Here is a 57,671-nt window from a genome sequence, read left to right on the forward strand (position 1 = left end):
CCAGAACACAAAACCCCATAGCCAAAGCGTGCCGACCGCGGGTTCCTGCATGAGGGGCTTTCGTACGCCTGCCGGCACCCGAAAACCTTCACCATTGTCGCCGTTCGGAGCGCCGCGTTCGGCGCCCGAAACCTGCCGTTCATTCACTTCCACCCGACGGCAAAGTCGGGGCCGTCTGCTGAAAAGGTCATCAGGGAAATCAACCGGCTCTTCAAGATTGAAAAGAACCCACCCACTGTTACCCGCGCCGAAGGTCGCCTCACGCGGCGCGGTGGCTTCTTGAAGAGTACGGCCTCGTCACCGACGACTATCACCGTACACAATGGGTGTGGTTCGCTGTGACCTTCACCGCAATCTGGCGCAATTTCTCCAGCGCTAAGTGGCGGATTGCTGGCGAAATCTCGAAGAAAAGTAGAACGGACGTTCGAGCGTGATGCCGCGAAAGTCTGGTCTGAGCCCAAAGTGACGAATGCTGCACGATGGGCGAATGTCGACTACCAACCTCACTACGCCAGCGTGCGCGTCATCTCACGGATCAGATCATTTGTCTCTGGTCTCGTCGTTTGGTGCCGATATCGAAGGGCCAAAACAGTTCTTGATATTTCAAGGCCATCGATGGGTTTCGACACCAGGCCCATGTCCGAAGGAATAGCGGTGGCTGGCAGGATCACCGCACCTGACCCTTGCCGAGCAAGTTCAACTAACCAATCCACGCGATTTGACCGATAGGCCGCGTAGAGTTCGTGACCATGATCCGCGCATGTCCCATGCAAAACATCCCGCATTTCGCAATTTAGGCGGTCAAGCATGTCAGTTTTAGCAAGAGTCGAAAGAGAGATCGCATTTAGTTCAGACAAAGGATGCGACTTTGACACAACGACCTTGTAGTCCTCTTCATAGAGATGATCTATACGATAGAGGTCTTCACTGACCTTCTCTGCGGTGACTACAACGTCAAATTCACCATCTCGCAACCCGGCAAGAAGCTCGGAGGTTGACGCAACGATCAATTCTATTTCGGCTTGCGGCAATCGCGTACGAGTACGCTCCATAGCTGCCGAAATCCTGTTGTGGCCAATCGTTTCTCCGACACCGACAGAGATTGGCACCCGCTCCAAGCGCATATGACGGACCGCCTCCGCCTTCGCCTGTCTCGTCTCATCATGAGCCTTTTGCAATCTTGGCTGCATGAGTTTTCCCAGCGTCGTCAGCCTGCATCCCGCACGGTCCCTGACAAACAGGTCACCTCCAAGCTCGTCTTCAAGTTTCTTGATCGCAGTCGTCAAGGAAGGCTGGGAGACATTGGAGGCGCTGGCTGCGTGGGTGAAGTTTCGGTGCTCGCAGACAGCGAGAAAATACCTGATCTGGTTCATTTCCATCGCCGCATTCTCCGTTACATCTTCAGCCACACCATCAAACCAACTTCAATAGTCAATGTCTATCAAAGAATAGAATTTCGGAATTGGGTTCGGGCGCATTCGGCATGGCACAAAAGTGCATCGAAACCAAACCTGAAGCACTTCAAATCAGGAGACGACCATGAAAAGGCAAATCCTTCAGACAGTCGCCGCACTGGCGCTGATTACAACTTCTGCAACTGCACAGGACAACCCAATGGAAAATCATACTGCCAGCTACATCGCCATGCCCGCCGCCGAAGGCCAGACCGGAGCCTTCGCGGAGTTTCTGGCTGGTGCCGCACCTATCGTGCGGGAAACAGAGCCGGGCACTGTACTTTGGTTTGCCCTGCAAGCCGACGATACGCTCGCAATCTTTGACATCTTCGCAGATGAAGAAGCACGCGACGCTCATTTCTCAGGAGCGGTTGCTGCGGCTTTGAACCAAAACGCCGACGCGCTGGTCGACGGAGGATGGGACGACGGTGTTGTCGCGAACATCAACAACTCCGATGTCCTGTCGGTAAAGGCGCCGGTTGATCTCTACACGGCAACGACCGCAACCTACATCAAGCTCGAAGCTGCTCCAGGTAAAGGCCCCGAATTGGCAGCCTTGCTGACCGCCGCCGGCCCCGTCGTCGCGGATACCGAACCCAAGACATTGTTCTGGGCGGGGCTGCAGATTGACGAGAACAACTTCGCCATCTTCGACATCTTTGCCGACAACTCTGGCCGCGAAGCGCACTTTGCCGGACAAGTCGCCGGACTCCTGAATGAAAAGGCTTCAGAATTGGTCTCAGGCGGATGGGACGACGGTGTGGTGGCAAACGTCCAGAATTTCGACATCCTCGCTGCCAAATAATCTCGAGGTGACTTGAGAAAGAAGTGCCCGGTGCAACCCATCGGGCGCTTTGCTGTTTGAATTTAGAGTCACGCCAAAGCGGCCGTGCCGGAACTGGCAGGCGAAGCTCGCACTCGCCTCCGGCTTGGAAAGGGCGGCTATCGGCGGGAACATGTCCGTGCCTTCGCCCAACACGTCGAGATCGCGGACGACGCGATCTACATCAAGGGCAGCAAAAACACCCTGTTGAGGACGCCGGTAGCCACCAAAGGAGGGAAGTCGGCGGGAATCGGCGTTCCCGGTTTTTACCAAAGTGGCGGGCCATGCGGGATAGCGATGAGAACTATATCTACTCCATAGCCCTCTATACCCCTCCTAAATAGGTGCAATGGAACGGCATAGCTAGCTGACGCTGCCCATGAGACTTTCGCTTGTTCGCAGTTCGCTCCTCATCGCGTCCCTTACCGCATTAAGACGAGCCTCAATCTGGTCATATCTCGATTTCCGGCACGCCTGCATCAGTCAGAAGCTGATAGAGCTCAGCCACATTGTTTCGCTCTCCGCGTTGTTGGCAGAAGGCGAAGATGGCGCGTTGTTTCGCCCGCGAGAGGGCGACGAAAAACGCTGCGACGCCTTCGGGGTCGCCGGGTGTGTGGGCCCACCAAGCCCGGTCATCGAGGCCAACGAAGATGATGGTGTCGTATTCAAGCCCCTTGCTCTTATGGACGGTCATCATCGGAATCTGATTGACCCCCTCGAACGCATCTAGGCAGGCCGTCCAGTTCGGGGCGCCATCGGCGGAAGCGAAGAAGTGGATGCAAAAAGCTTCGAGGATGATCTGAAGCAAGTCGCCAACGCCATATTCGGCATAGGTTCGGGCGATGGCCCCGAGATCAAGGTATTCGAAAACCCGTCTGACGAAATCAGCAGCGCTTTGCCGCGACGGGGCGGTGGCAGCCATGTCGGTGCGCAAGGCAGTGAGAAATGCGCTGAGTTCCGCCTCGACCTTGGCCGCGCGCGCGTCATCGTCTTGCCCGGTAGCGCGCAGCGCCAGGACAGAAGATGAGACCAGCTGCCATGCGGCCGGCGCGCGGCGTGTCGCGCCCAAGCGGAAGATCGCGATCGCGAGCTGGATTAAGTCATCGGAAAGCAAATCCTGAAGCGAGGTTTTGCCGAGGTTATGGCTCTCGTTACGGATCCGCAGACCGTGAGCGGCGAAGGCTCCAGCGAGTTCGTTCTCATAATCATCGGATTTCTGCTTCACTAGGAGCGCGTAGTCGCGCGGCGCACGGCCGCGGGTGGCCATGTCGTTGGCGATCCATTGCGCCAGGTGGATGGCTTCCGCCGCCTTGGTATGGCTGGACCAGACCTGAGCCACGTCGCCATCGACCTGGCGCGCGGTCTGAGCGACCGTTGGGACGGTGTTCGGATCCAGAGCGCGCGCGACAACGTGCTGGATAGCGACCAAGTCGGGCGAGGAACGGAAGTTGAAGAGGAGGGGGAAGCGGGTTCCCCCGAAATCAGCCTGCAGCCGCTGAAAGGCGTCCTGGCGCGCGCCAGCGAAGACCATTATCCGCTGCTTGTCGTCACCGACGCCGGTGATGACGGTGGGTCCCCCAAAGAACGCCGAAAGCAGGAAGTCGTATTGCGCGTAGGTCGTGTCCTGGAATTCATCCACGAAAACGAAGGGATAGGTGGCGACAAGCGCCCGACGGATGTGGGGATTGGCCCGGAGAAGCAACTCCACGAGCCGGTTGATGCCGACGAAGGTAAGTGCAGAGGGCTGGCCTTGCCGTAGTTGCGTTGCCCACCAACGGGCGATGGCGAACTCGGCGGCGTTCTGGGGCGCGATAGGTCCCATGGGCAGGCGATAGCTGCCGACGATCTTGGGTTCAAAGTCGCTCGCGCTGTAGCCGGCGATTTCCTCCTGCCATTCAGGCGGCGCACTGAGCCGGGCGAGCGTGAGGAAGCCCTCTATCGCCTTGCGCTTTGGGAAGGAGATTTCGTAGGGCCGGGTCGGGCGCCAGTCGACGGGGATGGCGTTGAGAAAGCGATCGACCAAGCTCTTTGTGAAGGCGTCGAAGGTGACCGACACGAACCGGTTGGCGAACTCTGGCGGACACCGCTGGCGGACGCGCGACGCGAGATTGTTGGCTGCATCTGTTTTGAACGAAATCGCCAGCACGCGGTGTGGCGCTCGGCAGAGGCCCGTCTCAAGCAAATAGTCGGCGCGTTGGGCCAGAAATTCGGTCTTGCCGGCGCCGGGGCCTGCGACCACGCACGCCGAGCCGGTGTGGCGCAGGGCATTCCACGCCGCGGGTTCGAGATCGTTAATGCCGCTCGGGCGCCAGTCCTCTGGCCGAATGAGGCGCATGGTTAGGCACCCGCGGGAGGCGGCGGGGTGAGACGAGCGACGATTGAGGTCAGGAGTGCGCGCAGTTCTTCGGGAGCAGCGGCAGCGAGGGCAGCCGGATCTTGTGCACTTAACACCCGAACGTGGGTGCTGGGCTTACCGCGCCCTAGGAATAGATACCGATACCAGCGCATCAAACCGTCGTGGTCGGCAGCGTAAAGGTGAGGCAGACCGTCGTCGCCGAGAACCGCCGTGCGCGGCTCCCCTGCAGGCGAGGGCCCCTGGCGGCCGGGTTCGACGATCTGATAGGCGAGCGGGAGAGCCTTCAGCATCGAGTAGTCGAGGTCGAGGGGCGTGCAGAAGAAGAGATTGAACTGGCGCAGCCAATTCATCCAGTTTGTGATATTCGCAGTGTCTTCGATCGGCAGAGCATCGAAAGCCGCCAGATTGGCGGCTGGCCCTTGGGGGTTAAGATGCTGTCCGAAGATGGCCTGTGGCGTGACGTTGTTTGCTAGCAGTTGCGTGCAGGCCGTTTTGATACGTCCCCACCCACCCCCGGAACGGCCCCAGTCGAGATCCAGCAAGGTGGCGTAGGGGATGTCGAGATCGGTCAGCAGTCGCCAGAGGTGGTTCACATGCCGACCGCCCAGCGGAACTACCGCGACAAAGGATCGATCGATGTCGAGCCCCATCGCCTCGGCGAGACGGGGAAGAACGACCTCCTCGGACGCGCCTTCTCCTAGCACGACGAAGCGCGCGAAATAGAGTTCGGGATAGGTCCGCACGGCCTCGCGAATGAATTTCGATGCCTCTTCCTCGCCGACGGGGAGGTTGATCGGGCGGATGCGGGCCGTTCGATCGTGCGGATCAAGCCGGAAGTGCCGGACCTGCGTCGGATCCACCCGGGCGAGGATGCTTGGAGAATGGCTGGAGACAACGGCCTGCGCCTGCGGCGATTTCGTCAGGTCCTGTATCTGCCGGACGATGCGGGAGAGATAGAAGGGGGCGAGATTGTTCTCGGGCTCTTCGATCGCAATGAGTGTGAGCGCCGGTAACGGTACGCCGCCAGCCTGGAAGCCGGCCCCAGCAGGATCGGCGACGATCCCGGCTTCAACGTCCAGTGTCGCCGCAGTCATCGCCAAATGAAAGAGCGACCTCTGGCCGTCGCTCAGGTCATCGAGGGCTCGCTCCCGGCCGATCTCGTCGGGGCGGAAGACCACCTCGACCTTCCGGATGAAATGCTCAAAACGCACATCGAGCGGGCGAAACACCGGCGTCGTGTCGGTCCCGGCTGTGTAAACTTCCTGCCACCGCCGCGTCACCGCTGCGGCAATCACGTCGACGGCCGGCTCACCCGCGAAAGCGCCGTTCAAAGCGGCCCCGGCGTTTGTGAACGTGTCGCGGACTCCCTGCGACCAGTTGATGGCGCGCCACAACCTGCCGCGCAGAAAGGCCGTCACCTGGGAGGCACCGTCCCGCGTCGCCGGCACGTAGATCATTTGGATCCGCGCTCGGTCGGCGGCCTTCAACTCGGTGCAATCAGCGTCGGTGAACGCCCCGAAGGTCCGGACCGCCCAATATTTCTGTTCAATCGCACCATCGAGCGAACCGTCATCGGTCCAGGTCGCTTCGAGACGCAGGCGGCATTTCAGCTTGCCCGCCTCTTCAGCGGCCATCTGATGAAAGAATTCCGGAATTGCCGCGCCGCCGGCGCCGTCTGCGTCTAATTCCGGAAAGGCAATGATTGCCTCCAGGACGAAGTTTCGCTGGAGTGGCGCAACAAGCTCAGTGGAAGGGACGTGAAAATCCTGACGCCGCAGTCGTCGCTGATCGCCCGTCACGCCGAAGAGGCGCTGCAGGGCCTGCATTAGGGCGGTCTTGCCCGCGCCATTGACGCCGACAAAGGTGGTGAGGCCGGAGGTTAGATCGACGCTGGCGGCAACTGGTCCGAAGCATCGAAAATTCGTCAGACTGAGCCGCTCAATAAACATGTTTCCACCTCCCCTTATCGGCGGCTCATCGCGTCAAGTTTCCCTTGATCAACAGCCGCCCCCTTCATGATCTCGTCACCCATACTTCATGGATCAGTATAAATCGCGCTCGAGACAAAACTTCTGACAGAATCGCGATCGATTGGCGACAGCCAAGACTACGACTTAGGATTGGGCGGTCAGCCCGAGCAATGCGTGGTGGATCGCGATGGCTGGTCGCTCAACCGTTCTGGCATGTTCGGATCGCCAGAATGCCGGATGTTCGACGACTGGAGAAAGCACGATCTGTTCGTCGGTCCGCTTCACGCGCCCCAAATACGCGTTTACGCCCGCCGCTGCCGACTGCGCATCGCCGCCGAGCAGATACCCCGCCATGAAGCCGGAGGCATGGTTTTCGGAGTATTTGCCCGAACGGAACCGGTCGACGCCTTCGACCACATACTCGCGGCAGAGGTAGGTGTCGCTTCCATCCAAGCGCTTGCACTCGATGATCGCGTGAGGATCGTGCTCAGCGTGGCGCAGGAAAACTTCCACGACATACAAGGGAATGTCTGTTCGACCGTCGGGTGTCACGACATCGGGGGTAGAGCGAGACTCCATGCCGAGCGCCACGATGAAGGACTTGCCCCACGCCAGCGTTCCGGACGTCAGAGCCTGGCGCATGCCGTCTCGCAGCCGCTCGGTCATGACGACCTCGCCCTCTAAGGCCGTCTCCCCATCTATGGCCGCCAAAGCCCAGCCCTCCCGCACCGTCACCAGGATCGCGGCGACCACCTCATCGGCTAGGGCGATATATTCGCGCCCGACCGCGCCTTGGGACTCGTGGGGGATCCTCAATGTCGGCGGCCCGCAAAACTCTCGGCGATCACCGCGTCTGCGTCCTCAAGCGCCACGCTCTCCAGCCAGTGGCGACAAGCCGCCGGCTTGATGATCACTACCTCATTGCGGCCATGGACCCGCAGTTCGCGCTGACCGGTGAGTGCGCTGGCGAGAGGCACCTTCATTCGGTCCTCAATCCGTCCGAAGACCACCGCGAGACTTCCGTCGGGCGAGACGATTTCGACCTCCGGGGCCTTGGCACCGTCCTCTAGGACGAACCGGACAATCCGCATCGCATCCGTGCCACGCAGGTCGAACACTTCCGCTCGTACGCTTCGTTGGCGACGTGCCGAAAGCCATCGATCCAGCACGGCCGAGAAGGTCTGTGCATAGGCCGCGACACCCTCGCGCGGATCAGCCGGAGTCATGGAGTCGGAAAGCCCCGCGTTCCATTGCCATCCGGCTTTGAGGAGCCCGTCTCGCACCACTATCCGGTCGTCGGCGTCGAGGTCGTAGAGGTCGAAGACAGCCTCGTCGAGCGCGATCCAATCTTCTGCATTCGGAGCCCGAGTTCGGAATTGCTGCTCAAGCGCATAGATCTTTCGACCGGCATCTGAACCAGCGATCAGGTTGAGATCCGGCGTGGGCAGCAGCGCCACGTCCTGTCGGAAGAGACGACGTTTGTAGAGGCCGAACTCTCCGGCGGTCATGAGGAAGAACCAAGCCGCCAAGGCTGAGCCCAAGACTCCTGCGAGGATATGGGCTGCTTCGCGATGGGACGCGGGGAACGGTGCGCCAAAGAAGGCTTCGGCGAAGACGAGGTCGCGATCGGAGACCGCGGTCAACGGCCTCGGCTCCCCGGGCAGAAATTCCTTCACCAGCAGCAGGGGCGCTTTGTAGAGCGCCCGGTCACGCGGCCACTGCGCGGCTGTTAGTCCGAACGAGGGCAGGTCGTCGGGCACGGCAAAGGGTTGCAGGTCATCCTTTTGCAGATAGTCGAGCGAGGTCAGGTAAGCCGCGTTGCGGTTCCGGTTCTCGGCTTTGCCAAGAATGAGGCCATCGCCCAGCACAGTTTCCAGATCACGAAGTCGCTCGCCAAGCGGCTGATGCCTGTCGGTGAGATCGTCAACGAGGCGCAGGTCCCGGCGCCGGCCGAAAGCCGCCGTCTTGAGGCGGGTCGGCCGTGCTTCCCAGTCGTCCAGCGAAAGACGGACGATATCGCTGGGTGCGATTTCGAAGGTGTGGGAGCGCGGCCCCGCGGGCGACCACGGGACCTGGACGATGGTCAAGGTCTCGGTTGGCTGGGGCCGATGCCGGGCGAACAGGACCATGGCCGGCATCGCTGCGCCCTCGAACAGCCAGGATCGCAGGTTCGAGAGATTGACGAGCGTCACCGGGCCCAAAGCTCGGACCACGTGGCGTGCCGCCGATGCGCCTGTTTTACTGGCGCTGAAGAATGGGGTGGCGCTCAGGACCATGCCGAACCGCGTTTGCGGGTTCGCGAATTCGGCAGCCCGCATCAGGAAGTCTAGGCCCACGCCCCGTGGCTGGGCGGGAAGGGTCTGTCCGCCCTTGCGGCGATCGGCCGTGCCGGCTTTACCCTTGAAGCTCCAGGGCGGGTTGCCGACGATGACGTCGAACGACTTTAGGTCGTCATCTTCGATGAGATGTTCGGTCCCGGCGTCTGTCTGCTCGATGGTTCGGGCGTCGCCAACGAATAGCGTTCGGCCGATTAGAGGCTCGAACGTCAGGCCTTCCGGAGGCTGGGGATCGGGGTCGAGTTCAAGCGCCGCCAGATAGAGGCTGAAAGCCGCGACCCGGATCGCAGCTTCGCTGATATCGACGCCGTAGACCTGGGTATAGAGCGCCTTGCGGATGCCCTTCCTCGTCAGCGGCGTTTTCAAGCTCTGCAGGTGGACTAACCGCCGAAACGCCTCGACAAGGAAGACGCCCGATCCGCACGTCAGGTCGAGCACGGTCTGTTCGCCGTCGAGGCCGTCCATGACCTCGTCAAGGATCAAGGCGACCACAGGCAGGCGGGTATAATAGACTCCTGCGCGGGTGGCCTCCGTGGACCGGGCACGTCCGGCGATGGGCGCTGCGCCGGAGTGTGCGAACTGTTCGTAGATCGAGCTGATCAGCTCTACCGGGATGACGTCGAACTGATACGGAAAGAAGGTGGTCTGCCCGCTGACCGGATCGACGGCGTCCAGAAAGTTCGCGACCCGGGAAAGATGCTCTGGCGCGGGCGGGGCCGCCGAAGACGGCGGGAACATGTCGCCGTTGAAGGTCTTGGAAAGCCACTGGAACAGCTGGCTGGTTGCCTGCCGGTCGCGCAGCGCGGCTGACAGACGTGTCGTTCCGCAAAGACTGTTCATCCGTTCTGCGGTGATGATGTCGCGATCAAGCAGATACTGAGTGAAGATCGCCCGGCCGATCAGCGCCTGGGCCTCGTCCCGGACGAGGTTCGCCGAGACCAGGTCTCTTTCGAGCACGGCAAGGTCTGACAGTAGTTGTTGATCGACTGCGGTCTTGCGATCCACCTGCTTCGTTTTGGTCCAGAACTGCCCGGTCTCCATGGCGAAGCGGCCAGCAAGCGCGTCGAGTTCCTCCAGTCCGGATGCGATCGTAAGGAAGGTTGCGAGACGGTTCTGGGCCGGATCGGCCTCCGGCCGGGGGCGACCGAAGCCGTTATAGAGATCGATGCGATCCGGCGACACGATCCAGAGTAGGGGCGCGAAACCCTCATTCCAGATCTCCTGACGCCAAGCGGCCAAATCCGCGTCGGCCGGCGGGCTCGAAATGAACTTGAAATAGACCGTCAGAGAGGACTGACCGCGCCACAGAGCGTCGGGCGTGAAGGATCGGCCTCGCCGGCCCAGGCGAGCTTCCTCGCCCAGCAGCACGCCCGGCGCAGCTTCGCCGTCGGCCATGTAACCGGTCGCTGACAGGATTTGACGAAGCGCCGCGTTAGTCATCGGCCCGCCTTCACCATCTTGGGCGCGAAGGGCAGAGCAGCTTGCACCGCGGCGGGCGCAAGCGGCATCACTCTCTGGCTCAAATCGTGGATGAGCTGGTCGCAGGGGACGACGAAAGTCGGATCTTTAAGCGGCTTGGTGCCAAGGTCTGAGCCGGCCACCAATCGCGCCGTCTGGGCGTCAATCAAAGCGATCGAGCCCTCAAGATCAGAGGGACGAGTCTCTGACAGGGCGCGAAAAAGCGCGTCCATACTGTCACCGATATCACTGATGCGAACGTGGAAGTCGCCCGTGATCCGCCGCGTGATCGCCAGTCCGAGAATGTCTGCGAAGGTAAAACGAGCCGCTTTGCCCGGCTTGGCGGCTAGGTAGCTCACTGCCTTGCGCCATGCACGCACTTCACCCGGCGACACGCCAGCGAGATCGCGCGCTTGCTCTTGGGTGAATTGAATCGTTTGTAGCGACATGGTTCCTTGTTGCAGACAACAAGAAAATCTGCAACACCTCACATTGTTAAGAGCGTTGTATCTCGACCATGTTGCCCGGACCCTGTCTTGATCATCGGCGGGGTGAGGAGTTCGTTGTGACTTGCGCTTTCGGCCTTGGCAGCCGACTTCGCCAAATGCACTACGAGTGCCAACTGTCCATTACGGCCTTCGCCAATCTCTTAATGTCCGCCGCTAGCGCCAAACTGTCATCACTCGTGGTGGAGACGTCAGGCGCTAGGCGCAATTTCCGGCCTACAATCGGCGGCTATTTTCGGTGTTACCTATGCTATCAGGTCGGGTAGGTGAGAACCTTCATTTTATAGTGCTGTGGAGGGCTATAGGCGGAACGGGTGGCGCAATAACCGAAAATATTGTGCGGTGATTGGCGGTTATAGGCGGCAATATCGCACAATCGGCGGTGAAGTGGCGGAGGGGATGGGTCTGCCGTCGAACCTTCTCTTGTGGCGAGCTGCCTCTCCACGCGGATGACGATGCACGGAGGTATGCTTGCACGCGCGCCACCGGCCTCTGGCGGAATACCTTTGCAGGCCGGGCTGACTTGACTGGGATTCCTTCTCAGAAACTCCCCAGCAACGTTCCCAGGGTGATCAGCACGATCAGCGCGATGATCGGCACAACCACGGCGACGACGGCAATGTCAAAATAGGCCTCGCGGTGCGTCAGGCCGCAGATTGCCAGCAGCGTGATGACGGCACCGTTATGGGGCAATGCGTCGAGCCCGCCGGTGGCCACCGCAGTCACCCGGTGCATCAGGTCGGGCGAGATGCCTGCGGCCTGGGCCGTCTCCAGATAGACGGCGCCGAGCGTGGTGAGCGCAATGCTCATGCCACCGGAGGCCGAGCCGGTCATACCGGCGAGAAGACTGACCGAGACCGCAACCGAGATCAGGGGATTGTCGCCGCCGATGTCGACCACCGAATCGCGGATCAGGGCGAAGGCCGACAGCGAGGCGATGACGGACCCGAATCCGACAAGGCTCGCGGTGTTGAAAATCGGCAGCAGCGAGGCGTGGGCGCCGGCGTCGAGGGTGGTGTTCAGCCTAGGCAGGCGCGACCGGTTCACGGCAATCATCACTAGGATCGAGATGACCAGAGCAACGATGATGGACCAGATGCCGCGCACCGAATCGATTGTCGTCGCGCCATATTCTGAAGCAGCAAGGTAGTCAGTGTTCATGGCCGGGATGACGAGGGTGGTGAAGGCGAGATTGACGGCAATTACTGTGGCAAGCGGCATTGCCGCCAGCATCAGGGACGGCAGCTCGGCCGGACGCGCTTCGGCGGAGATTTCGGCAATGTCGAAGCCTTCGGCCGCGGCGCGGTCGCGCAAGGCCGTGGCGGCGAGCGGTGCTGTGTCCGGGTGATCGCCATAGCCTTCGGAGGTGGCCCGCGCCCGTCGCTCCAGCCACAGTTGGCCAAGCGCAAACATGATCAGGGCGGTCAGGATGCCGAGCCCCGGCGCGGCAAACGGCGAAGTGCCAAAATAAGGCATCGGGATGGCGTTCTGGATCGCCGGCGTACCGGGCAGCGCGGTCATGGTGAAGGTGAAGGCGCCAAGAGCGATGGTGCCCGGTATCAAGCGCTTGGGGAGGTCGGCGCGACGGAACACTGCAGCAGCGATCGGAAACACCGCGAACGCGACGACGAACAGCGATACCCCGCCATAGGTCATCGCCGCGCAGGACAGCACCACGGCAAGGATCGCACGTTCGCTGCCAAGCTTGCGGATCGTGGCATTGGCCAGAACCTCAGCACTGCCGGAGTCCTCCATCAGCTTGCCAAAGATGGCGCCGAGCAGGAAGACCGGAAAGTACTGGACGATGAAGTCGCCCGCCGCCACCATGAAAATCTGGGTGTAGCTGGCAAGCAGGGGCCGTTCGAGCGAGGCGAGCACGGCGAGCATGGCAAGGCCCGGCGCCAGGATCAGCAGGGTTACGCCGCGATAGGCGAGATAAATGAGCCCACCGAGCGCGGCGACGACAACCAAGATGCCATACATTGGCGACTACTCCGCTGACCGGTTGGTGCTCGACCGCTCGGGCGCCCTAACCAGACGAAGCGAGTCGGCGAACAACGCGTCGAGATCGAAGGTGGAGCGTACACCGATCCCGTCATAATTCGCCTTTAGCCACTGGTGCGCCCAAGCCCGGCCGCGCTCGTGCAGGTGGGTGAGGAATGTCCATTCGGCGTTGAGCTTGCTCGAGGAGTCCAGATCCTGTAATTCTTCAGCGGCATGGATCAAATGAACCCGCATGTCGCGGTATCGCTCCGTCTCAATTCCCTCCGCATCGATAAGCTGGTGCAGCAGCTGGATCGCCCGCAGATCCTTGATGAGGCTGGAATTGAAGCTGATCTCATTCACTCGGTTGAGAATATCCCGCCCCGTTCGCGGCAGTTCGCGGCGGGTCATCGGATTGATCTGGACGATGACCATGTCGCGACAGTCGGTCTGGTCGACGAGGGGGTGAAGCGCCGGATTGCCGATGTAGCCGCCGTCCCAATAGGCCTCGCCGTCGATCTCGACCGCCTGGTACACCGATGGCAGACAGGCCGAGGCCATGATCGTTTCCACCGACAGATGCGGCTGGGTAAAGACGCGCGCCTGGCCGGTCCGAACGTTGGTGGCGGTGACGAAGATCTTCGGAATCGCGCAGGAATTGACCCGATCGAAGTCGACCGTGCTGGCAACAAGGTCGCGCAACGGGTTGATATTCAGCGGATTGAGCTCATAGGGCGAGAACAACCGCGTCATATTGTCCAAGTACAGATAGCCGGGCGACCTGTCGAGGTTGAAGTTGCTGGTGAGCCTGTTCCACCAGTTGCGCTGCACCGGCGAAAAGCGCGCCGCATCGCTCACCGCCCGCCAGAAGGCGGCGAGCGCATCGCGCGCTCCGTCCCGGCCGCCCTGGTGGAACCCTTGCGCCAGCACCACGGCATTCATCGCCCCAGCGCTGGTCCCGCTGATGCCTGCGATCTCCAGCCGTTCGTCTTCGAGGATGCGGTCGAGCACACCCCAAGTCAGCGCCCCGTGGGATCCGCCGCCCTGAAGCGCCAGATCGATCGTCTTTGTGGGCTGTTGCTGGGCCATATCGCTCTCCACACATAGCACTTTCCCTGTCAACGCCGCGGCACGAAGCTCACTCCGTGATCATGCTGCTGATGGCGGCTGCAAACCACCACCCTGCCCAGACGGCGGCGGCGGTCAGCAGCAGGCCGCCGGCGACAGTCCAGCCGAACGGCGTCGCCCCTCCGCGAAGGGCCAGGACGATCCGCACACCGGCATTCACACTGATCGCTGCTGCCAGCGGCACGACCGCCTCGGATGCCGGCAACTGCCCGGCCAAAACCAGCGAGGCCAGCGCAACAGCGGCGGAACTGGTGCTGACGAGGCCCGCGAGTGCGGCTGACCACAGGACCGCCTCGCTCCCGAATTGATCATTCAGCAACGCGGAGACGACGATGACCGTGGCGACGGTCAGGGCAAAGCTGATGGCCGCCCGGATGCTGAAGATGCGGCTGGGAAGGTCGAGACCCTCACGCTCTCTTGGCCCGTCGCGCGATCCGAAACGCGCAAGCGCCGTCCCGTAGAGCAGCGCCACCGCGGTCGGGACGATCAGGATCGGCGCTGACAGAGCAAACATCGAAGGGCTGAGGAAGAGCAGCACGATCCCTGTCTGCACGAGCGAGGAGACCGACGAGAACGTGACACCCGCAGCGGCCGGATAGGTGTCGACCGGCCGATCCTGCACTTTCTTCGCCATTGCCACCACGGTCGCGGTGCTCGAGACGAACCCGGACAGGAAACCGCTCAGTGGCAACCCCAGCCTTGCGCCAAACACCCGGGTGGAGATGTGGCTGACAGCGCCGATCGCCATCACCAGGATGACGATCACGAACAGGTTCTGCGGGTTGATTGCCCCGCCCGGCCCCAGGCCTTCGTTCGGCAGGATCGGCAGGATCAAGAGCGTCGAGACACCGAGGATCAGACCGTCGCGGACCTCGAAATCGTTGAGCACCGAGCGGCTGAACTCGCGCAGAACCGTGCGGGCCGCCAACAGCGCCGCCACGAGGACTCCCGAAGCCGCCGCGAGGAAGGTGTGCTCGATCGACAATGCACCCAGCATGACCACGATCAGCAGCGCAAGGCTGGTGGTCAGACCCGCCTGCCGATCCGGCAGAGACAGATGCGTCACCATGCGCAGGCCGCCGATGACGGCGATGGCGACGGCCAGCATCGGCCACCCTCCGGCAATCTGACTCAGCGCGCCGGTCAGCGAGGCGAGCGCGAAGGTGCGCACGCCTGCCGGGGCGGGGCCTCCGGGCTCTCCTGCATTGCGCTCGCGCTCGATCCCGATCAGTAGGCCGATGCCCAGGGCTTCGAGCAGCAATAAGGCCTGAGAGGTTTCCAAGTTAATTTCACCATTTGTTGCCGCATCCAGCAAAACGACTGGTCGCGCGGTAGGCGGTTCATACTGCTGCCGCAGCAACGGCCCCACCTTGAACCTTGGGCAATGCCGTTTGGCAACGGACTTCTGTCCATGAGAGGAGAATTCTTACCGCGCGCGAACGGTCGTGGCCCATCTGAGTGCCGAGCAGTCGGCGTTCATGCAAGCCATCACCGCATGCGCTCGGCGAACGCCAGGGCCGGAGCAGGGCCGTCGACAATACAATGGGCAAAGTGAGCGTCGAGGGTGGCATCGTGGCCCGCGAGCTCAAGCCCGGTCTGCCGAACGACAAGCAGCACGAGCTCGCGGCCGAGCGGAAGCCAGGGGTGCGGCCCGAAACTGCCCTCGCTCGCGATCGCCACGCGCGCATTCGGGCCATGCTCGAAGGCCGCGGCGATCTTGCCGAGCGCGGCGTCAAGCTGCGTCCCGGTCCGCTCGATCTCACGGGTGAAGGTCCCGAACCGGTCGGTGTCAAAGCTCGTTAGCACAATGCAGTCGAGGCCCAGCGCCTCGGTGAGCAACGGGGAAATTGCGCGTTCCTCGCCGCGCATGGTGGCGATCACCGCCCGCCCGCCGGGCGGATCGGCGGGTCCGTGGGACGGAGTCCGCGCGAGTCGGAGGGACGAATAGGCATCGTCTGCATCAACCCGTGAATAAAACGAAACTGCGCACGGTGCCTGACTGATTTATTGACCTAAATCTGGAGTACCGTTTTAAAATGTACGCTTTCGGGTCGCGATCAGCAAGCGTTTCCGCTGGCGACTGGCAGTCGCCCGTTGCGCGATTTTTTCTTGGAAACGTGCTGCTAATGCTTCTTTCCAGTTGTGCTAAACCAAAAAACTCCTTCTAGTCAGTCTTGGTCGATCATTTCCATGCACTACGCGACTGGACCATCGGGTGTCGGTGGGTGTGAAGATTGGACTCAGATCATGCAAGTGCATTCGTCAGTGGCACGCCTCGTCACCTTCTCCCTCTTCTGGCTGGCGCTGACGGGCGGCGTGACGGATGCGCTTTACCACGGGGCGCCAGCGGTTCTGCTGGCAACATGGGTTAGCCTGGTGCTGTATCCGGCGACGCAACCGGGGATCCGGCTGGGGTGGGCAGTCCTGTACGTGCCCCACCTCCTGCTCCGCGGCTTCTGGGGGGGGCTGGATGTCGCGCGGAGGGTGCTCGACCCACGTCTGCCGGTCCGGCCCGGGTGGTTCCGGATTCCGCTCTCAACGAATATCGTCGAGGTGAATGCCGTGCTTGGCGGGGTCGTCAGCGTTCTGCCCGGCTCATTGGCTGCAGGGGTCCGCGGCGGCGCGCTGGAGGTCCACGTGCTTGACATTGACGATTTCGACACGCGCAGCCTGGAAGCAGAGGAACGCCGCGTGCTTCGCCTGTTCGGTGCCCCTGTCGCCGCCCCGCGCCACACCGGAGGGCATCGTGGACACAACTGACCATTTCATGCTCGCCGCCATCGCCCTGCTGCTCGCGCTGGCGCTGGCGCTTTTTCGCGCCTGGCACGGACCACGGGCGATCGATCACGTGATGGCCGCTCAACTCGTCGCGACCAGCGGGGTCGGCGTGGCGCTGACGCTGGGCGCGGCCAGGGACGACGCATCGATGCTGGACGCCGCGTTGGTGGCGACGGTGCTAGCGTCGGTGGCAATTCTCGCCTTCGTGCGCGAGCGCCGGAGCACTGGGCGCAAGCCGCGAGAGACACAGCCATGACCCTCACGGACTACCTCGTACCCGCGCTTCTTTACGTCGGTGTATTCTTCTATGCGGCCGGATCGCTGGGGCTGCTCAGGTTCCAAGATGCCGAATTGAGGCTGCACGCGCTCACCAAAGCCGACAACGTCGGTCTGGGTTTCGTGGCGCTTGCCGCCGCGTTGCACTGGGGCTCGGTTGCCGCCGCCGTCAAGATCGCCGCCGTCTGGCTGTTCGCGCTCATGGCCGCCGGAGCGACCGCGCAGCTGATGGCTCGCCGTGCGAAGACTTCGGCCGAGCGGGGCTCCGACGAATGACGCTGGCCTTCGACATGATCCTCTGTCTGATGATCGTCGGCACTGCCGCCGCGGCGCTGCTTATGCGCAACGCGCTGGCGGCGATCGTCTTCTTCATCGTGCTCGGAAACTTGCTCGGTCTGGCATGGCTCGCGATGGACGCTGTAAATGTCGCGATGGCGGAAATCGCCATCGGAGCGGGCGTCACCGGAGTTCTGCTGATCCTAACGCGGCAAAGGCTGATGGCGCTTGGCGACGACCTTGTCAGCGCCGAGATGCCCGGCTGGCTTCGAACCGGTGCACTGGTAGCCTGCGCTGGCTTCGCGGCACTGATCGGATCCGCAGTTCTGAGTGTCGCGCCCGCCGACGACTTGGGTGGGTCGATCGCCGCGCTGATGCCGGGCCTTGGCATCGAGAACCCGGTGACTGGCGTGCTTCTGGCCTTTCGCGCCTACGATACCTTATTGGAAGCTTTCGTCCTGCTGGGCGCCCTTGTGGCGGTCTGGTCGCTCGCCCCTCGCGGTGCTTGGCCGCAGCGGCCCGCGGCGCTGGCACTGGCGGAGAATGGGGGACATGGCGTGGCCGCAGCTTTCGGTCGGCTGCTCTTGCCCCTGGCGCTGGTCATGGCGGCCTACCTGGTCTGGGCGGGGTCGGACCTGCCGGGCGGAGCGTTCCAGGCCGGAACCGTGCTGGCGGGCGGTCTGATCATCGCCGCGATCGGCGGCGCGGTTTCATGGCCGCGCGCCGACGACCGCTACCTCCGCGTGGCTCTGGTGCTTGGCCCGGCGGTCTTTCTCATTATTGGCCTGGCGGGCATCGCCCAGGGCCGGTTCTTGTTCTATCCGCCAGGCTTCGAGAAGGCCTTGATCGTCGCTATCGAATACAGCCTTGCGCTGTCGATCGGCGTTACCCTCGCGCTGCAGGTGGCCGGACCGCCGGTGGCGCCCGATCACGAAGGCTGACCGAGGCATGACGGTGCTCCTGCATCTTTACCCATTGACGGGCGTGGCCTTGGTGGGGCTCGGCTTTTATGGATTCCTGATCCTGCGCCATCCGCTGCGTCAGATCCTGGCCGTCAACGTGGTTGGCGCAGGGATCTTTCTTGTCTTGGGTGGCCTTGGACGCGGGGCTGCCTCGACCGACCCTTTCCCGCAGGCGCTGGTGATCACCGGAATCGTCGTCGCCGTGGCGCTTACTGCCTTCGGCGCGGCGCTGATTCTGCGTGTGGCCGAGGATGAGCGTGCGCCGGACGACAAGGCGGCGGCCAAGACAACCGACGACCACACATGAGCCCGCTCGACCTGCTTGTCGCGGTTCCGCTCGCCCTAATGATCGCGGCCTTGCTCCTTGGCACCTGGGTGCGCTGGTTACTGCTTACGGCAATCCCGGTCATGGCGGGCCTCACGGTCTGGCTGTTGCTGCTGCCAGAGGGCTCGGCACATGTGGTCGGCGACTGGAACCTGCCGCTGGGAGTTCAATTGCGCGCGGATGGGGTTGCACAGCTGATGGTGGGCGCCACGGCTGCCTGCGCCTCGATTGTTGGACTGTATGCGCTTCATGAATTCGCACCTGGCCCGGACCGATCGGAAACCGCCCACGGCTATGCCTTCTGGCCGCTCTTCTACCTGTTGTGGGGCGGAGCGAATGCCGGGTTCCTGAGCACCGATCTCTTTAACCTTTACATCGCGTTGGAGATGGTCAGCCTGGCGGCGGTGGCGATGGCGGCGATGGGCTCGTTGCGCGCGGCCTTGCGCTATTTCGTGATCGCTCTGGTCGGTTCACTGGCCTACCTGCTGGGCGTGGCCCTCCTGTTCGCGAATTATGCGACGGTGGATGTGACGCTCCTGGCCGAGATGGCGCGGCCTGACCTCGCGACCAAGACGGCGCTCGCGGTGATGACGGCGGGGCTGCTGATCAAGGCGGCGGTCTTTCCACTGCACGGCTGGCTGCCGCCGGCGCATGCAGCAGCACCCGCCCCCGCCAGCGCCCTGCTTTCGGCGATCGTCGTGAAGGTGGGCTTCGTGATCCTGCTGCGCCTGTGGTTCGAGGCATTCCCGGCCATCGTCGCTCCTGCAGGGCTGGAGGTGCTCGGCTGGCTCGGTGCGCTGGCAGTCCTTTACGGCTCGGTTCAGGCGATCCGGCAGGACAGCCTGAAGGCCCTCGTGGCTTATTCGACCGTGGCGCAAATCGGCTATCTCCTGCTGGCCTTCCCTCTGGTCGCGACTGCGGCAGGGAGCGGCGGGGCTTGGGCCGGGATGACGATCCACGCGATTGCCCACATGCTTGCCAAGGCGGCGATGTTCCTTGCCGCGGGTTTGATGCTCAAGGCCGTCAACGGCCACCGTCTCAAAGACCTTCACGGGCTTGCGCGGGCGATGCCGTTGACCGTTGCGGCATTCGGGCTGGCTGCGGTGTCGCTGATGGGCCTGCCGCCTTCGGCCGGCTTTATCGCGAAATTTCTCCTGCTCGAGGCCGCAGTGGAGCAGGGCGCCGTGTTCGCCGCCGCCGTGCTGATCGTCGGCGGGTTGATGGCCGCAGTCTACCTATTCAACCCGCTGGCCTGGACCTTCGCCGGCAGCGACACGCCAGTGGTCGAGGCGACGGCCCCGCTGCGCACCGCCGCACCGCTGGCGTTGGCGCTTCTGGCAGTGTCTCTAGGGTTCGCCGGACAGGCGATGGTCGATGTCGCTGCCAGTGCGACCTCGGCAAGGCTGCCGGCGGCTGTGGCGGTGGATGTCCGATGATCCATTTCCTCCCCCTGCTGTTGGTCTTCCTGCCCTTCGTTCCGGCACTGATCAGCTTCGCCCTGCCCGACCGCATGGCGGTATGGCGCGACGTGACCAACATCAGCTTCGCCCTGATCAAGCTGGGGCTCGTGGGCTTTCTCCTGCTGGCAGCGCGGGAGGGCGTGATCACGGAATGGCGCTACGAGTTCCTGCCGGGCCACGACTTCATCCTCCGGGCTGATTCAATCGCGCTGCTGTTTGTCACCCTCTCGGCCTTCCTGTGGCTGATCACAACGGTCTTCGCGATCGGCTATTTTGGGCGCGGCCCTCACCTCGCGCGCTTTTTCGGGTTCTTCAACCTCTGCGTCCTGGCTGCGACCGGCGTGGCCATGTCGGGCACTACGATCACGTTCTTCCTGTTCTACGAGCTCCTGACGTTGGCGACGTGGCCGCTGGTCGTCCACCGGGGTGACGAGAAGTCTCTACGCGCGGGGCGCATCTACCTGATCTACACCCTGGCTGGCAGCGCCGCCTATCTGGCGGGCATCGTCTGGCTGAGTTCGCTCGTAGGCAGGGTCGAGTTCACTGCGCCGCCTGACCTATCCGGTATTCCGCGGCTCGAGCTCACGCTAATCTTCATCCTTTGTATCGGCGGGCTTGGGGTCAAGGCGGCGCTCATCCCGTTTCACGGATGGTTGCCCGAGGCCATGGCAGCACCCGCGCCGGTCAGCGCGCTTCTGCACGCCGTGGCCGTGGTCAAGGCCGGCGCCTTCGGGATATTGAGGATTATCTACGACGTCTTCGGCATCGAGACGGTCTCGGATCTCGGTCTCGCCACGCCGCTCGCCATGCTGGCCGGGGCGACGATCCTCTACGGGTCGTTCCGCGCCCTGATGCAGAATGACATCAAGAAGCGGCTCGCCTATTCGACGGTAAGCCAAGTCAGCTACATCATTCTCGGCGCCAGCCTGATCGGTCCCTTCGCCATCATCGGGGCGTTGGTGCATCTAGTGCATCAGGGGATCATGAAGATCACCCTGTTCATGTGCGCGGGCACACTGGCCAACCGGATGGGGATAAAGTCGGTGACGGATCTCGACGGCGCCGGGCGGGCGATGCCGGTGACGATGGCGGCATTCAGCATCGGTGCGCTTGGCATGATCGGCATTCCGCCGACCGCAGGCTTCATCTCGAAATGGTACCTGGGATTGGGCGGGCTGCAATCTGACGCGCGATGGGTCATCGCTGTGCTGGCGGGATCGTCGCTTCTGAACGCACTCTACTTCCTGCCGCTTCTCTATCGCGCCTACCTGCTTCCACCACCCGAAGGCCGGTTGCCGGTGCGGGAACTGGACGGCACCTGGAATCGGATGCTGGTCCTCCCTGCCGCGTTGACCGGCCTGACAGTGCTTGCAGCCGGACTCTTTGCGACTTTCCCGCTCAGCCCCCTGAGCTGGGCCGTGCTGATCGCAGAGAGGGGATACCTGAAATGACAACCGAAGCCACCCTTCTGCTGCCGTTCGTGATCCTCTGGCCGCTCCTTCTAGGTGTCCTGTGCCTAGTGCCGAAACTTGGGCCGAGGATGCTGCCGACGCTGCCGCTCGGGCCGCTACCGGCACTCGCCGCCGTGTTACTGGCGCCGCGAGACGACACCTTCAGCGTGAGATGGATCCTGCTCGACGGCGGGCTACGACTGACAGACACGGGCGCGATGTTCCTGGGCGGTGCCGGGCTGGTATGGCTCTGCGCCGGGGTCTATGCCCTGCGCTACATGCGCGGCGATCCGCGGGCTCCAACTTTCGTACTGTTTTGGATGCTTGTCCTTGCCGGAAATCTGGGGGTATTCTTGGCGGCGGATCTAGCAAGCTTCTACGTCTACTTCGCGCTGGTGTCGCTGGCTGCCTATCCGCTCGTGATCCATGATCGCAAGCCAGCCTCAATGTGGGCCGGGGCAGTCTACATCATCCTTGCGGTGATCGGTGAGACGGCGTTGCTGGCAGGGTTCCTGATGGCCGTCGAGGCGGCGGGGGGAACCACCCTTATCGACAAAGTCCGCGTGAGCCTTGCCGCTCCAACGGCCGATCCTTTGGTCCAGTGGCTGCTGATCGCGGGATTCGGCATCAAGGCGGGTCTGGTGCCGCTGCATGTCTGGCTTCCGGCGGCGCCGGTTCCAGCCTCGGCGGTGCTGTCGGGCGCCATTGTCAAGGCAGGTGTTTTCGGACTGGTAACATTTTTGCCGTGGGGTCAGGCGTGGCCGGTCAGCGGGACTGTGCTTGCCCTTGCTGCGTTCACCGGGCTATTCGCAGCGGCACTTTACGGCGCGATGCAGCGCGATCCCAAGACCGTGCTGGCCTATTCAACCGTCAGCCAAATGGGGCTCCTGATGGGCGCGATGGGCGCGGCGCTGGCGGCGGGCCTGCCGGCTGTCTCGGTGCTCCCGGCGGTGTCGCTTTATGCACTGCACCATGGGCTCGCAAAGGGGGCGCTGTTTCTGGGCGTCGGCGTCGCCGGCAAGGCGCGTGGCGCGTCGCGGGTTTTGGTCATCGCGGTCCTTGCACTGGTCGCCTTGTCGATCGCCGGGCTGCCTTTCACCGCCGGGGCCTTGGCGAAATCGGCGATCAAGGGCCCTGCGGGCGACTTTGGCGCGACGTTAGTCGGCCTCTCCGCGCTAACGTCGGGGCTTCTGCTTGCGCGCTTTCTGTTTACTCTGCCCAAGGCTGAAACGGCAGATCGCCCCCCCGGTCTCATGGTCGTGCCGATGGTGACGCTGGCCGCCGCTGCGCTCGCCCTGCCGTGGTATCTCTATACTCCGGTGATGGGCATGGCGCCCTACGGGACGATCGACCTACTAGCGCTCAGCGCCAGCGCCTGGCCCCTCGGGCTCGCAGCGGTTCTCGTCATCGCCGCGGTGGGAACCGGATTGCGCGCCCCGTCGCTCCCCGAAGGCGACCTGCTCGGAGTGGTCGCGAGGTTCAGCGCCCGTGCGGCCGCTGCAACTCAAGCCGCCGTATCGGCGGGCGGGTCAGAGAAGCCGGTCGAGAAAGGAAAGACCTTACCGGTGATCGCTGAGGGGCTGGAACGGCTGGAGCGGTTGATCAACGACCACGCGGCGACCTCGGTCACCCTGATTCTCGTCGCGTTGGGCCTATTCGCCGCGCTTGCCTGACGGCCCGCCAGCCGCCCCGCCCCGGGCCAGATGCACCGGAATTGGAAGGTGTCGCCGCAGACAGCGGAGTACTCTTCTGGAGTGGCCGTTCGTCATGTCGTTGCGCTGTTCCATGCCCGCAGGCCGGGCGGTACGACAGATCGACGGCAGGAACAGGCAGACCGCGCGGTCGACAGCGCCGTAGCGCAAAGCCGTCCGCATCCACGGGCTGGCGGCCAAACCGGTTAGGAGCGCGGCCATCACCGCCGCCCCCGTTTCCAGTCATCAAGGCGGGCGTAGACTGCGACGCCGATGCCCGCCAGCGCAACGGCGATGAACACCCAGCGCAGCGTGTCGAGATACGGCACGAGCGGCAGGATGGCGGTCTGAGTCTCGGCCAGGACGCTCTGCGCGACCTCGACGCTGGCCGCACCCAGCGTCGCCACGCCTGCCGCGCCACCGCCTCTCATCGTGCGGCTCTCGGCCAGCACTTCGCGTGCGGGCGGAGTCTCCGACGCGAAGGCCGTTTCCCGGACCGGGAACCGCTCGCCCCACTGCCGTGCCGGGCCGAGATCGACATGGATGAACCCCGAGCGCGGATAGAAACCGAAGCCGAGGAAGCCGACCTCCCGTGCCGCCGCCTCGAACGGCACCGGGTCGTGGTTCGTCATGGCGATGGCGAAGGCGGCCCCGTCGAGGTGCTTCGACCGGGTCGCGCCGCCGACGGCGAGGTTGTGCTCGGGGCTGCGATAGGCGGAGCGGACGATGAGCGGCTTGCCCAGCCGGTCGCGCAGCGCTTGCAGCCTATCGAGCGCGGGTTCGTTGACGAGCAGCTTGCCGGTGCCCCGGCAGGCGATCTCTGCGGGGGAGAAGTTCGGCCAGCGCCAGTTCGACTCGGGCACGTCCCGCCAATGGTGGTGGAATGTCGTCGTCATGAGAGTCCTCCAAAACGAAAAAACCCGCCGGGGGGGGGCGGGTGTATTGGGCAGATGGATTGATGCTTCGCGCGGCTACGGGCCGCCGCCGAAGATCTTGAGCTTGATGGCGATGCCCGCGAGCAGCGCCAGCATGACGCCGGTGGTGATCATGCGGACGGCGGTCTGCATCGCCGTGCGGCGCACCAGACGGATGCAATCCACCAAGGAGCGCAGATCGCGGATGTCGAGCGCGGCCTCGTCGCCGTCGAGGCCGACATCGGCGAGCGCGCGCTTGGCGCCTTCCTCGGCGGCCCGCGTCAGGATCGCCTCGAACTCGGCGTCGGGCATTCGCACGTAGCCCTCGGATCGGGGTGGGTTCATCGGATCCTCCTTCCGCCGCTCAGCCGACCTTGCAGCCCCAGAAGGACGTGTGGTCGGCCGCGAAGTAGCCGTCCGCGACCCGGAAGTACCCCTGCAGCTCGACGGTATCGCCCGCGGTGAGCGGCACCATGGTCTGCAGCCAGATGGCGGTAGCGAGCGAGACGTGGGTGGCGGAGATTTCGCCGAGGGAGCCGCGGATTTCTGTCGTGCCGTTCAGGACGAGCCGCCCGCGCATGCGGGCCGTTGCGCTGGCGTTGATCTTGTAGAGCAGCGTCGCGCCGAAGAGGTAGGTGCCGTCCACCGGGGCCACGAAGTGATTATTGGCGGCGTCGAACGCGCCTTGATCGTTGTAGTCGGTGTTATTGAGGCCGATCTTCGTCCAGGTCCCGACGCCGACGTAGTTGTCGTAGTTCGTGTATGCCTTGAAGCGCGGCAGCCGGGGCTGATCGACGATGCCGGTGGCGTTGTCGACGCTCAGCCCGTCGAAGAAGGCGCTGCCGTCGGCCGAGACCGCGAGCCGGAACCTGTCCGAGCCGAACAGCCCGACTAGCGCCTTGGTCACGAAGCCGGTCTGGAGCGTCAGGCCGAGATCGTCGCCCGCAGCCTCCTTGTTCATGGTGTAGAGCAGATCGCCGGTGCCGCCCTCGGCCACGGTCTTCGCCGTCCAGAGTGCGGCGTTCAGCTTGGCCGAGAACGGGTTCGACGTATCGGCTGTGGTGCCGAGCCCGAGCAGCGCCATATTCTGCAGCGCCGTGGGCGTGGTGCCGACCCAGGCGGCGCCATCGTAGACGAGCAGCAGGCCCTCGTCCTCCACCCAAGCCCGCCACCCGGTCCGCGGCGGCAGGCGTAGCCAGGCGCCATCGGTCCACAGCGCGACGTTCAGGTCCCAGCCCGCCCAGTCGCCGGTGGCGCCGGAGCCGACGACGTAGCGGTCGCCATCGGCGGGGCTCGCCGGGGGCGCTGCCAGATCGCGATCGAGAACCGAGAGCTGAACAAGCCCGTCGAGGATGCGCAGCGCCTCGTTGTGGGTGACGTGCTTCTGGGCCTGCGCCGCGAGGATGTAGGGCAGCAGGAGATGGGTCGTGGCGTCGGACATGGGCAATCTCAGAAGGTAAGCGTGACGGTTTTCAGGGTCCCCCGCCCCACGAGGGCGGAGAGCTGGTAGATGCGTATGTCGAGCGTGTCGCCGGGGCCGAGCGGCGCGCCCCAGTCGGCGGTCTGCTGGGCGGCGGTGTAGACCGCGCTGGTCGTGGGAGTGGTCAGCGTGCGTTTCACGGCAACGCCATCGAGGATCTCGACCTCATAGGCTTCGACCTCTTCGGTCAGCGGCACCTCGACCGCGCCCCAGCTGTCGGCCGCCAGGGCCCGGGACCGGCGTGTCCAGCGGATCGTCAGATCGCCGGGCACGCGTGGCTTGCGCCAGGGCTGCTCGACATGGGCGACCGAAAAGGGGTGCAGACCCACGCCAATCGGTGTGAAACTGGCCGCCACATAGGTCTCGTCGCTGGCAGACCGGCTTGCGGGACCGACGCGCCAGTTCCACGGCAGCCCGAGATCAGCCTCGGAGATCGGCAATGATGCCAGAGCGTCGTCCAACACCACCACCCGCGTGCCTGCCGGAGCCGGATTGGCCATGGCTGCTTCCGTGCCGCGCTGACCTCGCAGCAGCCGCGTCAGGCTGTAGCGGCCCGGCGCGATCAATTCTGCATCCCCTGCTTGCACGATCTCCCAGACGCCGGGCGCGCTCTCGATGGCGAGCGCGTTCGCCCCGCCGAATAGGGTCAGGTCGGTCACGCTCTCCAGCGTGCCCGTCAGCAGATCGACCACCAGCGCATTGCCGAGGTCGAAGCGCGAGGTGGGGCCCGCGTAGAGATCCGAGACCAGCATCCCGATCCGGGCGCGGCTGCCGAAGGTCGTCAGCAGCTCGAAGCCATCCGTCGAGGGGCTGCGGAACACCGCCATCTCGCCGGGCCAGGGAACGGCGTGCGCGGCGATGAGCGGCCGATGCGCGGGCTGGTCCTCGGTCAGCTGCGGCAGGTCCATCAGCACCGCCTCCGGCGCGCCGAACACCACGGCGCGCGTCAGCGACGCCGCGCGGGGATCGCCGGGAGGCAGGTCGTAGGTCGCGCGGTCCTGGCGCATCGCCTCGATGCCCCGCGCTTCGGCGTCGGCGATGGAGACGAGCCGCAGGTCGACCAGCCGCCCGTCATGCGCGAGCCGGATCGCGTCGGCCGGATCGAGCGCGAGGCGCGAGGGCGGCAGACGGAACGCCGCCGTCTCACGCCCCACCCACGCCTCCATCAGCGCACGGCGGCAGCGCCGCTCCGCTTCCTCGGGCGGCACCGCCATCGGGAAGCTCTCGGAAGCGATCCGGGTCGTGTCCACGGTGATGCGCCGCGCCTCGACGAGGGCGGCGTCGTAGTCCTCGTCGGCGCGGGCGACCTGCCATTTCAGGGCCTGCGGCAGCTCCGTCTCCTGGCCCCGCGTGAGCTCCAGCACGTCGTCCTCGCGGGCGGCGACCAGATTGTCGAGCGCGAGGGATGCGACGGAGGCCCGGCCGCGCATGACGAAACGGATCACCCCTTCGGTCTCCACTGCGTCGAAGCCGAAGTGCCGCGACAGCGTGGTGATCGAGGCGCGCGGGCTTTCGAGCGCGGTGATGGCGTAGCCTTCGACCGCGCCCCAAAGTCCGGTGACATCGATCCGGGACTCGGGCAGCCCGGAGCGCAGGCAGAGGTGCCGGACGAGCGCGGCCAGCGACACCGCTCCGAGCCGTCCGGTCAGCCAGTGGCCGAGCCGCCAGTTCGCGCCATCGGTCCAGACGTCGGTCAGCGCGGGAAAGAACGGATAGGGCCGCGCGTCCCAGGTCCAGGCGGCGCATTCGGGCACATGCACCATGCGGGCGCCATAGACCGAGGACACCGGGTTGTTCGCCGGGGTGCCCCACCAGAGGTAGGTCGCCTCGAGATAGGCGCGCTGGATAGCGTCGTCCCGCCAGCCCCGCGAGAAATGCGGCGTGAAGCTTTCCGAGGATTTCGGGTCGAAGAAGACGTTCGGCTGGTTCGTGCCCCGGTCGATGGCGGGGCAACCGAGTTCGGTGAACCAGATCGGCTTGGACTGTGGCGTCCATGCCGTCGCCGTCCCGCTCTCCACGCCATCGGGGCGGTTGTAGTGCGCGTTCGACCACCAGTTGCGCAGATCCTTGTAGCGGAAGACCCATGGCTTGCTGGCGGCGCCATCCGTGATCGGGGTGCGGACCTGCGCGGACCGGTCGACCGTGCTGGCGTAGAACCAGTCGAAGCCTTCCCCGCCCGCGATGTTCCCCTGCAGATAGGCCCGGTCGTAGATCGCGGGCCAGCCCTCGGCCGCGTCGGCGTGCTCGAACCCGTCCCGCCAGTCGGAGAGCGGCATATAATTGTCGATGCCGACGAAATCGATCTCCGGATCGGCCCAGAGCGGGTCGAGGTGAAAGAACACGTCGCCAGAGCCGTCGCCCGGCTGGTGCCCGAAATACTCCGACCAGTCGGCCGCATAGCCGATCCTGGTGCCGGCCCCGAGGATCGAGCGCACATCCGCGAGCAGGTCCCGGTAGGCCTGCACCGCCGGATAGGTGCTGGCGCCGGAGCGGATCGTGGTCAGACCCGGCATCTCGGTGCCGATGAGGAAGGCGTCCACCCCGCCCGCCGCCGCACAGAGATGGGCGTAGTGCAGCACCATGCGCCGCAGGCCCCAGTCGCCGGGAGAGCCGGTCCACGAAACCGTTTGACCCGAGACGCTGAAGCTCGCGGGCGTGGCTGCGCCGAACAGCGCCGCGACCTGGCTTGCCGCCGTGGCGGTCTTGTCCACGGTCCCGGCGTAGCCCGCCGCGGGCGAACAGGTGATCCGGCCGCGCCAGGGGAAGGCAGGCTGGCCCGTCTCTGCGGCGTTGTCCGAATACGGGTTCGGCAGGCTGTTGCCGGGCGGCACGTCCATCAGGATGAACGGGTAGAAGGTCACGCGCAGCCCGCGCGCCTTCATCTCCTGGACCGCCTGCACCACCGCGAAGTCGGACGGCGTGCCGCCATAGACCGGGCGATCCTCTGCATCCCGGCTGACGAGGAAGGCGCTGGCGCGGCTGACGCCGTTGACCGACCAGCTGGCGGGCGTGGTCGACTTGGCCGACACCTCGACGCCCGGCCGGACCTTGCAGGAGCCCGCGCGCAGATCGTCGCCGAACCAGGCGACGACGAGGCTGACGCTCTCGACCGCAGGGGCCATGGCCTGCAGCCGGTCCAGCGCCTCCTGCATGTCGGTGGAGTCGGCCAGCGCGTTCAGGTTCTCCGGCACCGTCGCGCCGCCATCGGTCTTGCGGATGGCCTGCGTGGCGTAGGTGAACTCGCCCGAGGCGGGGATCATGGTGACGGCGCGGGTCAGCCCCTCGGCGGTGTCGGGATCGGCGAGTGGCCGGAACACCTCGAAGGAGAGCTGCGGCAGGCGGTTGCCGTAGGTGGAGAGCGCCAGCTCCTCGAAGACGACATAAGCGGTGCCGCGATAGGCGGGTGTGCTGGCCGCGCCCATCCTGGCCGCGATGAACGGATCCGCCGTCTGCGCCTCGTCGCCCGGATACCAGCGCCATGTGACGCTCGAGAGGTCCATCGGCTTGCCGTCGGCCCAGATGCGCCCGATGCCTGTGATCGGGCCCTCGCAGAGCGCCGCGGCGAAGCTGGCATAGTAGAGGTACTCGGTCGTCTTGACCTTGCCGCCCCCGCCGCCCTTGCCGCCGCCCTGCGTGGTGGTCCTGGTCTCCTCGCGGAAATCCGTCGCCCAGATGATGTTGCCGCCCATCCGCATCCGGCCATGGAGCCGCGGGATCACCGCGCCTTCGGTGGCCGAGGTGATGCGCAAGGTGTCGAGCCGCGCGCCCTCGATGCGCTGCGTCGGCGCCAGCGACGAGATGATCCAGCTGTCGACGACAGAGCCGATGCTGGAGCCGATGAACCCGCCGATGGTCGCGGCGCTGACCCCGAGGATCGCGCCGCCGATCGAACCGCCAATGGCGGCGCCGGCCGCGCCGAGAACGAGGGTGGCCATGTCGGGGGTCTCAGCGTTGCGGAAACAGGAAGGCGAAGGCGATGCGCCGCCGCCAGGATGGGGTGAGCGGCTCCTCGATCACGCCGAGCCGCTCGTAGGCATGGAGGAAGATGTCGGGCCCGGTCACGATCCCGACATGCTTTGCGATGGCGCGCGGCTTCATGCGGAACAGCACCAGCGCACCGGGGCCTGCCTCGGCGGGCGACACCTCGATCATCATCCGCCGCGCGCCTTCGGCCAGCACCTCGCGCGGACCGGTCTCGCCCCAGTCGCGGCTGTAGGCAGGGATCGGGAACGGCTCGGGGCCGACAACCTCGCGCCAGACGCCCCGCGCCAGCCCGAGGCAGTCGCAGCCGACGCCCCGCAGGCTGGCCTGGTCGTGGTAGGGCGTGCCGAGCCAGGACCGTGCGATGGCGATGACGCGGGTGGGATCGGCGGTGGTCACAGCACGGACCCCTCGTGCCCGCCATCCTTGGTGGCGTAGCGAAGCACGGCATCCTGGCCGGGGACGTGCGGGAAGCCGCGGAAGTTGACGGTGTTGGCGAACTTGGCGCCGCAGGTCTCGATGCGCTTGTCGCAGCCCGCACGGATGGTGAAGGCGTCGCCCTCGGCGATCGCGCGCACCGGCGCCTCGAGCAGGGTCAGCACGGCGATGCCGTCCGTCACGTCATGGCCGAGCACCTCGGTGCGCCGCCCGGCATTCGCGCCGCTCGTCCAGTCCAGCGTGCCGAAGGTGAACCAGCCGGAGGCGAAGCCGCCGAGGCCCGAGGCGGTGAAGGCACGGTCGCGCAGGAGATCGATGACCGCGCCCGTGCCCTTGAACGCCGGATCCTCCAGATCGACGCCGCAGCGCGCATCGCCGAGCGCGGCGTCGCAGGTCGCCTGGAAGGTCCGCCCGACCGTCTGGCCCAGCACATGGGCCAGCGAGCGGACTTCGGCGACGAAGGCCAGCCGCCCACGCCGGATCTGGCCGATGGCCCCGCGCCGCATCAGGACGCGCTGGCTCGTGTCGGCCCAGTTCACCCGCCAGACCTCGACCTCAGCATTGTCCCAGCGGCCATCGAGAATGTCGGTCTCGGTGATCCGGTCGGATGTCAGCACGCCCTCGGCGTCCTGCGCATCGACGGACAGGTCCGAGCCCGACCGCACTTCGGAGGCCGTGAGCCCGCTATCGGACTCGAAGTCGGTGCCGTCGAAGCTGAGTGTCCGGTCGTGGTCGGTGAAACCGAAGGCAACACCATCCGCGCGAGCGATCCGCCAGCACCAGGCGAGCGTCGTCGTGCCCTCGTCGAGATGGGCCTGCAGGGCGGTATCGAGGGTCTTCATCGGCGTAGTTCCAGCAGCGGAATGGAAGTGATCGAGCCGAGACGGTCGAGATCGAGCGTGACGTCGAGCACGTCGGTGTCGAAACGGACGGGCACGTCGAATTCGAAGCCCGCGGTGATGGCGACGCCGGAACCTGGCGCAGTACCGAAGGTGACGACGCCAATGGCGGTGTCGACCGACCAGCCGGAGGGCTGCTCGACCCCGCCGAGCGCAACGCGCACGGTGCCCGCCACCGGCTTGGCGATGGCGCGCGACCAGGATTGCGCCCCCGAGGCGTAGCGCTTGACCAGCTGGAAGGCGCTCGTCGTGCCGTCGCCGGTGCCGATCGCCTGGTCGGTCGGCGCTGGTGTGCCCGAAGGCAGACAGGACTTGTGATCGCCCCAGTCCTTGAAGCGGAAGCCGTGGAGGCGACCGTTCCGCGCCTCGAAGAAGGCGACGACGGCGGCGAGATCGTCCGCGCGGCGGATGCCGTAGGCCACGTCGTAGCGGCGGCGCGAGTTCGCCCAGCTGGCGTTGCGCTCTTCGTCGCCCGAGGCGAGCTCGACGATCTGGGTGCGCCGCTCCGGCCCGCCCCGCGCGCCGCGGCTGATGTTGTCCGGAAACCGGACCTCGTGGAACGCCATGGTTCAAAGCCCCCTGCGCCCGAGCGAAACGGCGCGAGCGATGTCGGCGGCAACCTGCGTGCGGGATTGCCGGAAGCTCTCGGCGTCGCGCGCCATGATGGTGACGTTGACGCCGCCGCCGGCGCCGTAGGCCTGCGCCTCGCGCCGCGACAGCACCCGTTCGCCGCGTTGCAGGATCGCGGGCACCTCGTCATGGCGAAGTCCGGCCATCCCGCCAGAATGCATCCGGGGCGCGGCGGCGAAGGCCATGGCCGGGACCATGCGGGACGGCCCGGCCGATCCGACCATCCCGCCCGCATGCAGGACGTTGGCGAAGATGCCGCCCGCACCGGAGAACACGCCGGAGAGTGCATTGGCGATCGGCCCGAGGATGAACCGCCGCGCCGCGAGCTGGGCGAGATCGGCCAGCAGCGAGGTGACCAGATCGCGGAAGTTCAGCTTGCCGGTCTTCACGAACTCCCCGACCGCGTTCTCGGCCGACTGGAAAGCGCCGACGAGGCTCTGGCCAATGTCGCCACCGATGTCGCGGGCCTTGCTGGCGTAATCCGACAGCGCGGCGGTGACGGCCTGCCAGCCGGTGACGGCAGCCTCTGTCGCGGGCTCCGCCGCAGCGGCGGCAGCCCCGGCCGCCGCACCGGCACCCGTCGCGGCGCGCCCGGCTTCACCAAGCGCCGTCTCCAGCCGTTCGGCCGCGCCGGTGGCCTCCGGTCAGCGCATCGGCACTGGCCTCGTCGGTGCCGCGCACCGCATCGCGCAGGGCCTGCCAGCTTTCCAGTGGCGCGCGGGCTCCTTCGGCGAGATCGCGCGCCGCGCCAATGTAGAGGTTCGCAGACTCGAGCGCCCTGTTCGCCGCATCGGTCAGACCGAGATCGGGCGCGGTCAGCGGGTTGTCCTCGAAGGCCCTGTCGAACGCCGCCTGCGCCGCCGTCGTGGCAGCACTGGCCGCCCCTTCGAAGCGGTTCTCGATCTCGCCGAGATCGAGGTCGGGCACCAGCGTGATGCGGCGCTCCGACCCCAGCGCTTCCAGCCCCTGGTTGATGCCGCCAATGAAGCCGTTGATGCGCGAGACCACGCCGTTCAGCATCGCCTCGACGCCGTCGACCAGGCTGTTGGCCGCCTGGAACGCCAGATCGCCGATGGCAGCAGGCAGCAGGCCCCAGATCGCCTTGATCGCCTCGTAGGCGCCCTCGAACGTGTTCGCGGCGGTGTTGCCGAAGCCCACGACGCTTTCGATGGCGCTCTGCATGCCGGAGGCGGCGTCCGCCTTCAGGTCGAAGAACATCGCCGTGGCGGCTGCACCCGCCGCAGCGGCGCCCATGCGGATCCGCCCCCAGACCTCGACCGCGAGGTCCTTCAGTAGCGACATCGCCTCGCCAAAGCCGCCCGCGCCGGACACGAGGCGGGTGAACTGATAGACGAGCTCGCCCGCGCCGACGATCAGCGCGCCTATGCCGGTGCGGATCAGCGCCCCGCGCAGGACGACCAACGCCGTGGCGAGGCCCCGCACGGAGAGCGCCGCCGCAGCCATGCCGGCGACCCAGCGACCGGCGAGGAAAGCTGCGAAGGTGGCGGCATAGGTGGTCAGGCGGCCGATGTTGTCGAAGAGCCCGCGGATCGCGATGCCCAGCGGCCCGGTGCGGCTTGAAACAGACGCCATCGCATCTGCGACCGCTTCCAGTGCGGGTGCGGCGGCAACCGCCAGCTGGTTCGACAGCCCGCGCCAGATCAGCCCGAGCCGGGAGATGGCATCGTTCGTCCGCTCGATCTGGTCGGCGTCCTGTTCGGAGACGACCACTCCGAACGCGAGGACGTCCTCGGTCGCCTGGCGCAGCGTCGCGGTGTCGATCCGCGACATGGCGATTGAGCCTTCTTCGCCGAAAAGCTGGCCCGCGACAGCCGCGCGTTCGGCGGCGGGCACGAAGCTCTCGATGGCGGCGTTGATCGCACCCACGCGCTGGTCCAGCGGCAGGGCGATCAGCTCGTTGGCGGAAAGGCCCAGCCGGTCGAGCGCGTCGGCGGCTGGACCGGTCCCGGCGGCCGCCTGGCTGAGACGGCGCGTCAGATCCTTGGTGGCCTGCTCGATGCCGGACATCGACACACCGGCCAGCTCGCCCGCGCGCTCCAGCGTCTGGATCGAGGCGACGGTGGTGCCGAGCGACTGGGCGAGCTTGGCCTGTGCATCGACCGTCTGCAGGCCGGACCGGATCATCGCCACGCCCGCGGCTGCAGCGGCTGCCACGGCGGCAGCGGCCGCGACCCGCACCCGCCGCGAGAAGGCCGCGAGCCGGGCGTTGGCCGCCTCCATCTCCCGGCTCAGCCGTCCGAAGCCGCGCGACCCGGCTTCGCCGACACCTTCCAGCTCGGCGCGCACCTGCCGTCCACCCACGGCCGCGAGGCGGACGCTGACTCTCTTCTCAGCCATGGGACTGTTCCATCTGTTCGTTGAGTTTGGCGACCATCACCGCCTCGATGACGGGCAGCAGTTCGGCCATGGCGAGCGGCGGCACGCCGAGCGCGTCACCGAGCGCCAGCGCGGCCGACATGTCCCAGCCGATCACCGCGCCCGGCAGCACGCGCAGCTGGCCACCGAGACGGCCGACCAGGTCCCAGACCTGCCAACCCTCCGGCGTTTCCGGACGGTTCAGCCGCGCCGGGCAGTCCGGGCAGGCTTGCGCGCTGGCTCCGCAGGGTTCGCAACCCTCGCAGTATCGCTCGCCCCCGCCGAAGGACCATTTGGCGAGAGCGCGGAGGCGTTTTTTTCCTGCTCCAGCAGCAGGCCCTTCGAGACGTAGGTCAACTGGAAGGCCTCGAAGATCGGCCAGACATCGAGAGCCGCGTCTATGGCCTCGGGACTGGGATCGATCGGCTTGCCGTCAGCATCGCCCACGCCCTCCCAGGCAATCACCGCGCGCCGCGCCAGCGCTTTGGCGAAGGCGACTGCGCGTTCCTCGTCGGATGCTTCCTCGGGCACGGCCTCCACGGCGGGATCGCTGCGGGTCGCCACCATCAGCGCGGTGGTCAACGGGCGAAGTTGCACGCGAACGCCAGGTGCAAGGTCATGCCAGCGCGGGGCGTTGGTCAGGTCGAGCGTGAGCATCAATACGTCTCCACTTCATTCACGAGGGTGGCGGTGCACATCCGGCCGACCACGCTGTCGCGGGCGGCCTGCCAGTCGAAGGTCGCCTGCACGCCCTGCGGCCCGGAAATCTCGATCCGAGGGCGCGGCAGGTAGACGGCGTGCACGGTGAAGGTGAAGCTCTCGCCCGAGGGCAGGACGTAGGCGAATTCCATCTCGCAGGCCTCGCCGTTGATGGCCTGCGTCACCAGCGTCTGGTCGGCGAAGCGGACCTCGATCCGTCCGGTGAGCGCCGCGATGGACGGGTCGGCACCGTCGATGCGGCCGTCCGAGCGGATCGTCTCGATCCGGTCGAGGTTGTTGGCATAGGTGATCTCGGCCGAGACCACGTTGCCGAGGGCGGTGCCGTTCCGAGTGATCGCCCCGTTGAAATGGCCGAAACGCTTCAACTCCAGCGCGGCTGGCGTTCCGGCGCTAGTGGTCGTGCCAATCGTCTCGCCCTGCGCCACCAGCCGAGCCGTCGCCGTCAGCAGACCCGAGCGCTGCATCTGCCAGGTGATCTGGTCGAGCACGCAGCCCGAGTACATCGCATAGCGCGGCACCTCGGGCATGCCGGTCTCGATCGACATGCTGGGCAGCGTCCACGACCCCGACTGGAACTCGTGGCTGTACGGGGCCTCGACGCCCGTGGTCGTCGGCGCGCCGAACGCCGCCTTCAGCCAGAAGCCGAAGGCCTCCGCGTCGAGCGGCACCACGACGTCGCCGTCAGCCGTCACCGCGTCCTTGATCGGCGCCAGCGGATCGCGGCCGTACCCCAGCAGCTCCGAGTTCAGCAGCGGCTGCTCGGCGCCGAGCGAGGTGCTGGCGAAAGGCATGCGGGTGAAGCCGCTGGCAGGCGGCGTTCCATAGGTCGTCTCGAACGCAAGCGCCATCAGCGCCCGCGCCCCCTGGGCTCGTGCCATGGTGTTCTCCTCGGGTTGTCGGGGTCAGGCCAGCTGGTCGGCCGTGGAATAGTGCAGCACCACCGGGATCACGGCGGCCTTCAGGCTGGCCGCGCCCTCGACCGGCAGATCGACCGGGCGCGGGGCTTCGGCCTCGACCCAGTCGCAGAGGCCGCCCAGAGTGCGGTCGGCGGCGAGCGCAGCCCCGATACTGGCGCAGAGGGTGTCGAACGCAGCGTCACGGGTGGCGCCCTGCACAACCGCCTCGATCTCGGCCCGGTGCTGGTAGTGATAACGCAGCGGCGAGAGCGTCACCTCGGGCTCTCCCGGCTCGCCATCCCGCAGGATCAGCAGGCCATCGGCCGGCACGCGCTCGGGCAGCACCTCGCCGCGCAGGGCGGTCGCGGGCAGCGCCGAGAGCCGCGCGTGCAGCGCGGCGAGGATGGTTTCGCGGGGGGTCACGTGACAACTCGCGTCGTAGATCGAATTGACTGGGTCTTGTTCATTGCCAACCTCCAGAGACTGGGCACAGCTCTCTGAACGCCGGAGTCGTCAAAGCTTGCCGGGCTCTGTCGTCCGGTGTCTGATTGCACTGCGCCGGGAAGGCCCAAGGGGCCGTCGGGATACAGGAGAAGCTGAAAACCAGGATTCAAACGCCGCGGTTGCGTTGCGTTAGATTAGAAGAAATGTTCTTTTCCTCTGCAACCACGCTTCAGCAACATGCAGAAGTTTTATCCCGCCCCGGCGCCGCAACAGAAAGGACAGTATTGGATGATCGAGATTGCGTTACCCCTGATCGGAGGCCTTGTTCTCCTCGTTCTCGGTGGCGAGCTTCTCGTGCGCGGCGCCGTGCAGGTCGCGACCCGGTTCGGTGTCTCGCCGCTGGTCATAGGTCTAACTCTGGTTGGCTTCGGAACCTCCACCCCGGAGCTCGTGACGTCGGTGCAGGCCGCGTTGAGCGGGTCACCCGGCATTGCCTACGGCAACATTGTCGGGTCGAATATCGCCAACATTCTGCTCATCCTTGGCGCATCGGCCGTGCTGGCCCCCATCATTGTCTCGTCCGTCGCGCTGAAGCGCGACAGCGCCGTCATGGTCGCCGTTGCCGTCGTTTTCGCGGCGACGGCCGCTCTCATGCCTTTGGGTGTCCTCATCGGTGCAATTTTCGTCGCGGCGCTCGCAGTCTACGTGTTCATGGCCTTTCGGCAGGAGCGGCAATCTGCGTCTGGTGACCACGGAGCCGTCTACGACAAGACGATCGCTGCCCAGGAAGTGGACGCCGCCCTCGTTCCCGTGGAGAAGCCGGAGCGATCGGTCATTGTCTCGTTGCTTGTCGCGCTCGGTGGATTGGGCCTCGTGGTGCTCGGGGGCTATTTTCTGGTCGACGGCGCAGTCACGCTTGCGAGGTCTCTAGGCATCTCCGAAACAGTGATCGGCCTGACGATCGTGGCGGTCGGTACGTCCATGCCGGAATTGGTCACGTCGATCATGGCATCGATCCGCAAACAGGCCGATGTCGCTTTCGGCAATATCGTCGGCTCGAACATCTATAACATCCTTGGGATCGGCGGCATTACGGCCATGATCGCACCGACCGAGGTTCCCTTCCAGATTGTCCGCTTCGACAATCTGGTGATGATCGCGGCTTCCATACTGCTTGTCGTCTTTGCCTATACCGGCAGGCGTATCAGCCGAATGGAAGGTGGACTGATGATGCTGCTCTATGTCGGCTACGTCGCGTGGCTTTGGCCGTAGGCCACGGAACGGGGAGCGCGGTTTGACCATCGCATTCGCCAACCTTGGTTGTCCAACACGATCCGGAAACCTATCTCGATTGCAACAAACCTGAGGAGATATGCCCATGCAATGCCCAATCGATGGCTCTGAACTGGTGATGACGGATCGGCAGGGCGTCGAGATCGATTATTGCCCGAAATGCCGCGGCGTCTGGCTGGATCGCGGCGAGTTGGACAAGATCATTGAAAAGACAGCGCCGGCTGCACCGCAGCGTCCTCCTCAATCGGATCGCGGTGGTGAGTCAAGTTCCCGGTACGAGCCACGGCGCGACGACCGGAGTGATCACTACGACGAGCGCCCGAGAAAGAAGAAATCGCTGCTCGGCGAACTGTTCGATTTCTGATCAATCCAGCGGCGGCGTCGCTTTTTCCACTCACGGCGCTGGGTTTGCAGCATGGCGTCCGGGCTCGCCTCAACTTGTTATGTGCGCGCCTCCACCCAGTTCGCCACGATCAGCCCCGGCACGCCATCCAATACCCGGTCCGCGTCCCGCGCCAGATCCAGCCGCTTCGGCAGCTTCACCTGAGGCACCAGCAGGAAGATCGGCGCGGTGACCTTGCCGCGCCCGGTCTTGGAGCGCGACACAACGGCCTGGCCCTTCGTGTTCAGCCGTCCCTCCGCCACCAGCAGGCTCGGACCGGTGCGGCGATAGACGAAGCGCACGCGCAGGCCACGGCGGCGCTCCCATTCGCCGGGCGTGATCCTGCCGCCTCGGAGGGACTTGCCTGCGGCGGGCAGCGGGATGGCCAGCCAGAACCCGTTCTTCGAGCGGATCAACGGGCCGGTGTCGTGCGCGCCGACGATGACCGGGGCTTGGGACCAGACGAGCGCGGCGGCGTCGAGGCTCTCGCCCGACCTCGGGAAGTTCTGGCTCCGGATCGAGTTGGCCAGCCGTGTGCCGAGCCCCGCGCCAGTGATCTGCAACCGCCATGCGCTCTTCAGCCCGGACCCGGCCTCGCGCATGGCGGCGGTGACGGCGCGCTCCCCGGCCGCCACCTCCGCCGCCATCATCGCGACGATGTCGGGATCGATGTCGAGCTTCAGTTTCACGCGGGCCTCAGATCGACGGTCCAGACGAGCCGCTCGCGGTCGCGGACAGGCTCGCCCTGGATGAGAACGGCCTCGCCGCCGATCTCGATGCGGTCGCCGGGACGTGGGTTCTCAACCTCGACCACGCGCAGGTCGATCCGCGTGGTCTCGGACCAGAGCCGCGCATCGCCGAAGTCCGATATGGCATCCGCGCGCCGGGCGACGACGCGCACCAGCACGGGCGCGCCGCCGTCGGCGATGTAGACCGCGTCCCGGCCGATGTTGGGATCGGCGAAGAGCGCGCCAACAGCGGCGGCGAAGGCGCTCATCAGAAGGCCGCGTTCAGGCGCACCCGGCCGATGGTGTCGCCCGCGCCGCTGGCCACCGCCTCGACGGCCACGCCGATGAGGGTGTTGTCGGTCGCGACCGTGGTGCAGCGCTTGTTGGTGTCGTCCCAATAGACCTTGGCGCCGACGGTCCAGGCCTGGGAGCCGACCTTGGTGATGTCGAAGATGCCGACGAGCGCGGTCTCGACGGGCTCGCCGAGGGCCGCCGCTCCGGAGGCGATGCCGAAGATGGAGCCGACGAGCAGGCCATCGCCGGAGGCGACGGCATAGGGCGCGGTCAGGGTGATGGTGTTGCCGGGCTGGACGTAGGTTTTCATGGGGGTGATCCTCGTGGAAAGACGAAGGGCGGCCCGTCAGGACCGCCCGCATGTCAGGGTTCGGGGATGGGTGCGTTACGCGCCCGGGTTCTTGTAGAGGCCGCGCCAGTCGATGGCCTTGGCGCCGAAATCGAGGCGGCACTTGATCTCGACGCCGTCGACGTCGAAGCCGTTGCGCGTCTCGATGTAGGCGCCCTGCTGACCCTCGAGATAGGCGTACTCGATGGTGTCGATCTGGTTCGGGCTGGCCGCCAGATACCAGGCGGTCTCGCTGGCAGCGTCGAGGCGCGGCTCGCTGATCGGCGCCAGTGTGCGGATCGACTGCGGCACCACGCTGGACGTCGCGGCGGGCACGAGGTTCTGGGCGACAAGCTGCTCGGCCTTCAGTTCCAGCGAGGCGGGCACGATCAGGAAGGCGGGGCGGACGTTCAGCACCGTCTTCTTGTCGAGGCCGGTCTGCTTCGCCATCGCCGCGCGCGCCGCACCGACGCTGCTCACATCGAGCGCCGCGCCGGTGCCCGCGAGGTTCTTGTGGGTGGTGTGGAACAGCGCGTTGCCGTCCGCCATCGCCGGGTTGGCGGTGATGATCCCCCAGACCACGTCCGACTCGAGCTGCGCGATGGAGTTGCCGTACATCGCCGGGATCCGGGTGAAGGCGTCGAGATCGTCGTTGATCAGCGTCTGGCGGGTGATCGCGACCACCCGGCCATAGGTCTTGACCTTGTAGCTCTCCTTGCTCTCGCCCAGCGTCCCGCGCTTGAACTCGCCGCTTTCGCCGACCTCGAGCAGCTGCGGCGCCTCGCCGAGCTGCACGCGGTGCATCGCCTTGAAGTCGGTCGCCAGCACCTGGCGGCAGAACAGCATGAAGGTGCGGGGATAGGCCTCGTAGGCCTGCCGCAGCGTCTTGTTGGTGACGGCCGACAGGATCTCGGGGAAGTCGGAGGTCGAGTGCAGGGCGCGCGTCGCAACCTCGTCGCGCGACAGGCCGCGCGTGTTGACCCCGGCATTGCCGAGGCTTTCGCGGGCCAGTTCCAGCAGCGTCATGCCGCGGTACTGGCGCGCAGCGTCCTCCAGCTGGAACAGCGTCGGGCTGTAGCGGTGCAGGAGCGCGTTCGCCACCGCGTCGCGGCGGGTGATGCGCTCGTCACGGCCGCCGAGCGGCACCGAAACGTGCGGGAAGGTTCGGGTCTCGTCCGACTTGGCGGCGACCTGGTCGAGGATCAGGCGGCGGGACTCGTCGACGCTGACGCCGCGTTTCACCAGATCCTCGGCGAAGCCGCGCTCGAGGTTCAGGCGGCCCGCCAGATCGTAGATGGTGGAGACGCGGTCGCGCTCGGCCTCGCGGGCGCGGGTGGCAACCGCTTCGGTGTCGGGCGCGGGCGTTGCCTGCGTCTTCGGCTGGCTGCGGGTCTCACTTGCGTGGACCTTCGGTTCGCTGGCGGCGACCTTCGGGTCGGGCGCAGCCGCTTTCGGCTCGGTCATGGCGGTGTCCTCGGTTTCGACCGGCTCGGTCGGCTGGGTGGTGGCGGGGGTTGCGGCGTCGCTCGCCGGGGTCTGGGTCTTGTCCGTCATCGGGATCGGTCCTTTCGTTGTGGAAGGGGCGTCCCGGCGGTGGAGGACGCAGTCGTGAAGGGGGTGCTGGGCGCGGAAACCGGCGGCGGGGTCGGCGCCGACCGCGACGGCGGAGACCTCGAAGGGCGTCCAGTCCACCGCGCGCCAGAGTTCGCGGGAGGCCTCGGGTTTCGAGACCTCGAAGCGGTGGACCTGGTAGCCGATCGATACGGCGCGGATGTGCCCGGCCTGGATGTCGCGCCAGATCGGCTCGACATCGGCGCGCTCGCTGATCCGCACCAGCGCGATGCCGCGGCCGTTCTCGATCCGGGCGGAACCGGGGACGACAGAGCCGATCACCGCGTCGAGCGTGTCGAGCTCGTGCACCTTCAGGAACGGCGCGCCCGCGTTCAGCCGGTCGAGGCGGACATGGGCGGGATCGAGGCTCAGTTCCTCGTCATAGGGCTCACCGAAGAAGGTGGCGCGACGGACGCGGGCCCCGGCCGACCAGACCACCTCGACGGTGCGGCTGTCGGCGTCGGCCGTGTTCGGCGCAAGCTCCGCCGACCGGCGCATGGCCGGCAGTTCGATCATCGTGTCCATGGAGGTCAGTCCTGTTGGTCGGCCTGCGCCGGATTGGTTTCCGCGTCGGCGGAGGGATCGTTGGCGGCCGGGTCGCCGTCGGCCGGATCGGTCGCCGGGTCGCTCGTCTGTGCGCTGCCGGTCTTGGTGACGCGGCGCGGATCGCTGTCGAGCACCAGCCCCAGCGCATCGAGCTTGGCGTTGGTCGCGGCGATCTCCGCCAGCACGGCGTCGGGGTTGCGGCCCTGTTTCGCGATCACCTCGGCGAGCGTCATGGTGCCGGAGCGGATCGACAGCAGGTTCGCCATCGCATCCTTCTGCGGATCGACCGCCTCGAACTTCGGCGGCGACCATTCGACCGGCACGGTCGGCGACGGGATCTGACCCGCGGCCCATGCCGCTTCCGTGAACCACCGCCAGACCGGCGCGCAGAACATCGGAATGAACAGCTGCCACTGCACGGCGTCGATCTGGCGGCGGAACTCCACGAGCCCCGCCCGGATCGAGGAATAGTTGACCTGGGACAGGTCGCCGGTCAGCAGCTCGTAGGGCACCCGGAACCCCGCCGAGATCGTGTGCAGGCTCGCGCGCTTGTATTCGCCATAGCCGCCGGTGGCCGAGGGCTGGTTGAACCGGATGCGCTCGACCATGGCGGCGAGGCGATCCTGATCCCAATCGACCCGTTTCGGCAGGTCCGCGACCACGGTGAAATCGCCGTCGTCGAAGCGGATCGTGCCGGTGTCCTTGCCCGTCGCCTGCCGTTCCTCGGCGGCGCGGGTGGCGTAGCGGACCGTCAGCGCGCCATTGAGGCGGGCCTTCGCGGCCTTGTCCCGCTTGATGCGCTCGTCGACGTCGCGCTGCAGGATGGCCAGCAGTTCGACGGGCAGCTGGGCGATGTCCTGCAAGCCGAGGCCCGGCAGGTCGTCGACGGTGATCGTCGTCTATGACGAAGGACACAACCTGTCCGATCTTCAGACAGATCGGCTCCTGGAACTCGCACCAGATGCGCTGATTGTTGCTAGCGCCACCATGTCGCTGCCGCCGCGTCTGAATAATGTCATTTCTCGCCTTCGTAGCGACCAAGGATGGACCGACCCGGATTTCTCGACGACTGTCTCGAGTCCCGAGGTCGTAGAGGCCCAGTTGGTGAAGCAGCGGATATCAATAGACGGATACATCACCCCGCTAGAACCCGCCCTAGATAACTTGCTGACCGACATGCGGAGGGCGCAGCAAGCAGCTCAAAATCTGAAGCTGCCTTACCGACCGAAGGCAATATATGTCTGCTCCACCAACACCGTGGATGGCGTGCCGGTCTCGGAGGACCTCAAAAGGCCCTTTCAGGAACGACAGGCCCGGCCCATCCTAATATGGCGACACCTCGTCGAGGTCGCAAAGGTAGACCCAGCTAAGATCGCCGTCTACTGCCAGCTCAAATTCTCGAAGGAATCGCAGAAGCCGCCAGAAATGCACCTCTTCGATGGGGCGGAAAAAGACTACTCCCGATTCATCGCAGGCGACTACGAGCACATCATTTTCAATCTTGGCCTTCAGGAAGGCTGGGACGATCCAGCGGCGTCTTTCGCATACATAGACAAAGAGATGGCTTCAGCGCGACAGATCACTCAGGTCATCGGGCGAGTCCTTCGGCAACCTGGAGCACAGCACTACAGTGATCCGGTCATGAACACGGCGCACTTCCACATCCGAACCGATGAGAAACGGGTCTTCGATGACATCTTGACGCAGATCCGCGCGGACTTGGTTTCCGAGCATCCGTCAATAGCGTTGGTGGTGAAGGATGAGAAAACCCGAGGGAAGAAGGACAGCCTGGACCCACGGCCGGCTCGGACGATTCCCACTGTCGCGATTGAAAGTAGCGATGCGCTAGAGCCTATAGGGAAGATTGTCAAAGGAATGATGGACTTCCGAGACGGCGGACAGAACACGATCGGTCAAGGGAGCCGCATGCAGGTACTGCAGCTCATTGGATCGGAGACGGATGCACATTATGACTGGGTCGAAGTAGATCACAGCAACCGGATCATGACACGCCATGTATTCCGCCGTGAGATTCAAAGGTGCTATCCGGGTGGGCTGCGCAGAGCGGGGGGGCCGATCAACTTGGTGGATATTGAGGACCCCAAGTTTGATGCGTTAATCGAGGCCAGCAGCCCGGCGGCAGAGCATGTAAGGGAGACGGCTCGCAAAGTGGTAGAGGCCTATATTCAGCACTCCTTGGTTTTCCAGGATGATGCGGGCCACCCCTATTCAGTTGGACCGATAGCGGTTGACAGCAACGGAGGCGAGACTTTCAAAAAATCGCTGCACGAACGCTACTCTGGCCTGAACGGCTTTGAACTGAGGTTTGCGAGGGCGATCGACAAGACCCAACGGGTCTGGACGCGGAACCCGTCCGGCAGCGGATATTCGATCCCTCTATTGCATGCCGGGAAGGCGTACTTCCCCGACTTCCTCGTCTGGATAGACAAGGACATCGTGGCTATCGATACAAAGGGCACGCACCTGCTGCTTGAGGCATCTGCATCGAAATTGTTCGAGATCGGCGGATCAGAGGCAGGGCGACGGATCGTCCTTCGTCTCGTGTCGGAGGGGCATGTCGAAATTTCTAATGGCACCATCCACACCCGTAAGACAGCGGGCTTCACCGTCTGGGTGTGGCGCCATGGCCGTCCGCAGCCCATCTTCTGCGACACCGAAAAAGAGGCAGCGGAGATTTCTATCCGGCTCGACTGAGACTATGGCGCACCGACGATTTCGGTTGGACGTCAGTGGCATTTCAGACAAATGGCACCGGGATCGGAGTCTTTGCGGGACTTGAAAAAAATGGCTCTTAAACAAGAGCTTAATAGCTATTCACCAAAACCTCGCAGTTAACAGGTCCAGAGAATCTCGGTCCTGAGAGACCGCTTCCGGGGCTCATGGCGGCAGCTCCAGTGCTCAGCCCCACCCGCATAACCCTCGAAAACAACGGAAAAATCCGGCCGCAGCCGGATCGGGAGAACGCTTTCGTGGGGGCAAGTGGCGGACCGGGTGGGATTCGAACATATACGCCGAAGTAGTCGGCTTGCGCTTGGCTAGGGTCAGGACCCATTGATGTGAGAGGCGCGATCTGATTCAGGCTCCGCAAGGAGACTGACTATGAGCGACCTGTACTGGCTGACGGACGAGCAAATGGCGCGGCTTGAGCCGTATTTTCCGAAGAGCCACGGCAGACCGAGGGTGGATGACCGGCGCGTGCTGAGCGGGATCATCTTCGTCAATCGTAACGGGCTGCGCTGGCGGGATGCGCCGAAGGATTACGGCCCGCACAAGACGCTCTACAATCGTTGGAAGCGCTGGGGTCAGATGGGGGTCTTCACGCGCATGATGGAAGGGCTCTCGGCCTGTGCTGAACGCAAGACGGTGATGATCGACGCGACCTATTTGAAGGCGCACCGCACGGCATCGAGCCTGGCGGTAAAAAAGGGGATCTCGGACGCCTGATCGGCCGCACGAAGGGCGGCATGAACACCAAGCTCCATGCCGTTACCGATGCCAACGGCCGCCCCTTGAGCTTCTTCATGACCGCCGGCCAGATCAGCGATTACATCGGTGCGGCGGCCCTGATCGACGAACTTCCCAAGGCGCAATGGCTGCTCGCCGACCGAGGCTACGATGCCGACTGGTTCAGGGACGCGCTGGAGCAAAAGGGCATCAAGCCCTGCATCCCGGGCCGGAAATCGCGCAACGAGCCCGTCAAATACGACAAACGCCGTTACAGGCGCCGCAACCGGATCGAGATCATGTTCGGCCGTCTGAAGGACTGGCGCCGCGTCGCAACCCGCTACGACCGCTGCCCTACCACCTTCTTCTCGGCCATCGCGCTCGCCGCAACCGTCATCTTCTGGCTCTGATCAGTGAGTCCTGACCCTAACACAGTGATCTGGTCCGCGCCCCGCGTTCTCGCTCTTAGCTTCACACCTTTCCTGGCGATTTGTGTCCTGTCGCTGATTACTGCCGGAGCGATGATACTAACGCCGAGACCAGGCCAAGAGGGGATGTTGCTGCCATCTGTGATATTCATAGGCGGTGTGTTTGTAGCTGCTCACGTCTTCCACCTTTGGTTGGTTGAAAAAACTCTGCGGAGCAACAACAGCAATTAACCGCACTGTTGCAGCCGTTTGGACCGTGCCACTTAGCGCTGATAATCAGTGCCAAATAACGATCAAAGTCACAGATTTTTGCGACACTGGAAGACCGCTTCCACCCTCTGTCATCCCCAAAGCTGACTGACCGCTTCCCACCTCATTACGGCCGTTGGGCGGTGCCACTTAGCGCTGATAATCAGTGCCAACTAGCGATCAAAGCCACAGAATTCATCATCAGAAAGGCGGTTGGGTCCTTTCCTTGAGTAGCGCAAGCAGTTCGCCGAACATACCGGCCTTGCGCCGGACCAGAATACGCCGCCGGGCTCATCCCAACGCCGGTGATATAGGTCTCGCCGACGGTCTCATAGTCGCAATTGTCGCTGTCCCAGTCCTCATCCTGGAGGGCGAGGCGACAAGCTGCTTCGAGGCTCCGAGTCTCAAAAGTGCGCTGGTGATAACAGGGAAGACGATAGGTGGTTTCGATCGTATAGAGCGGCATTCTGCCCTCCTTTGATAATGATGGGGGTCTTGCGCTGGAAATCAGGCCGCCAGTTCCCGGACAGGATCCAGCCGCGCGATCAGCATCGCGATGGCGCGGTCCTGGCGCGCGAGCTTGCGCGACAGGGCATCGATTTCGGGCTGGCGTTCGGCAGTGAGTGCGGCCAGGTTTGAGCGATATCGCTCGAGGAACCCGGAGGGTTCGGGAGCTTTTCCATGCCGATAACCGGAATGCTTGCGACCGAAGGTGGGGATCAGCGAAGCCATGCGCCGCCAGATCTGGCGCTCGATTATATCGAGCTGGTGTTGAGTCTGGCGGCGAGCTTCTTCCATGCACAACAGCCGCCGCTGCAGTTCCAGAGGGAAAGCCATCAGGGCGCCCTCCTTTGCCAGCCGATGAAACTGGACGGGCCGTCATAAACCGCGTGCCGAGCGGGATCGATCACGAAACCGAACCGGCCCATCTTGTAGTCTCCCTCCGGCACGAGAAAACGGCGTTCCTCAGCCGCCTCCTCGCGCCGCCCGCCCATTGTGGCGACGACCTCCACGAAACCTTTCTTTTGCTCCGAGCTGATGGCGGAGATCACGATCCAGTCGGCGGCATGCTGAACCTCAAAGGCACGTTGATCTTTGGTGCGGGAGTCACCAGGAGCCAGGGTATTGCCAGTCAGCTCCTCCCACGCATCAGGCCAGGAATCCTTGATTGTGCGCTCGGCGTGACGGCGCTCATATGCGGTGAAGAGGTGCGGGAATGTGAACGAGACGATCGCCCACTCGGCATCTTCTTCATACCAGCCGCCAGCGGAGCGCAGCATGGGATGCACCTGGCGGTTCCGCTCTGCCGAAAGCTTGAAACCACCATGTCCGGCCGTCGAGTGAGCCGTTACGCCCTCGGCGTAAAGTGTGGCTCCCTGCGAAGGCCCCCATGGCGTGTTGGCGGACGAAACGAAGTCCTTCCGGCCGAGGGCGCGTTTTTCCCGCTGGTGCTTGGCGTTTTCCTGGACCTTCAGAAAGAATGCCGCTTCATCAGCCAGTTCGCCGGAATGGCCATAAAAATCCGAGCGCATCCATTCCGGGATCGGACGGCCAATGCGCCAGCCGCTGGCAAGGAAGAATTTGCCTTCGCGGCCCGGGACCATGGCGAAGGCGGTGTCACCGACCAGTGCCACCAAAAGCCCGTCGGCGCTGCGGCCAAACAAAACCCCTGGCGAACCGAGGGTAGCATCAGATTTGGCGCTCGAGGAAGAGTGAACGCTCATGCCACCCTCCCCTCGACAACATCGGCGGCGACCTCGTCCGCCGTAACGTCGTCGAGCACGGCATTGGGATAGCCATGGCGCGAAAGCCATTCCTCGGCCGCCGCGCGGTGCGGTGCGAGATGCACGAGTTCGGCATTGTCACCGGCCCGGTCGAAGACGCGAACAGAGCCGGGTACGGGCCGTTCCACCACGGTAAATTGCAGCGTGGTGTCTACCGAGAAGCTGCGATGAACGCGGATTGCGATGACCCCGCCAGACCCGAAATCTGCCTCATGCAGCGTAAAGCCTGCCGGCGACGAGTAGGTGGGACGGATCCGCGGAGGTTCTTTCCGGATCAACCGGCCTTTGCTGTTGTTATTCCTCCAGGCGGCGAGTTTCCTGGTGAACCGTTCGGGAGGACGCGGGGTTCCGTCGCTCCAGGCAACGATGGATCCGATGGGAGCGTCTTCAAAGATCGAGTGTGCGGACATGATGTCCTCCGGATATTGAAGGGAAAACGAAGCCGCCGCCGGTGGTAAACCGGCGGCGGCGGTACGAAGAAAAAAGGAAACAGGTGCGGCTATTCGGCGGCTTCGCGGAAACCTTCTTCGTAGTCATCAGCATTGTGGCCAGGAACCGGCCCGCCGCTGGTATCGTCTTCGAGCGCAGCGTGCTCGGACGCGCCCTCGTCCTCGGGCTCTTCCACGACTTCGTTCTTCCTGAGCCAGGCCGAGAGCTTTTCCGGATCGGGTGCAAACAGCGCTGCCTGATGAACGAAGCGTTCCGCCTGGAAATGCTCGACGAGAGCTGCCCGCGTGTCCTTCACCCGCTGGCGCGGCAGGATCGACGTGCCCTTGCACGAGGCTTCCAGAGCCGGACGCGAGAGGCACGACAGGAATTCGTCCGTGCCCATATTCGGCAAGAAGTTGTCAGCGCCGATGATATTTCCGGCGACCCGGGCGACGACGCCGCTGTCCGATCGGTTTTCGCGACACGACAGGACGTCAACCAGCAGGGAGCGCACGGCGATCCGCAGCGTCTCCATGTCGAATTCGAGCTTGCCATCCTGATCGAACAGGCGCGCGGCATGTTCACCAAGACCAACGGCCCCGTAATAGGAGACGTCACGCGTTCCAGACGCGACGGAAACGTTCTGGCCGGCAAAAGCCAGAACCAGCAGCGCCATCAGCGTGTCGTCCTCGATCGGGGCGCGAGACAGCGCCTCGTGCAAGGCGTCGGTGCGCAGGTCGCCAATCATCTCCATGCCCTTCCGGGTGACATCCGGTCGGGTGTTGACGATCGGTGCACCATCATCGGAACCGGGATACGCATCCTTCCCGCTCCTGGGCTTTTTGGCTTCGGGCATGCGGTAAGCCACCGACTGCACCTTGCCGTCGCGGTCGAGATACATGGCGGTGTGGTCAGATTTGCTCGCTTTGCCGTAGACACGCTCGGCCTTGGGGGGCAGCTTCGGCTCGCCCCATTGGCCGGCCTCCACAATGGACCCTCGTTTGGGCAGATTAGCCGTCATCCACTCCTGCTGAGCGCCGAGAAACGCCTCGACGTCGGTCGTATAGCGGCTGTCCTCATCTGCCGGCGCGAAAAGGTCTTCCACCCAGGCGATGCCATAGGCCTGCGCCAGGTCATCGTCGAAGCTCGCATCGCGGGCATACATGCGCGTTTTCTGAAGGCCCTGCGCAACGCTCCACCACGATACCTGCGGGTCGGCCTTCGAAGGCTTGTGTTTTTTCCAGACCTCTTTCTGCTCATCGAGGGCCGCCGATGCGATGGTTCGCAATTGCCCCTCATTGGGCATGTCGCCTTTGGCCATGTGATCGAGCATGGCAGGCAGCACATTGGCGAGCAGGCGCAGCTTTCTGATCTGGCGGATCGGCAGAGCGAGCGCGACGGCAATCGCCTCTTCGGTCCAGCCAAGAGCGACGAGCCGTTCGATAGCGCGCCACTGGTCGACAGGATTGAGGTTCTCGCGAGCGATATTCTCGACCATCGAGCGCAGGGCGCCGCCGTCCTCGGCGGGCTCGCCGACCAGAACCGCGATCTCTTCCAGACCCGCGACGATCGCCTGCCTGACACGGCGATGGCCAGAGTGGATGACATAACCATTGCCGCCATCAGTCTGTGGCGCCACGACCGGCGGCTGCACAATGCCAACGGCCCGGATCGTCGCCAGCAACAGCGCGTCCGATTGCGGACTCGATTTGGTGCGGCGGGCCCTGTCGGGATTCTCCACGAGCGAACGCGGATCAATCAGCTTGATTTCCATGGGGATGCTCCTCTTGACGAACCGGCACCGCGCCGGTCCTTTTTCGTCTTCTTCCCGAAGACATCCCCCGGCCCGCGGAGCGGGCAGGCCGGGGCAATTGCGGGCGAGCATCCCTGCCCGGCTGGCCGAGCGGGGCTTAAAGCCCTGCGCAGGACGACGGGTCGGGATCGCGATGGCGGCGATTGAGCACCAGCGTCAGCGGCCTGCCCGCTCTGCGAGCGGGCTTGCTTCTTCCATTTCCTCCCGGCCTCACTCTATTCCAACTTGCATGCCAATCATTCTGACGCTATATTGCGTCATATTGGATGTGCGGAATTGGAGGTAAGCGCCATGGGACTTACCCAATATGCTGACGATGGTCTTTTTTCGCCGCGCAAGATCGCTGCCGCTTTGCGGACGACGAGCGAGGAAATTGCGCGGACGGCCGGACTTGGCAAGGATGCGATCCAGCGCAAGGATCGTATCAGCTCGGACAAGACACAGCGTCGGCTGCGCGAGATGACCGAGATCGTCAATAAGGTCGAGCCCCGATTTGGCTCGGCACTGATGGCTTACGCATGGTATCGATCCGAACCCCTGCCGGGTTTTTCGGGCATGACCGCGATGCAACTGGTCCGTGACGGCCGTGCCGACGAGGTGCTCGATTATATTGACGCGGTCGACGCCGGCGTGCACGCATAGGCCACGGGTGCGATACGAGGGACAACTCTACCGGGCGCTCAACCCGATCTTCGCCAGCGAGCCGATGTCGGGCCGCGGCGCGCAGCTCTATGGGGGACGCTTCAATCGCAAGGGAACGCCAGCGCTCTATATGTCCTTGTCCGTCATAACGGCACTGCGCGAAGCCAATCAGGCCGGCAGCCTGCAACCCACAACGCTGGTTTGCTATGACGCGAGCATAGAAAGCGTGTTCGATTGCCGTGACGAGACGGCGATGCGGGCTGAAGGAATGACGATGCCGGCGCTGAGCGACTCAACCTGGCGCGATCAGATGAAGACAAGTGGTGAGGCAGCCACGCAGGCTTTTGCCCGACGGCTTGCAGCAGCCGGCTATCATGGTCTGTTGGTTCGCAGCTTTGCTGCGGGTGCAACGGCTGACGATCTCAACCTCGTCCTGTGGCAATGGGGCAGCTCCGCGCCCTGCCGCCTGACCCTGATCGATGACGAAAACAGGCTTTCGCGATAACACCCAAAAAGGCTGGCGTTAGAAGTCGCACACCACACGAGCGGACAATTGCGACAGCAAAGCGAGCGGCAAGAGCCGCAAGCGCACTGACAGGACGTCCGATCACGGGCCGAGCTTCGCCGCCTCACTGACTGGAATAGATGGCTGCCGCTTGCGCCTTGCTGGCGACTTCCAGCTTTCTCAGAATTTCCGAGACGTGGTAATCGACAGTTCTTTTAGACGAACCGACGATGATGGCTATGTCGGCGTTGGATTTTCCTTGCGCGATCCACCCGAGTATCTCCATCTGCCGCGACGACAACCTGTTCAAATACGGGGCTCCGATGACGTCCGCCCGCGGGATACCCAGGACCGCCGCGCGGGTGACCGCGACCTGGCCGATTATCTGGATGGCATATGCGTCGCTCCGGCTCCTGGAAGCATCCGCGAATGACAGGGCCGTCATCGCGCTCAGGCTCCCTGGACGCTCATCCAGCGCCGCGGTCGCCCCGCTGATAATTCCGGTGCTGGCGATATACTCGCCATAGGTCGAATGAACGGAAGACGCCCATTGCGCAGAGGTCCAGACCATTGGCCGCCCGGGCCGCCCAACCGCCATCTCAAGCAAGGGGTCTTTCTCCACCCATCCCTCATCGGCGTACCGCGCTAGATCCGCGCCGCTCCAGTTGGTGAGGGTGGGCTCCGACATAAACTCGCGGCGGTCCTTCTTGCGGAACGAAAGATTGTAGCTCTGGAAGCCGAAACGTTCGATGCTCTGCTGGACAACCCGCCGCAGTTCCACCTCAGTCTCCGCCGCGCAGATTGACATTACTGGATCGGCGATCCGCTCCACTGGCTCTCTATAAATCATCAAGTTTATTCAATTTTTCCCTACCGCTATTTTACACTATCGCGGGTCAATTGAAAACTGCGCAGGTGGCGGGGAGAACGCGACAGCAGATTGGAATATTCAGAAGTCATTATCCGGCCATTCACGGCATCCCGTCGAGCGGACACCCGGCCGCACCGGGGTTGTATGAGTTATGGGTTCAGTATCGTCGTCATGACGCAATCGGAAATTTTGCAGAGCGCCTGCTGGGACGCCAATCTCCGCTCGAGCTATCCCCCATCGAATGATGACCTGGCGCAGCTGCTGTCGATCGTGTTGCAAACCTATGACCCCGCATCAGCCTACGGGATCGCCATTAAGCCTATCCTGACAGAGTGGAATGCGCCGTGGGCGGCCCTGCTTCGGCTGAACGAGGATGGAAACCTCGTGTGCGTGTTCTCAACCGATGAATCGCTGATCGGACGAATTCAGAGCGTTGAAATGCCCGTGACCAATCTGTTCGGCTCCGCCATCAGGCCCGACATGGTCGAGCACGACGCCGCGTCCAGTATCTTTCGAAGCCTGACGGACGGTCATTGCAGGACGTCGATCGCCTATCTGACGATTGTGCATGGAAAGGAACGCTTCCTGATTCTGCTCGCCGGCCTTGAGGGAGGGAAACCTTTCCGCATTGAAACCTGCCAGGCAACGATGGCGGGAAGCCTGCTCGCGAGCGCGAGGACCATGGAAATGTTGCATCAAAGCCGCCGGGAGCGGACAGAGCTCGATCAACGCCTCGCGGAGCTTCAGGCGCGTCAGGATGAACTGCATTTGAAGGCGAGCCACGATGATCTGACCGGACTGCCCAATCGCAGTTTTACACGGACGTTGGTCGAGAAACGGCTCTCCCACCGAGGCCTTGAAGGGCGGCTGGCGCTGGCGTTCATCGATCTCGACGATTTCAAGCGCGTGAATGATACACGTGGCCATAGCGTCGGCGACGAGCTTTTGCGGAACGTAGCCGAGCGGCTCCGTGCCGGCACTCGGGACTCGGATATCTGTGGCCGCATCGGTGGCGATGAGTTCGTCATTTGTATCGACGATCCCCATCGGCCGATCGACGCGGCAGCGATTTTTTCCCGCATTTCCGAACTGGTCGGCCGGCCCTTCGAGATAGAGAACCAGTCGATCTCATGCTCCGCATCCATCGGTGTTGCGCTCTATCCCCAACAGGGCACAACTTTCGAAGCGCTTCTTCGTGCGGCGGACACAGCCATGTATCGCGCCAAGAAAAGAGGGAAAGGCGGCCTGTCGATCGGCGAATAATGGCCGGCAAGGCTGAAGCCGCTGGGCTTTTCAGATAGAAGCAAATGGGCTTTTCGCGACTTCCTCCTTTCCTGGGGGAGCTGATCGAGCCAAGTGGCTCGACAAGCCAGTTGCTTCGGCCGCTCAATCATCGTCTTAAGCTTGTCGAGGGGTTGCCGGGAGACGCGGCCTGGGTTAGGCCGCGATTGCGTGGGCCTCGTCAGGGCTTTCGACGTCCTTCGCCAGAGCTTCCTCGACCTCAGCAAGTTGTCGGCGCTTTTCCTCCAGTTCTTCGGCAAAGGCGAACGCGCCGCCTTCGCCCCGCGACTGATAGGATGTCAGTCGGCGGCGCGCATCGGCCAGTCGCTGACGATAGCGTTCCTGTTCGTCCTCGAAGCCGGACAAGGCCCGCTCGATCCGGGAGATCGCGCCGAGCGGCGTGACGGTGATCGCAAGCTCGATCTCGTGTTCCACGCCGGTCCGGAGCAGCATTGTGGAATAGCGGTAACCATCCTTGCCGAAGCGTTCGCCGGAATATTCAAGCTCGAAGCCGCCGATCGAGGCGATGATGCACTCGCCTTCTTGCTGAAGTTGCACGAGGGTGAGGATTTCCTTCATGAGCGCCCTCCCCGCTTTCTTGCGTTCATCGTGGCGCTTGCCTCCCACAATCATGGAGAATGGATCTCCGCCGGTTAGAACCAGACGCTCGATGTCCTGACCGATCTCAGAAATCCGCCGCGCGGCATATTCAATGTCGCGCTCGGCGTCGCGAAGCTGCCTGCGAACAGCATGCTGATCATCGATATGGGCGGCCCGCAGACGCTCCAGCCGAGCGATATCGGCTTCAAGCCCCGCCTTTTGCATCAGGCGCTGATCGCCCGATGCAATGGCCTTGGCCATGGCGAACTGATTGGCCTGGCCTTCGCCCATGTCCTCGAGCCGCCGGATCGAGGTGTCCCCGGAGAGTGCTGCCGCAATGAACCGGGCCTTGCGCTCGTTGTTTTGCCACATGGTGGCGTCGAGCGAGCCTTCGGTGGCATAGGCGAAGATATCGACCTCTTCATGCTGATTGCCTTGCCGTACAATCCGACCCTCGCGCTGCTCGATCTGTGAAGGCAACCAGGGCACGTCGAGATGATGCAGCGCCTTCAGGCGAAGCTGGGCATTGACGCCGGTGCCCATCGTTTCGGAACTGCCGATCAGGAAGCGAATCTTGCCGGCGCGAACGTCGCCGAACAGCCGCTGCTTGGCGTCCGACTTCTTGTAGTCCTGCATGAAGGCGATTTCGGACGGCGGTACGCCGAGCCGGATCAGTTCTTCGCGAATCCAGCGATAGGCCGAGAAGCCGCGCGTCTTCTCGACATTGATCGTGCCGAGATCGGAAAAGATCATTTGCGCTGCGCCTGTCAGCTCAAATGGCTTGCCGTCCGGGCGAGCATAGGTGTTGTCAGCCGTTTCCCGCCAAATCCGGTAGGCGTTCGAGATGAGATTGTTGAGCTTGTTGTCCGGTTCGTTATTATTGTCGGCCTCGACCAGGCGCAGGTCGATCGCTGCATGGCGGCCATCGGTGATGACGGAGAGCAGGATATCGTCACCGGGCTCGGCCGGCCCTTCGCGTTCCTCGATCGCCTTGATGCGCGCATCCAGTACCATTTGATAGTGCTTGAACGCCTGCGTGGGCTTCGAGGTGATGATCTGACGCTTGCCGGTCGCGATCGCCGGCACCTTCACATATTCCGCAAGATCCACCGGCATTACGACATCTGCGAAGGACCGGAACATCGCGATCAGTTCGGGAACGTTGACGAAGCTGGCGAAACGGGAAACCGGCTTGTATTTGCCCGAGGGCTGGAGCTCCAGTTCGGTAGTCGTATCACCGAAAGTCGAGGCCCAGGCGTCGAACTCGTGCAGACCGCGCTCCATCAGGGCGGCATGATCCATGAGCCGCTGCACCGTGAACATCTCGCCGAGCGTATTGGTGATTGGCGTCCCGGAAGCCAGGACAAGCGCCCGGCCCGGGTTTTTCGTCTCGATGAAGCGCGATTTAACGTAGAGATCCCAGGCGCGCTGCGAGCCGTTCGGATCGACCCCCTTGAGTGTTGACATATTGGTGGCGAAGCTGAGCTTGCGGAACTCCTGGGCCTCGTCAACAATGACCTGATCGACGCCGATCTCGGCGATGGTCAACAGATCATCCTTTCGGGTCGAGAGTCCCTCCAGCCGTTCCTGCAACCCCTCCTTCAGCCGCTCGAGGCGCTTGCGCGAAACACGATCCTCATCCTCGACCTTCAGCAGGAGGCTTTCGTAGAGTTCCAGCTCGTCATGGATCATCTGCTGCTCGAAGGCGGAGGGAACGCCGATGAAGCGGAAGGCTGAATGGGTGATGATGATGGCGTCCCACGTCGCAGTCGCCGCGCGCGACAGAAACCGGGCGCGCTTGTCCTTGGTGAAATTCGTTTCATCGGCGACAAGGATGCGGGCATTGGGATAAAGCGCGAGGAATTCGCGCGCGACCTGCCCCAGGCAGTGACCGGGCACGGTGAGCATCGCCTTGGAGATCAGGCCGAGACGGCGCTGTTCCATGATGGCGGCTGCCATGGTCATCGTCTTGCCGGCGCCAACGGCATGGGCAAGATAGGTCGCGCCATCCGAGATGATGCGCCAGATGCCGCGTTTCTGATGGTCATAAAGAACAAAGGCGCCGGAGGTGCCTGGAAGCTGGAGATGGGACCCGTCGAATTTTCTAGGGGCGATGTTGTTGAAGCGGTCATTATAGATCCGCGCCAGTCTGTCGGTCCGATCGGGATCAGACCAGATCCAGTTCTGGAAAGCGATCTTGATCTTGTAGAGCTTCTCCTTGGCCGCCTCGGTGTCCACGACGTTAAGAACGCGCTTCTCGCTGTCGCCATCCTTGACCGTGTCGAAGATCTGCGGCACGCGGCTATTCAGCGCGTCCGCCAGCAATTCGCCGGCATGGCGACGATCCGTTCCCCATTCGGAGGTGCCGGCCGCCAGATAGCCGAGTTGCCGCGCATCGACCGTCCACGACGCCAGTTCCGGCATGTGATGGATCTTGATATCGGCGTTCATCGTCTCTTTGACAAAGGCGACGACATCGGCCGCCGGTATCCATGGCGCTCCGAGACGCGCGGTGATGTCGGAAGGACGAAGGTCGGCAGGCTGGACACCTTGCAGCGCCGAGACGTTGCACTGATATGCGGGATCGAGCGCCGCCGCGACCTTCGCGGCCTTCAGCTTGTCGCGGACACGGCCGGACAAATAGGCATCGGCCATCTGCCATGAGCCATCGGCCGGGTTCCGGTAAATGGCGCTGCCCAGCTCTGCGACGACATCTTTCGGGTCACGATGCAGAAGTTCGGCGATGTGATCGATATCGACGCGTCCATGTTCGTTGAGGACGACCGCGAGCGCGTCGGTGGCGCTGTTGATAATCGGTGCGGCCGGAGGAGAAATCACGCGCTCCGTGAAGATCGGGCCGGGACGCGATGTGTCGGTATCGAGATCATAATCCTCGATCGACGCCACCAGCCAGCAATCGGGATCATCGAGGAACGGCTGGAGGTTGGGACGTCGATGGTTCTCGCGGGTCTCACCATCCGGGGCTTCCGTGATCGAAACCGTCGTGTGATTGATCGGCCCGAAGTCGCGGACAAAACTCGACCAGGCGATACGTAGCCTGACCTGGAGATCTTTCCACGGCCGATCCAGTTCCTGCGCCTTGAGGACTTCACGCACAGCATCGCGAATTGGGATCAGCTTGCGGATGATGTGGACATGCTTTTCCGAGATGCCATCGCCGCTGCGCCCCTTTCGCACCTTAACCGCGACTGGCTCGCCATCGACGACCTGCATCAGCCCGCGGACCTGGTCGAAGAAGAAGCTGCCTTCGCGGACATGGCGTTTCAACGGCAAATTGACAGGTGTGCCCTCGACTTCATACTCAAGCTCCAGATCGATTTCGGTGGGCTCGCCGTCGTATAGAGCTTCCGGAAGGAGATTGATGGCGGCGGCGAGCGTAGAAACGAGATCCCGGTCCTTGCGAGGCAGACATGTATAGGTCTCGCCGAACGGGCCGGAAGTAAGGGCATGCGTACCGAGCACGAAGGCCGGATGGCGCGCGAACCAGCGATTGATGCGGATAGCGCCTTCGTCCTCTATCGCTGGACGGATTTCGTCTATGTCGAGCCAGGCCTGATCGCCCTCCGGCTCGCCCACTTTGCGTTTGCGGAAGAACAGGATGTCGACGACCACATCGGTGCCGGCGTCTGAACGAAAACTTCCTTCAGGCAGACGGATCGCGGCGATGAGGTCGGCTGATTTTGCGATATGCTCGCGCGCCGAGCAATCGGCCTTGTCCATCGTGCCGGAACTTGTGACGAAGGCGGCCAGCGCCCCCGGCTTCAAGAGATCGATCGACCGCGCAATGAAATAATCATGCAGTACCAGCTTCATCGAGCGATATGCCCGGTCGGATCGGACGGTGCGATCCGAGAATGGCGGATTGCCGACGACGAGATCGAAACTTGCAGAAAGGTCGGTCCGGGCGAAGTCTCCGCTGACGATACGTGCCCGTGGCTGCAACAGCCGGGCGATACGCGCCGTGACCGGATCGAGCTCGATTCCGGTGACGTGCGATACCGCACACAGGCGTTCCGGCATGAGCGCCGGGAACAACCCTGTACCGATCCCTGGCTCGAGGACCCGGCCGCCGCGCCAGCCGAGGCGCTGAAGCCCTGCCCACATCGCCCGAACGATAAACTCCGGGGTAAAATGGGCATATTGGGTGCAGCGGGCAAGGGATGCATAGTCCGCCTCCGCAACCGCATCCTCCAGCGCCATACCGATCTCGTCCCAGCCCGTTCGGAATTCGACCTCCCCTGGGCGACGGAATACGCCGTTGGCAAGGTCGGAAGCGCCAAAGCCGGTGAAGCGGATCAATTTTTCCTGCTCGTTGCTCGTGGCGTGACGCTCCTCGGCCTCGATCTCGGCTGCGAGCCGGATGGCGGCGATGTTGTCCCGCGCCCTTTGC

General features: G+C 64.1%; 51 protein-coding genes (1 of these 51 running past the window's edge). 16 read left to right on the plus strand and 35 right to left on the minus strand.

Features of this window, described 5'->3' with window-relative positions:
- Positions 1 to 506: 506 nt before the first annotated feature.
- Complete coding sequence (locus tag ABID37_RS20690; protein ID WP_354198239.1) at positions 507 to 1,379, minus strand: LysR family transcriptional regulator; 873 nt, start codon at positions 1,377 to 1,379, stop codon at positions 507 to 509.
- 160 nt (positions 1,380 to 1,539) lie between these two features.
- On the opposite strand from ABID37_RS20690, the gene ABID37_RS20695 reads away from it, so the two are divergent.
- A complete protein-coding gene (locus ABID37_RS20695; RefSeq protein ID WP_354198241.1) occupies positions 1,540 to 2,259 on the plus strand; it encodes a putative quinol monooxygenase in 720 nt (239 codons plus the stop codon).
- A gap of 469 nt (positions 2,260 to 2,728) precedes the next feature.
- Here the strand turns inward: ABID37_RS20695 and ABID37_RS20700 are convergent, their stop codons facing one another.
- From ABID37_RS20700 to ABID37_RS20740, 9 genes are all read right to left on the minus strand, one after another.
- A complete protein-coding gene (locus ABID37_RS20700; RefSeq protein WP_354198243.1) occupies positions 2,729 to 4,612 on the minus strand; it encodes a UvrD-helicase domain-containing protein in 1,884 nt (627 codons plus the stop codon).
- Between the two features lie 2 nt (positions 4,613 to 4,614).
- Positions 4,615 to 6,582: an AAA family ATPase gene (locus ABID37_RS20705; protein WP_354198245.1), complete on the minus strand. Its 1,968-nt coding sequence runs from the start codon at positions 6,580 to 6,582 to the stop codon at positions 4,615 to 4,617.
- Between the two features lie 165 nt (positions 6,583 to 6,747).
- Entirely contained in the window at positions 6,748 to 7,419 is a 672-nt protein-coding gene (locus tag ABID37_RS20710) for a hypothetical protein (RefSeq protein ID WP_354198246.1), read from the minus strand.
- Entirely contained in the window at positions 7,416 to 10,379 is a 2,964-nt protein-coding gene (locus ABID37_RS20715) for an HsdM family class I SAM-dependent methyltransferase (protein ID WP_354198248.1), read from the minus strand. The genes ABID37_RS20710 and ABID37_RS20715 overlap by 4 nt, the downstream gene beginning before the upstream one ends.
- Positions 10,376 to 10,846: a hypothetical protein gene (locus tag ABID37_RS20720; protein WP_354198250.1), complete on the minus strand. Its 471-nt coding sequence runs from the start codon at positions 10,844 to 10,846 to the stop codon at positions 10,376 to 10,378. The genes ABID37_RS20715 and ABID37_RS20720 overlap by 4 nt, the downstream gene beginning before the upstream one ends.
- Positions 10,847 to 11,443: 597 nt before the next feature.
- Positions 11,444 to 12,886, minus strand: coding sequence for a GntP family permease (locus tag ABID37_RS20725; RefSeq protein WP_148912982.1), 1,443 nt, complete (start codon positions 12,884 to 12,886; stop codon positions 11,444 to 11,446).
- A 6-nt stretch (positions 12,887 to 12,892) separates the two neighbouring features.
- Positions 12,893 to 13,975: a patatin-like phospholipase family protein gene (locus ABID37_RS20730; RefSeq protein WP_148912981.1), complete on the minus strand. Its 1,083-nt coding sequence runs from the start codon at positions 13,973 to 13,975 to the stop codon at positions 12,893 to 12,895.
- A gap of 49 nt (positions 13,976 to 14,024) precedes the next feature.
- Entirely contained in the window at positions 14,025 to 15,374 is a 1,350-nt protein-coding gene (locus tag ABID37_RS20735; RefSeq protein WP_161601073.1) for an MgtC/SapB family protein, read from the minus strand.
- Positions 15,375 to 15,502: 128 nt separating this feature from the next.
- The gene (locus ABID37_RS20740) at positions 15,503 to 15,895 is read right to left on the minus strand and encodes a DUF6671 family protein (protein WP_148912979.1); all 393 of its coding nucleotides are present in this window, start codon (positions 15,893 to 15,895) and stop codon (positions 15,503 to 15,505) included.
- 366 nt (positions 15,896 to 16,261) lie between these two features.
- Here ABID37_RS20740 and ABID37_RS20745 point away from each other — a divergent pair, with 366 nt between their 5' ends.
- The 8 genes from ABID37_RS20745 to ABID37_RS20780 are packed head-to-tail and all read left to right on the plus strand — an operon-like array spanning position 16,262 to position 23,215.
- Positions 16,262 to 16,774, plus strand: coding sequence for a Na+/H+ antiporter subunit E (locus ABID37_RS20745; RefSeq protein ID WP_161601072.1), 513 nt, complete (start codon positions 16,262 to 16,264; stop codon positions 16,772 to 16,774).
- Complete coding sequence (locus tag ABID37_RS20750) at positions 16,761 to 17,048, plus strand: MrpF/PhaF family protein (protein WP_199257650.1); 288 nt, start codon at positions 16,761 to 16,763, stop codon at positions 17,046 to 17,048. Before ABID37_RS20745 ends, ABID37_RS20750 begins: the two co-directional genes overlap by 14 nt.
- The gene (locus ABID37_RS20755) at positions 17,045 to 17,344 is read left to right on the plus strand and encodes a cation:proton antiporter (RefSeq protein ID WP_148912977.1); all 300 of its coding nucleotides are present in this window, start codon (positions 17,045 to 17,047) and stop codon (positions 17,342 to 17,344) included. Before ABID37_RS20750 ends, ABID37_RS20755 begins: the two co-directional genes overlap by 4 nt.
- The gene (locus ABID37_RS20760; RefSeq protein WP_148912976.1) at positions 17,341 to 18,285 is read left to right on the plus strand and encodes an MnhB domain-containing protein; all 945 of its coding nucleotides are present in this window, start codon (positions 17,341 to 17,343) and stop codon (positions 18,283 to 18,285) included. The genes ABID37_RS20755 and ABID37_RS20760 overlap by 4 nt, the downstream gene beginning before the upstream one ends.
- Before the next feature lie 7 nt (positions 18,286 to 18,292).
- Complete coding sequence (locus ABID37_RS20765) at positions 18,293 to 18,613, plus strand: NADH-quinone oxidoreductase subunit K (RefSeq protein WP_148912975.1); 321 nt, start codon at positions 18,293 to 18,295, stop codon at positions 18,611 to 18,613.
- The gene (locus ABID37_RS20770) at positions 18,610 to 20,067 is read left to right on the plus strand and encodes a complex I subunit 5 family protein (protein ID WP_148912974.1); all 1,458 of its coding nucleotides are present in this window, start codon (positions 18,610 to 18,612) and stop codon (positions 20,065 to 20,067) included. Before ABID37_RS20765 ends, ABID37_RS20770 begins: the two co-directional genes overlap by 4 nt.
- Positions 20,064 to 21,542 (plus strand): complex I subunit 5 family protein, encoded by a 1,479-nt coding sequence (locus tag ABID37_RS20775; protein WP_148912973.1) that lies wholly within the window; start codon positions 20,064 to 20,066, stop codon positions 21,540 to 21,542. Before ABID37_RS20770 ends, ABID37_RS20775 begins: the two co-directional genes overlap by 4 nt.
- On the plus strand, positions 21,539 to 23,215 hold the full coding sequence (locus tag ABID37_RS20780; protein ID WP_354198255.1) for a complex I subunit 5 family protein: 1,677 nt from the start codon (positions 21,539 to 21,541) through the stop codon (positions 23,213 to 23,215). Before ABID37_RS20775 ends, ABID37_RS20780 begins: the two co-directional genes overlap by 4 nt.
- A gap of 239 nt (positions 23,216 to 23,454) precedes the next feature.
- Here ABID37_RS20780 and ABID37_RS20785 read toward each other — a convergent pair whose 3' ends face one another.
- From ABID37_RS20785 to ABID37_RS20845, 13 genes are all read right to left on the minus strand, one after another.
- Entirely contained in the window at positions 23,455 to 24,129 is a 675-nt protein-coding gene (locus ABID37_RS20785; protein ID WP_354198257.1) for a YcbK family protein, read from the minus strand.
- A 75-nt stretch (positions 24,130 to 24,204) separates the two neighbouring features.
- Positions 24,205 to 24,492, minus strand: a complete 288-nt coding sequence (locus tag ABID37_RS20790) for a DUF6127 family protein (protein ID WP_055664086.1) — start codon at positions 24,490 to 24,492, stop codon at positions 24,205 to 24,207.
- Positions 24,493 to 24,511: 19 nt separating this feature from the next.
- The gene (locus tag ABID37_RS20795; RefSeq protein WP_354198259.1) at positions 24,512 to 25,588 is read right to left on the minus strand and encodes a DUF2793 domain-containing protein; all 1,077 of its coding nucleotides are present in this window, start codon (positions 25,586 to 25,588) and stop codon (positions 24,512 to 24,514) included.
- An 8-nt stretch (positions 25,589 to 25,596) separates the two neighbouring features.
- Positions 25,597 to 29,562: a baseplate multidomain protein megatron gene (locus ABID37_RS20800; protein WP_354198261.1), complete on the minus strand. Its 3,966-nt coding sequence runs from the start codon at positions 29,560 to 29,562 to the stop codon at positions 25,597 to 25,599.
- Positions 29,563 to 29,572: 10 nt separating this feature from the next.
- A complete protein-coding gene (locus tag ABID37_RS20805) occupies positions 29,573 to 30,007 on the minus strand; it encodes an NlpC/P60 family protein (RefSeq protein WP_199257657.1) in 435 nt (144 codons plus the stop codon).
- Positions 30,004 to 30,888, minus strand: a complete 885-nt coding sequence (locus ABID37_RS20810; RefSeq protein ID WP_354198263.1) for a phage/gene transfer agent baseplate hub protein — start codon at positions 30,886 to 30,888, stop codon at positions 30,004 to 30,006. Before ABID37_RS20810 ends, ABID37_RS20805 begins: the two co-directional genes overlap by 4 nt.
- Positions 30,885 to 31,511, minus strand: a complete 627-nt coding sequence (locus ABID37_RS20815; RefSeq protein ID WP_199257659.1) for a DUF2460 domain-containing protein — start codon at positions 31,509 to 31,511, stop codon at positions 30,885 to 30,887. Before ABID37_RS20815 ends, ABID37_RS20810 begins: the two co-directional genes overlap by 4 nt.
- Before the next feature lie 3 nt (positions 31,512 to 31,514).
- On the minus strand, positions 31,515 to 32,192 hold the full coding sequence (locus ABID37_RS20820) for a phage tail tape measure C-terminal domain-containing protein (RefSeq protein ID WP_354198385.1): 678 nt from the start codon (positions 32,190 to 32,192) through the stop codon (positions 31,515 to 31,517).
- On the minus strand, positions 32,173 to 33,933 hold the full coding sequence (locus ABID37_RS20825; RefSeq protein ID WP_354198265.1) for a hypothetical protein: 1,761 nt from the start codon (positions 33,931 to 33,933) through the stop codon (positions 32,173 to 32,175). Before ABID37_RS20825 ends, ABID37_RS20820 begins: the two co-directional genes overlap by 20 nt.
- The gene (locus ABID37_RS20830; protein WP_233253142.1) at positions 33,926 to 34,084 is read right to left on the minus strand and encodes a DUF7697 family protein; all 159 of its coding nucleotides are present in this window, start codon (positions 34,082 to 34,084) and stop codon (positions 33,926 to 33,928) included. The genes ABID37_RS20825 and ABID37_RS20830 overlap by 8 nt, the downstream gene beginning before the upstream one ends.
- Positions 34,085 to 34,152: 68 nt before the next feature.
- Positions 34,153 to 34,608: a hypothetical protein gene (locus ABID37_RS20835; RefSeq protein ID WP_199257661.1), complete on the minus strand. Its 456-nt coding sequence runs from the start codon at positions 34,606 to 34,608 to the stop codon at positions 34,153 to 34,155.
- Positions 34,608 to 35,549, minus strand: coding sequence for a phage tail tube protein (locus tag ABID37_RS20840; protein ID WP_354198268.1), 942 nt, complete (start codon positions 35,547 to 35,549; stop codon positions 34,608 to 34,610). Before ABID37_RS20840 ends, ABID37_RS20835 begins: the two co-directional genes overlap by 1 nt.
- Before the next feature lie 24 nt (positions 35,550 to 35,573).
- The gene (locus ABID37_RS20845; protein WP_199257663.1) at positions 35,574 to 35,990 is read right to left on the minus strand and encodes an acyl-CoA transferase; all 417 of its coding nucleotides are present in this window, start codon (positions 35,988 to 35,990) and stop codon (positions 35,574 to 35,576) included.
- A 309-nt stretch (positions 35,991 to 36,299) separates the two neighbouring features.
- Here ABID37_RS20845 and ABID37_RS20850 point away from each other — a divergent pair, with 309 nt between their 5' ends.
- Both ABID37_RS20850 and ABID37_RS20855 read left to right on the plus strand, forming a co-directional pair.
- Positions 36,300 to 37,283 carry a calcium/sodium antiporter gene (locus ABID37_RS20850; protein WP_354198271.1) on the plus strand — a complete coding sequence of 328 codons (984 nt, stop codon included), beginning with the start codon at positions 36,300 to 36,302 and terminating at the stop codon, positions 37,281 to 37,283.
- 106 nt (positions 37,284 to 37,389) lie between these two features.
- A complete protein-coding gene (locus tag ABID37_RS20855) occupies positions 37,390 to 37,668 on the plus strand; it encodes a TFIIB-type zinc ribbon-containing protein (protein ID WP_199257665.1) in 279 nt (92 codons plus the stop codon).
- A gap of 77 nt (positions 37,669 to 37,745) precedes the next feature.
- Here the strand turns inward: ABID37_RS20855 and ABID37_RS20860 are convergent, their stop codons facing one another.
- From ABID37_RS20860 to ABID37_RS20880, 5 genes are all read right to left on the minus strand, one after another.
- Positions 37,746 to 38,375, minus strand: a complete 630-nt coding sequence (locus tag ABID37_RS20860) for a DUF6441 family protein (protein ID WP_199257666.1) — start codon at positions 38,373 to 38,375, stop codon at positions 37,746 to 37,748.
- Complete coding sequence (locus tag ABID37_RS20865; RefSeq protein ID WP_354198274.1) at positions 38,372 to 38,683, minus strand: head-tail joining protein; 312 nt, start codon at positions 38,681 to 38,683, stop codon at positions 38,372 to 38,374. Before ABID37_RS20865 ends, ABID37_RS20860 begins: the two co-directional genes overlap by 4 nt.
- On the minus strand, positions 38,683 to 39,018 hold the full coding sequence (locus tag ABID37_RS20870) for a DUF2190 family protein (protein ID WP_199257668.1): 336 nt from the start codon (positions 39,016 to 39,018) through the stop codon (positions 38,683 to 38,685). Before ABID37_RS20870 ends, ABID37_RS20865 begins: the two co-directional genes overlap by 1 nt.
- Before the next feature lie 75 nt (positions 39,019 to 39,093).
- Positions 39,094 to 41,172, minus strand: a complete 2,079-nt coding sequence (locus ABID37_RS20875) for a prohead protease/major capsid protein fusion protein (RefSeq protein WP_199257669.1) — start codon at positions 41,170 to 41,172, stop codon at positions 39,094 to 39,096.
- 5 nt (positions 41,173 to 41,177) lie between these two features.
- Positions 41,178 to 42,056 (minus strand): phage portal protein, encoded by an 879-nt coding sequence (locus tag ABID37_RS20880; protein ID WP_354198276.1) that lies wholly within the window; start codon positions 42,054 to 42,056, stop codon positions 41,178 to 41,180.
- Positions 42,057 to 42,081: 25 nt separating this feature from the next.
- On the opposite strand from ABID37_RS20880, the gene ABID37_RS20885 reads away from it, so the two are divergent.
- Together ABID37_RS20885 and ABID37_RS20890 are read left to right on the plus strand one after the other, a co-directional pair.
- Positions 42,082 to 43,908: a DEAD/DEAH box helicase gene (locus ABID37_RS20885; RefSeq protein WP_354198278.1), complete on the plus strand. Its 1,827-nt coding sequence runs from the start codon at positions 42,082 to 42,084 to the stop codon at positions 43,906 to 43,908.
- Between the two features lie 405 nt (positions 43,909 to 44,313).
- A protein-coding gene (locus tag ABID37_RS20890; RefSeq protein WP_354198280.1) for an IS5 family transposase occupies positions 44,314 to 45,068 on the plus strand; the annotation gives its coding sequence in 2 pieces (ribosomal slippage) (positions 44,314 to 44,644 and positions 44,644 to 45,068; 756 coding nt in all).
- Between the two features lie 430 nt (positions 45,069 to 45,498).
- Here ABID37_RS20890 and ABID37_RS20895 read toward each other — a convergent pair.
- From ABID37_RS20895 to ABID37_RS20915, 5 genes are all read right to left on the minus strand, one after another.
- Positions 45,499 to 45,801 carry a hypothetical protein gene (locus ABID37_RS20895; RefSeq protein WP_354198282.1) on the minus strand — a complete coding sequence of 101 codons (303 nt, stop codon included), beginning with the start codon at positions 45,799 to 45,801 and terminating at the stop codon, positions 45,499 to 45,501.
- 41 nt (positions 45,802 to 45,842) lie between these two features.
- Complete coding sequence (locus ABID37_RS20900; RefSeq protein WP_354198284.1) at positions 45,843 to 46,172, minus strand: hypothetical protein; 330 nt, start codon at positions 46,170 to 46,172, stop codon at positions 45,843 to 45,845.
- Positions 46,172 to 47,059, minus strand: a complete 888-nt coding sequence (locus ABID37_RS20905; protein WP_354198286.1) for a DUF7007 domain-containing protein — start codon at positions 47,057 to 47,059, stop codon at positions 46,172 to 46,174. Before ABID37_RS20905 ends, ABID37_RS20900 begins: the two co-directional genes overlap by 1 nt.
- Positions 47,056 to 47,529 (minus strand): UCP036055 family protein, encoded by a 474-nt coding sequence (locus ABID37_RS20910; protein ID WP_354198288.1) that lies wholly within the window; start codon positions 47,527 to 47,529, stop codon positions 47,056 to 47,058. The genes ABID37_RS20905 and ABID37_RS20910 overlap by 4 nt, the downstream gene beginning before the upstream one ends.
- 89 nt (positions 47,530 to 47,618) lie before the next feature.
- Positions 47,619 to 49,322, minus strand: a complete 1,704-nt coding sequence (locus ABID37_RS20915; protein ID WP_354198290.1) for a ParB/RepB/Spo0J family partition protein — start codon at positions 49,320 to 49,322, stop codon at positions 47,619 to 47,621.
- Between the two features lie 330 nt (positions 49,323 to 49,652).
- On the opposite strand from ABID37_RS20915, the gene ABID37_RS20920 reads away from it, so the two are divergent.
- Both ABID37_RS20920 and ABID37_RS20925 read left to right on the plus strand, forming a co-directional pair.
- Complete coding sequence (locus tag ABID37_RS20920) at positions 49,653 to 50,003, plus strand: MbcA/ParS/Xre antitoxin family protein (protein ID WP_354198292.1); 351 nt, start codon at positions 49,653 to 49,655, stop codon at positions 50,001 to 50,003.
- A gap of 7 nt (positions 50,004 to 50,010) precedes the next feature.
- Positions 50,011 to 50,508, plus strand: coding sequence for an RES family NAD+ phosphorylase (locus tag ABID37_RS20925; RefSeq protein WP_354198294.1), 498 nt, complete (start codon positions 50,011 to 50,013; stop codon positions 50,506 to 50,508).
- 124 nt (positions 50,509 to 50,632) lie between these two features.
- Here the strand turns inward: ABID37_RS20925 and ABID37_RS20930 are convergent, their stop codons facing one another.
- Positions 50,633 to 51,340, minus strand: coding sequence for a helix-turn-helix transcriptional regulator (locus ABID37_RS20930; RefSeq protein ID WP_354198296.1), 708 nt, complete (start codon positions 51,338 to 51,340; stop codon positions 50,633 to 50,635).
- Between the two features lie 210 nt (positions 51,341 to 51,550).
- Here ABID37_RS20930 and ABID37_RS20935 point away from each other — a divergent pair, with 210 nt between their 5' ends.
- On the plus strand, positions 51,551 to 52,642 hold the full coding sequence (locus ABID37_RS20935; protein ID WP_354198298.1) for a diguanylate cyclase domain-containing protein: 1,092 nt from the start codon (positions 51,551 to 51,553) through the stop codon (positions 52,640 to 52,642).
- 174 nt (positions 52,643 to 52,816) lie between these two features.
- On the opposite strand, the gene ABID37_RS20940 is transcribed toward ABID37_RS20935, so the two are convergent.
- Positions 52,817 to 57,671, minus strand: partial view of a helicase-like domain-containing protein gene (locus tag ABID37_RS20940; protein ID WP_354198300.1) — the 3' portion only. It continues 242 nt past the right edge of the window; 4,855 of the gene's 5,097 nt are visible here — the last part of the coding sequence; its start codon lies beyond the right edge, outside the window; the stop codon is at positions 52,817 to 52,819.

It is taken from the genome of Aquamicrobium terrae (assembly GCF_040545735.1).
Taxonomy (GTDB): Bacteria; Pseudomonadota; Alphaproteobacteria; order Rhizobiales; family Rhizobiaceae; genus Mesorhizobium; species Mesorhizobium terrae_A.

Bases quoted from the DNA above. Each gene is read 5' to 3' on its own strand.
- ABID37_RS20850 (WP_354198271.1), top strand. From the start codon at position 36,300: ATGATCGAGATTGCGTTACCCCTGATCGGAGGCCTTGTTCTCCTCGTT.
- ABID37_RS20790 (WP_055664086.1), bottom strand. From the start codon at position 24,492: ATGAACCCACCCCGATCCGAGGGCTACGTGCGAATGCCCGACGCCGAG.
- ABID37_RS20810 (WP_354198263.1), bottom strand. From the start codon at position 30,888: ATGAAGACCCTCGATACCGCCCTGCAGGCCCATCTCGACGAGGGCACG.
- ABID37_RS20800 (WP_354198261.1), bottom strand. From the start codon at position 29,562: ATGGCCACCCTCGTTCTCGGCGCGGCCGGCGCCGCCATTGGCGGTTCG.
- ABID37_RS20720 (WP_354198250.1), bottom strand. From the start codon at position 10,846: ATGTCGCTACAAACGATTCAATTCACCCAAGAGCAAGCGCGCGATCTC.
- ABID37_RS20745 (WP_161601072.1), top strand. From the start codon at position 16,262: ATGCAAGTGCATTCGTCAGTGGCACGCCTCGTCACCTTCTCCCTCTTC.
- ABID37_RS20905 (WP_354198286.1), bottom strand. From the start codon at position 47,059: ATGAGCGTTCACTCTTCCTCGAGCGCCAAATCTGATGCTACCCTCGGT.
- ABID37_RS20785 (WP_354198257.1), bottom strand. From the start codon at position 24,129: ATGACGACGACATTCCACCACCATTGGCGGGACGTGCCCGAGTCGAAC.
- ABID37_RS20910 (WP_354198288.1), bottom strand. From the start codon at position 47,529: ATGTCCGCACACTCGATCTTTGAAGACGCTCCCATCGGATCCATCGTT.
- ABID37_RS20715 (WP_354198248.1), bottom strand. From the start codon at position 10,379: ATGACTAACGCGGCGCTTCGTCAAATCCTGTCAGCGACCGGTTACATG.
- ABID37_RS20700 (WP_354198243.1), bottom strand. From the start codon at position 4,612: ATGCGCCTCATTCGGCCAGAGGACTGGCGCCCGAGCGGCATTAACGAT.
- ABID37_RS20875 (WP_199257669.1), bottom strand. From the start codon at position 41,172: ATGGACACGATGATCGAACTGCCGGCCATGCGCCGGTCGGCGGAGCTT.
- ABID37_RS20935 (WP_354198298.1), top strand. From the start codon at position 51,551: ATGACGCAATCGGAAATTTTGCAGAGCGCCTGCTGGGACGCCAATCTC.
- ABID37_RS20825 (WP_354198265.1), bottom strand. From the start codon at position 33,933: ATGGCTGAGAAGAGAGTCAGCGTCCGCCTCGCGGCCGTGGGTGGACGG.
- ABID37_RS20920 (WP_354198292.1), top strand. From the start codon at position 49,653: ATGGGACTTACCCAATATGCTGACGATGGTCTTTTTTCGCCGCGCAAG.
- ABID37_RS20855 (WP_199257665.1), top strand. From the start codon at position 37,390: ATGCAATGCCCAATCGATGGCTCTGAACTGGTGATGACGGATCGGCAG.
- ABID37_RS20760 (WP_148912976.1), top strand. From the start codon at position 17,341: ATGACGCTGGCCTTCGACATGATCCTCTGTCTGATGATCGTCGGCACT.
- ABID37_RS20755 (WP_148912977.1), top strand. From the start codon at position 17,045: ATGACCCTCACGGACTACCTCGTACCCGCGCTTCTTTACGTCGGTGTA.
- ABID37_RS20815 (WP_199257659.1), bottom strand. From the start codon at position 31,511: ATGGCGTTCCACGAGGTCCGGTTTCCGGACAACATCAGCCGCGGCGCG.
- ABID37_RS20775 (WP_148912973.1), top strand. From the start codon at position 20,064: ATGATCCATTTCCTCCCCCTGCTGTTGGTCTTCCTGCCCTTCGTTCCG.
- ABID37_RS20725 (WP_148912982.1), bottom strand. From the start codon at position 12,886: ATGTATGGCATCTTGGTTGTCGTCGCCGCGCTCGGTGGGCTCATTTAT.
- ABID37_RS20695 (WP_354198241.1), top strand. From the start codon at position 1,540: ATGAAAAGGCAAATCCTTCAGACAGTCGCCGCACTGGCGCTGATTACA.
- ABID37_RS20900 (WP_354198284.1), bottom strand. From the start codon at position 46,172: ATGGCTTTCCCTCTGGAACTGCAGCGGCGGCTGTTGTGCATGGAAGAA.
- ABID37_RS20840 (WP_354198268.1), bottom strand. From the start codon at position 35,549: ATGGCACGAGCCCAGGGGGCGCGGGCGCTGATGGCGCTTGCGTTCGAG.
- ABID37_RS20690 (WP_354198239.1), bottom strand. From the start codon at position 1,379: ATGGAAATGAACCAGATCAGGTATTTTCTCGCTGTCTGCGAGCACCGA.
- ABID37_RS20915 (WP_354198290.1), bottom strand. From the start codon at position 49,322: ATGGAAATCAAGCTGATTGATCCGCGTTCGCTCGTGGAGAATCCCGAC.
- ABID37_RS20730 (WP_148912981.1), bottom strand. From the start codon at position 13,975: ATGGCCCAGCAACAGCCCACAAAGACGATCGATCTGGCGCTTCAGGGC.
- ABID37_RS20795 (WP_354198259.1), bottom strand. From the start codon at position 25,588: ATGTCCGACGCCACGACCCATCTCCTGCTGCCCTACATCCTCGCGGCG.
- ABID37_RS20870 (WP_199257668.1), bottom strand. From the start codon at position 39,018: ATGAAAACCTACGTCCAGCCCGGCAACACCATCACCCTGACCGCGCCC.
- ABID37_RS20705 (WP_354198245.1), bottom strand. From the start codon at position 6,582: ATGTTTATTGAGCGGCTCAGTCTGACGAATTTTCGATGCTTCGGACCA.
- ABID37_RS20770 (WP_148912974.1), top strand. From the start codon at position 18,610: ATGAGCCCGCTCGACCTGCTTGTCGCGGTTCCGCTCGCCCTAATGATC.
- ABID37_RS20895 (WP_354198282.1), bottom strand. From the start codon at position 45,801: ATGCCGCTCTATACGATCGAAACCACCTATCGTCTTCCCTGTTATCAC.
- ABID37_RS20780 (WP_354198255.1), top strand. From the start codon at position 21,539: ATGACAACCGAAGCCACCCTTCTGCTGCCGTTCGTGATCCTCTGGCCG.
- ABID37_RS20865 (WP_354198274.1), bottom strand. From the start codon at position 38,683: ATGAGCGCCTTCGCCGCCGCTGTTGGCGCGCTCTTCGCCGATCCCAAC.
- ABID37_RS20765 (WP_148912975.1), top strand. From the start codon at position 18,293: ATGACGGTGCTCCTGCATCTTTACCCATTGACGGGCGTGGCCTTGGTG.
- ABID37_RS20835 (WP_199257661.1), bottom strand. From the start codon at position 34,608: ATGCTCACGCTCGACCTGACCAACGCCCCGCGCTGGCATGACCTTGCA.